This is a genomic window from Paenibacillus sp. MB22_1 (genome assembly GCF_047200555.1).
Classification (GTDB): Bacteria; Bacillota; Bacilli; order Paenibacillales; family Paenibacillaceae; genus Fontibacillus; species Fontibacillus phoenicis.
Map to the genome: position 1 here is coordinate 689877 of NZ_JBLADV010000001.1, position 56629 is coordinate 746505.

Here is a 56629-nt window from a genome sequence, read left to right on the forward strand (position 1 = left end):
AGGAATCCAAGGAATTCGGCCGAGTTCGCCGTATCGGTGCTCTCTTGAAAAAATTGATTGCGCAGGTCGATGGCCGCCGTATATTGAACGGGCTTAACCTTGCTCAGGCGTTCAATGCGCCGGGGATATACGGGTTCCTCCGTCAAATAAGGAATGTCCCTCGGCACCGGCATTCCCCAAGGCTCGCAGCCCGCCGGACCGATCACCGTGGCCGGTTGCCACTCGGGACCGGGCTGGTAATCCGGTTGGATCCAGTTGTCGTCCCACAGCCGGGCGTCGATTTTCTCGGCAAAAGCATGCTGACAGGACATTCGCGGGGAACGCCGGCCATGGCCTGAATGGACAGCGGTTAACCACGTATCGTCTGTTGCTGCTAGGATTTGCGGCCTAGAGGAGTTAGCGGCTGGAGTGGGTATGTCTGTTAATTGGGCTGGAGAGCTGTCACCAAGCTCCAACTGGGCCAGCAATCCGCCACGTCCCCGTAAATAATAGAAGTTGCTGATCCCAAAATGCATCACCATGATGGCGATGACGTTCGTTTGTCCCGGTCTCAGCAAATGGCCGATGTCGTATTCATCATAAGCCAGCCGAAACGGCCAGGAGCGCGGAGGGCCTTGCCCAATCCGCTGCCCGTTTACGTACAGTACGTATCTAGAGTCCGCCGTAAGTTTGATCGCGGCTCGCCCGCTATGGGCTGCAGTCCACGCAAATGTTTTGCGGAAACAACGCCACTCGTTGCGCGGGCTGGATTCACCGGAATGCCAGATCCATTTTCCTTGCCAGAGGGTCTCCATCGGTATGCTCGCTCCTTCTCACATGAATTGTAATCCCTTTCATTATAAAAGAGGCATCGAAGGAACAGAGGAGGGGGAAAATGTACAATGGAGGGGGAGAACGGACATTTCCAGGGCAATCATGACTTGTCTTCAGGGCGGAAACCCAGGTTGAGGGCAGGATGTTGACATGAGGAAGGCAAATACGATATAACTATTTACATATTGTACTTGCATAACGAATCATTCGATGATGGGACCAGTACGCCGTGATGTTTGTTCCCCAGAGAGTTGGCATCCTGCTGAAAGCCAACGTTCAATGCACGGACGGAAGATCCTCCCGGAGAAGCAAGGCTGAACTCTTCTAAATCGGATTTTCAGCACCGAGAAGGTTGGATGAAGCTAGAGGCTGAGTAGCGGAGCGTAGGAAGACCTACGTGAGCAACGGAAGACTCGGCTGAATTCAAGATTCGATGTTGAATTAGCTACTTGATCTGCTTCGTGATCAAAATCCGATGTAGTAAGCTTTGCCGGCTGTCGGCCGTTATACCGACCCCATATGAAGCGTATGGGATCAAGGTGTCATGCCTATTTGTGGTCTCGTCCTTACGGGCGGCTGCGAGCCAAGCGCATGAAACAAGGGTGGTAACGCGAGCTAATGCCTCGTCCCTTCTAGGGACGGGGCTTTGTTATTTTTCAGGCTGATTAAAGAAAGGAAGAGAAACATGAAGAAGGTTGACGTCAAAGAAAATGCGCGGGCGCGCGACCTGCGGATTCTGGACAAATGGAGCCGAGAAAATACGTTTAAAAAGAGTATCGAAAATCGGGCGGGCCGGCCGAACTACGTCTTTTTTGAAGGACCGCCTACGGCTAACGGATTGCCGCATATCGGGCACGTGCTGGGCCGCGTTATCAAGGACTTCATTGGCCGCTATCAAACGATGAAAGGCTATCGCGTAGTCCGCAAAGCGGGCTGGGATACGCACGGATTGCCGGTAGAGCTGGGCGTGGAGAAGGAGCTTGGCATCTCCGGCAAGCAGGAAATCGAGAAATACGGCATTGAGGAATTCGTGAAAAAATGTAAAGACAGCGTGTTTGGCTACGAAAAGCAATGGCGCGAATTTACCGAAGCGATTGCGTACTGGGTGGATCTCGACGATCCGTACATCACCCTGAATAACAGCTACATCGAAAGCGTGTGGAACATCCTGGCAACGATCCACGACAAAGGCTTGCTGTACCGCGGTCATCGCGTCAGCCCGTATTGCCCTTGCTGCCAAACATCGCTCAGCTCCCACGAAGTGGCGCAAGGATATGAGGACGTGAAGGATCTCAGCGCCACAGCGAAATTTAAGCTGAACGACACCGGCGAATATGTGCTGGCATGGACGACCACGCCTTGGACGCTGCCGTCCCACGTGGCATTGGCTGTGAATCCGGACATGGAATACGCTAGAGTGCAGCAGGAAGACGGCGTATATATCGTTGCGAAGAACCTCGTTGAAAAAGTCATGAAAGGCGATTACACGGTATTGTCGACGCATAAAGGTTCGGAATTCGTAGGCAAAACCTATACGCCGCCGTTCACCTATATCAAGGCGGAGAACATCAACGTGATCGTTGGCGCTTCGTTTGTTACCGATGCCAGCGGTACAGGGATCGTTCACATGGCACCGGCTCACGGGGAAGACGACTATCGTACTTGCCGCGAGAACGGCATCACCTTCGTCAGCGTCGTGAACGGCCAAGGTCGTTATACGGATGTGGTGACTGATTTTGCCGGCCGCTTCGTCAAGGACTGCGACCTCGACATCGTGAAGATGCTGTCCGAGCAAGGAACGCTGTACAGCAAAGAGAAATACGAGCACAGCTATCCGTTCTGCTGGCGTTGTAAATCGCCGCTGCTCTACTATGCGATGGAGAGCTGGTTTATCGAAACAACGGCAGTGAAGGATCAGCTGATCGCCAACAACAATTCTGTGGATTGGTATCCAGGGCATGTCCGTGAAGGCCGCTTCGGGAAGTTCCTCGAAGAGCTGGTCGACTGGAACATCAGCCGGAACCGCTATTGGGGTACTCCGCTGAACGTATGGGTTTGTCCGGATTGCGGCGGGCAGTTCGCACCGCACAGCATCGCCGAGCTGCGTGAGTATGCAGTAGGCCATGTCAGTGAGGATCTGGAGTTGCATAAGCCATATGTCGACGAAGTGAAGGTGCATTGCCCGCATTGCGAAGGCGGCGTGATGGAACGGACGAGCGAAGTCATCGACGTTTGGTTCGACAGCGGTTCGATGCCGTTTGCCCAGCATCATTATCCGTTTGAGAACCAAGAGACGTTCGCGGAGCAATTCCCGGCGGACATGATCTGCGAAGGGATCGACCAAACGCGCGGCTGGTTCTACAGCTTGCTGGCCGTGTCTACCTTGTTCACCGGCAAAGCGCCGTACAAAGCCGTCATCGCCACCGGCCACGTGCTGGACGAAAACGGGCAGAAGATGTCCAAATCCAAAGGCAATGTCATCGATCCTTGGGAAATCATCAACGAGTTTGGCACGGACGCATTCCGTTGGGCACTCTTGTCCGACAGTGCGCCTTGGAACAGCAAACGGTTCTCCAAAGGCATCGTAGCTGAAGCCAAATCCAAAGTCGTGGATACGCTGGTGAACACCCATGCGTTCCTGACGCTCTACGCCGGCATCGACGGCTACAAACCGGAGGAGCACGCTTACCGTCCTTCCGAGAATAAGCTGGACCGCTGGATTCTGTCCCGTCTGAACAGCTTGATTCAGGTGGTAGACAAAGGCCTGGCGGTTAACGACTTCGTGAACTCCTCGCAAGCGATCGAAGGGTTTATCGATGAGCTCAGTAACTGGTATATCCGCCGCTCCCGCGACCGGTTCTGGGGCAGCGGCCTGAACGAAGACAAATTGTCCGCTTACCAAACGCTGACTCACGTGTTGCTCACGATCTCCAAGGTGATCGCTCCGTTTGCTCCGTTGATCGCCGAGGATATTTTCACCAACCTGGGCGGCGGGGAAAGCGTCCACCTGGCCGATTATCCGCAAGCGGATGAATCGCTGATCGATCTGGCGCTGGAACAAGACATGGAGAGCGCACGGCAAATCGTTGAGCTGGCCCGCAACGTCCGCAACGAGAGCGGCATCAAAACGCGTCAGCCGTTGTCCAGCCTGATCGTCTCCATGGACCGGGAGTTTGCGGTGAGTGAATACGAAGACATCATCAAGGAAGAGATCAACGTCAAAGCGATCGAGATCGAAACGAGCGACAGCGGGTTCGTTGATTTCACGCTGAAGATGAACCTGAAGGTGGCCGGCAAGAAATACGGCAAAAACATCGGCTTCCTGCAAGGCTACCTGAAGAATCTCGCACCGGAGCAAACCCGCGCCATCGTGGAGCAAGGTCAATTTACCGTGACCTCGCCGGAAGGCGAAGAGCTGACGGTTACTGCGGACGAATTGCTCGTTGAGAAACAAGCAAAGCCGGGCTACGCTTCCGCTTCCGGTTACGGCATAACCGTTGCGCTTAACACGGACATCACGCCGGAGCTGGAACAAGAAGGCTGGGTGCGTGAAGTCGTCCGCGCGGTGCAGGATACCCGTAAGAAGCTCGATCTGCCGATCGAGAAACGGGTACACCTCACCTTGGATGTTGACGATGAATTAAAAGCGGCCATCACCGCGTTTGAACATGTGCTGCGTGAGAACGTCTTGATCACGGACGTCGCCTTCGGCAAGCCGCAAGGCCCGGCAGAAACGGTGGATCTCGGCAGTAAAACGATCGCCATTTCGATTGATGCTTAACCGTTAAGGGGAAATGGCAGATTCGCCTGAATGGAGCTTTTCCAGGAAGGTCATAATATTAGTAATTGAAGCAAACGAGCCTGCGGTCTCTCGGGATGGAGAACGGGCTCGTTTGTGTTTTGGGATACACTGGGGAGCAAAGGATGGGGTGTAAATGATTCGTCGAAAACCGAGGCCTGAACCTGCGGTACCTGCGGCGGCGGAACCTTTGCCAAAAACGCCGGAGGAGCAGATGAACGCCGTATACCGCCTGACCTTGAATTGGACCAGGCAGCTAGAGAAATCGCGGATCGCCGAATACACCGAACTGCTAAACCGCCCGTGGCGCTTGATCTGGTTGAACCTGTTGTCCGGAACAGCCCGGGGGGTGGGGATCGCAATCGGGTTTACCTTTTTTGCGGCAACGATCATCTACATCCTGCAGATCCTGGGGGCGCTGAATCTGCCGATCATCGGCGACTATATCGCGGACATCGTGCGGATCGTGCAAAGACAGCTGGAGCTTAATACGTATTAGGGCCGGTTCCGAGCGAATCTTCGCTATCCAAATGCTCCGTGGCACTCATATGTTTCCGGTAAACCCCATTGCGGTAAAAGCAGACGTTTTTGCCGTAAATATCGGTGGCAACAAAGGACTCGTAAGGCTCCACAAATCCGTCGAGCTCTTCGGATGCTTCGATTTCCATATCGTTATAATCATCGATTTCCCGGTCCTCGGCCATCGCCGGTGAATTCGAAGTACCGTAGCTCTCGACGATTTGCCAAGCATCCTCCCCGTCGAAGCCATTTTGGTCCTCGCGTTCATCCAGGCTCGTGCGGCCAAAAGGAGGGGACAAGAAGATTTCCTCAATCGGCCGTTTGGCTGACACGAACGATTGGGGGCTGTGATCCTTGCAGTAGGCCGTTTCCGGGATCGCACGGAGCCGTTCGTAGCTGATCGGCTTGCCGCACGTCGCGCAGTAGCCGTAGCTGCCGTCCTCGATCCGTTCGAGCGCATCCTCGACCCGGGCCAAATGCAGCTCATGATGCTCGGCGAGCGCGAGGTCTTTTCCCCGCTCGTAGACTTCCGAACCGAGGTCCCCGGGGTGATTATCGATCTGGCTCAGCTCATTGGTATTATCGCGCATCGATTCATTCATACCGTAATGGTCATTATCCGACAACTGTTCGGTTAAAGCGGACTTGGTTTCCTGCAGTTTTGCGGTAAGCTCCGCGAGTTGGGCTTTCGTCAAATGCGGCATGTGTTGCTCCTTCCTTCCTGCATCTAGAGCGGTGATTTGTAACGTCTCTCCTAGCGGTATTTTGTGCAGAACCATGACGAAATACCTAAGGAAAATCCTTTCGCGCATGGACGGGCCATTTCCGGCTGTGCTACAATATACAAGGCTTAGAAGAGGAATATCCTGCCGCTTGTTGCGAGCGGGAAATGAAAAACGAGGTGACGGACCGCGTGGTATACTTTTTGATTGCATTAATCGTTTTTCTGGTTGATCAAGGCACGAAATATTGGATTGCAACCGGACTGACGATCGGGGAACAGATCCCGGTGATCGGCAACTTTTTCCTGATTACCTCCCATCGGAACCGCGGCGCGGCGTTTGGCATTTTGCAGAATCAGCGCTGGTTTTTTATTGTGGTGACTACGGTTGTGGTGATTGGGATCGTCTGGTATTTGCTTAAAGTAAAAAATCAACCCAACAAAATGCTGCCGGTGGCGTTGTCTCTGGTGCTTGGCGGGGCAATCGGCAATTTCCTCGATCGTGCCGTCAGCGGGGAAGTCGTTGATTTTCTGATGTTTAATTTCGGTTCGTACACGTTCCCGATTTTTAACGTTGCGGATTCCTGCATTGTTGTTGGCGTGGCGCTGATCATTTTGGATTCGCTGCTGGAGCTTCGCCGGGAGAAGCAGACCGCAGCTCAACAGGAGCATGAGGAAAACGTATGAGTTTGGATCAAACACTAGAGGATTTTGAAGAGGAGAAGCTCGAGTGGGTGGCCGGACCGGCCGACGCGAAAGAGCGAATCGATAAATATGCAAAAACGCAGCTGGGTGAAGAGTTCTCTCGTAGCCAGATTCAGTTGTGGATTGAAGCGGGGAACTTGGTTGTAAACGGGGCCCCGGTGAAAGCAAATTACAAGCTGGCAGAAGGCGACCGCATCGTGCTGGTGATTCCGGAGGCAGAGCCAACGGAAATCGTGCCCGAAGACATTCCGCTCGAAATTTATTATGAAGACAGTGATGTCATCGTCGTCAACAAGCCGCGCGGCATGGTTGTGCACCCGGCACCGGGTCATACTTCCGGGACGCTGGTGAACGCCTTGATGTTCCACTGCAAGGACCTGTCGGGCATCAACGGCGAGCTTCGGCCTGGGATCGTGCATCGGATCGACAAGGACACGTCGGGCCTGATCATGGCGGCTAAGAACGATAAAGCGCACGCCTCGTTGGCGGCTCAGCTGAAGGCACATACGGTGACGCGGAAATATTATGCTCTGGTGCATGGCAACGTCAGCCATGACCAAGGCACGGTGGATGCGCCGATTGGCCGCGATCCCCATGACCGCAAAATGTATACAGTGATTGAACGGAACAGCAAGCATGCGGTAACGCATTTTCAAGTGGTTGAACGGTTTGGCGATTATACGCTGCTTGAGCTCAAGCTGGAAACCGGACGAACGCATCAAATCCGCGTGCATATGAAGTTTATCGGCCATCCGTTGGTGGGAGACCCGCTGTATGGACGCAGCAAAGGAATCAAAATGGACGGACAAGCGTTGCATGCCGCTGTGCTGGGGTTTGATCATCCGGAAGACGGACGGTATTTGGAGTTCAGCGCGCCGATCCCTGCGGATATGGAAAATGTGTTGCAATCATTAAGAAACCGTTAAGAAAATTGTTCAGAAATGGTTGTTCAACCTATAAAATGTTCACCTCCAGGAGACAGCTTGATCAAAAAGTACAAACGATCAGGTGATTAATCCATTCTCTAAATAGGCCGAATTCCTGCATATTTAAAGTGCGAGTTCGAACCATTTGAGGATGGATTTTTTCATGAATACGAAGGAGATGGACGTTTGAGATGAGTACGCTGAATGGACAGGAAACTTATATTCAACAGCAATTTGCAGAGCGCATTGGCGGGGCAAATTACGGCAAAGACACCGCTATTTATAAATTTGAGAAAATCAAACGTGCCAAAGCAGCTGCGAAGAAGGATTTTCCTGATATTGAGCTGATCGACATGGGCGTCGGCGAACCGGACGACATGGCCGATGCCGGCATCGTGGCCAAGCTGGCGGAGGAAGCAGCGAAACGCGAGAACCGCGGGTACGCTGACAACGGTATCGCCGAGTTCAAGGAAGCGGCGGCAAAGTATCTTCATGATGTTTTTGGCGTTGAAGGCATCGATCCGGTTACGGAAGTGGTGCACTCGATCGGCTCCAAGCCGGCGATCGCCATGCTGCCTTCTTGCTTCATCAATCCTGGTGATATCACGATTATGACCGTGCCGGGTTACCCGATTATCGGGACCCATACGAAGTATTTGGGCGGCGAGGTTTATACGGTGCCGTTGACGGAGGAAAATGACTTCCTGCCGGATTTGGACGCGATTCCGGAAGAGATCGCACGTAAGGCCAAGCTGATGTATTTGAATTACCCGAACAATCCGACGGGCGCGAGCGCGACAAAGGAGTTTTTTGCCAAAGTCGTGGACTGGGCGAAGAAATATCATGTCGTGATCGTACACGATGCACCGTATGCTGCTTTGACTTATGACGGCTTGAAGCCGCTGAGCTTCTTGTCCGTGCCAGGGGCGAAGGACGTAGGTGTCGAGCTGCACTCCTTATCCAAGTCGTACAACATGACGGGGTGGAGAATCGGGTTTGTTGCCGGCAACCCGCTGATCATTAAAGCGTTCAGCGACGTGAAGGACAACAACGATTCCGGCCAGTTTATCGCAATTCAGAAAGCGGCAGCTTACGGGCTGGCCCATCCGGAAATCACGGAGCGCATCGCTGAGAAATATTCGCGCCGCCACGAGCTGCTGGTGAACGCCCTTAACGACTTGGGCTTTAAGGCGAAGAAGCCGAAGGGATCGTTCTTTCTCTATGTGCAAGCGCCGAAGGGTGTGGAAGGCGGACCAACGTTTGAGACGGCCGAAGACTTCTCGCAGTTCTTGATCCGGGAGAAGCTGATTTCCACGGTGCCGTGGGACGATGCCGGCCATTACGTGCGGTTCTCCGTGACGTTTATCGCCGACGGTGAAGAAGAAGAACGCCGCGTCATTTCCGAAATCAAACGCCGCCTTGGCGATTTGAAGTTTATTTTTTAAGAGAAGAAATTAGACCATAACGCCTCTTGGGTTGATCCAAGGGGCGTTTTTTGATTTGTGTGGAGGATGTGTGATTTGAGGATTCCGCTGTTGCTGCTGGTGGCTGATACTAGTGTTGGTGTTTGTGTTGCTGATTCTGATGCTTTTGATGCTAGTGGTGGTGTGCCGGTGCTGTGCAGGTTCTGCTGGAGCTGGGGGCTACTGTTGATTATGCTGTTGCTGATGTTGTTGCTGATGTTGTTGCTGATGTTGTTGCTGCTGTGGTGCTGATGGGTTCTGCTGATGCTGATGTTGGTTTTGCTGTTGCAGCTACTGGTTACTGCTGCTGTTGCTGTTGCTGTTGTTGATGCCGATGCCGGTGCCGCTTTTGCTCTAACGCTTGCCAGAATGCTTATTTTGGCGAAAATCATAGATTTTTACGTTTAACGCTGGCCAGCTGTCTTATTTAGGCAAAACCTACCTCATTTGCACTGAAAAATCGCAAATAAGCTCCCCTGTAAGCGTTACGTTGCATGAGGCCCCATTTTTCTCCAAATAGCGTTTCTGATCAGCGTTACGTCAAGTCTCCTGTTCTGCGTTATGGCCTTGCTGTCCTACATCACCTGGAATCCCGGTTAAATATTCAGAATGTTAGGGAGATTATACAGAGATCAGGAACGGAGTGAGCGCTGATTAACCAGCTTTAGATCAAGGATAAGCCGGGAAAACTAAAGGTTGAATAAATATAACATTGAATGTATAATTATTAAAAACTGCATCACAGCAGGCTTCAACACGGGAGATGAATCAACCTTAGCATCGGGGGGTTACCAACTCGGCAGGGTGTCTTGACAGGCTAATTTCATTCTGTCATAATTCATGTAAACCATAAGCACCTTTAATTCAGTCCCGTGAGGCTGGCAAGGTAACGTGAATGGGGAAATGGGCGAACTGCGCTTATTTAAGTCGGTTCTCTATACCCAAATCCTACATGATAGTCATAGGTTAACTATGGCTGAAGACTCCTTGCCTGGATATCGGGCAAGGAGTTTTTTTATGCGCCTATCACGGACCGATGCAAGGTGACCCTATCCCTAAGGAGGTCGCAGCTGTGAGCAACGAAAGTCATATCATTATGGACGAAACCGCGATTCGGAGGGCACTGACAAGAATTGCACATGAAATATTGGAACGTAACAAAGGCATCGAGGGTTGTGTATTGGCCGGCATCAAAACAAGAGGGGTCTACCTCGCGAAACGGCTGGCTGAACGCTTGGAGAGCATCGAAGGAACCGCCATTCCATGGGGCGAGCTTGACGTAACGAACTATCGCGACGACAAAGTGGATGCTGCCCAAGGGGCTGCCAAGGCCACGTTCCCGGTATCGATTCAAGGCAAGAAAGTGATCCTGTTCGACGATGTCCTCTACACGGGACGGACGATTCGGGCTGCCATGGACGCGATCATGGATTGCGGCCGTCCGGAGTCGATCCAGTTGGCGGTGCTCGCCGACCGGGGACACCGGGAGTTGCCGATCCGGGCTGATTACGTTGGCAAGAACGTTCCAACCTCGCGATCGGAAGAAATCGAAGTGCTCTTGACCGAGCATGACGGCACCGATCTGGTTCGCATCCTGCATGCACGGGAGGGGAACTAAGATGGCGCTGACCGCAACCGCACTGAAAGAACGCAGCCTCCTCGGGCTGAAGGATTTAAGCACAGCGGAAATTTCCTCGATTCTCGACCGGGCCGCCTATTGGGATGCCAAGGAAGAGAAGATGATTCCGGTGCTGAAGGAGCACTTTGTTGCGAATATGTTTTTCGAAAACAGTACGCGCACCCGCTTCTCGTTTGAGATGGCAGAGAAACGGCTGGGTGCCCAGGTGCTGAACTTCGCGGCAGCCGCCTCCAGCGTAGAGAAAGGCGAGTCGATTTACGACACGGTTCGCACGTTGGAATCGATGGGGATTGACGCCGGGGTGATCCGGTTGAAGCCGATCGGTGTGCTGGAGGAGTTGGCGAAGCGGGTATCGGTACCGCTGGTGAATGCCGGAGACGGCAACAATGAGCATCCGACGCAAGCGCTGCTGGATCTATATACGATGAGGCAGCACTTCGGGGAACTCGGCGGGCTGAAGGTATCGATCATCGGGGATATCAAGCATAGCCGGGTTGCACGTTCGAATCTGTGGGCGCTGCAAAAATTCGGCGCCGAAGTGAAGCTGTGCGCGCCGGACAATATGCAAGCACCGGAGCTCAGCGCGTATGCGCCTTACGTTCCGATGGACGAAGCGCTTTGCGCCGATGTGGTGATGATGCTGCGAGTGCAGCTGGAACGCCATGTTGGCGGGCTGATTAAGTCGGCCGAAGAATATCGACTGCATTACGGCTTGACGGAGGAGCGGGCCGCGAGCCTTGCGCCGCACGCGCTGATCATGCACCCGGCACCAGTGAACCGGGGCGTTGAGATCGACGATGCGGTGGTGGAGCACCCGCAATCCCGCATCTTCAAGCAGATGCAAAACGGGGTTCCAATCCGCATGGCGGTTCTGGAACGCGCTTTGCTGTAGCAAATAGGTAGAGTGCCTGGAAGCTTAGGCGACGGGCGATGGACGTTATTTTTCGGATCGTACTTCAAAATCAGCGGGGGGAGAAAACAGAATGCGGCTTGTCGTAATGAATGCCAAGATCTTAAACGAACAAGGAGAACAAGAATTCGCTCAAATCGTCATCGAAAACGGAGTGATCTCGAACATCGAGAAAACCGGACCCATTGAGCAGCCGGTCGCCGAGGAAGGGACGCAGGTGATCGATGCAGGAGGCAGACTGGTCACTCCGGGATTTATCGATATGCACGTCCATTTGCGGGAACCGGGGTATGAACATAAAGAAACGATCGAAAGCGGTTCGCGTTCGGCAGCGAAAGGGGGATTCACCACCATCGCTTGCATGCCGAACACTCGGCCGGTGACCGACAATCCGGACACAGTCCGCTATGTGAAGCAGAAGGCTGAGGAAGCCGGGCTGGTGAACGTGCTGCCTTATGCGGCGATCACCAAAAGCGAGCTGGGCCGTGAGCTGACGGACTTTGCCGCTTTGAAAGAGGCCGGTGCTATCGGCTTCACCGATGACGGCGTGGGCGTGCAAAGCGCGCAAATGATGAAGGATGCGATGCGGCAGGCCGCTGCGCTTGGGATGCCGGTGATTGCCCACTGCGAAGACAATTCACTGGTGGAAGGTGCGCCGGTGGCTGAAGGGGAATTCGCCCGCAAGCACGGACTGAAAGGGATCCCGAACGAATCGGAGGCGATTCATGTCGGGCGGGATATTTTGCTGGCGGAAGCGACCGGGGTTCACTACCATGTGTGCCACGTCAGCACGGAGCAGTCGATTCGGCTGATTCGTCAGGCGAAGCAGCTTGGCATCAACGTCACCGCGGAGGTGTGTCCGCACCATCTGGTTTTGTCGGAGGAGGATATCCCCGGATTGGATGCCAACTGGAAAATGAACCCGCCGCTGCGTTCCCGCCGAGATGTGGAAGCCTGCATCGCCGCGCTGGAGGACGGCACGATCGACATCATCGTAACGGACCATGCTCCGCACAGCGAAGAGGAAAAAGCGAAAGGCATGCAGCTGGCACCGTTTGGCATCGTTGGTTTTGAGACGGCCTTCCCGCTGTTATATACGAAGTTTGTGGCAACTGGCCGCTGGAGTCTGGAGATGCTGGTGCAGCGGATGACTGCGGATCCGGCGCGGGTGTTTGGCCTGGAAGCCGGACGTTTGGTTCCAGGAGCTCCAGCGGATCTGACGATCGTTGATCTGGAGGCGGAACGGACGGTTGATCCTGAGGACTTCGCCTCAAAGGGACGCAACACCCCGTTTGCCGGTTGGAAGCTGAAGGGCTGGCCGGTCGCAACGATCGTCCGAGGAAGACTGGTATGGAACGATGAACGAGAACTGACCCGTTAACGGGCGGATAAGAAAATAGTAGTTAAGCTTATGGATAAAGGAGTGCTTCAGGATGCAGGCAAGACTATTGTTGGAGGACGGCACGTTGTTTACCGGAACCTCATTCGGAGCGGAAGGAGACAAAACCGGCGAGGTCGTTTTTAATACGGGAATTACGGGGTACCAAGAGGTGCTGTCGGATCCTTCCTATTGCGGACAAATCGTTACGATGACGTATCCGCTGATCGGGAACTACGGCATTTCGCGCGATGACTTTGAATCGATTACGCCGTCGATCCACGGCTTTGTCGTTCGCCGCTATGAACCGACCCCAAGCAACTGGCGGGCACAGTACAATTTGGGTGACCTGCTGAAGGAATACGGAATTCCCGGCATTGCCGACATCGATACGCGCATGCTGACGCGACTTATCCGCCATCAGGGGACGATGAGAGGGATTTTGACGACCTCAAATAAATCGGTGGAGGAATTAAAAGAAATGATGCTGGCGACCAGCATCGCCGAGCTGCGCAATCAAGTGGCGCAAACCTCGACGAAGCACGTGTACAGCAGTCCCGGCTCGAAGGAACGCATCGTGCTGGTCGACTTCGGCGCGAAAAGCGGCATTCTGCGCGAGCTGAACAAACGCGACTGCGACGTGGTGATCGTCCCGCATGATACGACCGCGGATGAAATCCGCCGCCTGCATCCAGACGGGATCCAGCTGTCGAACGGACCGGGGGACCCGAAAGACGTGCCGCATGCGGTGAAGATGATTTCCGAGCTGCTTGGCGAATACCCGATCTTCGGCATTTGCCTGGGTCACCAGCTGTTTGCCCTCGCCTGCGGCGCCGATACGGAAAAGCTGAAATTTGGCCATCGCGGCGGGAACCACCCGGTGAAAGAGCTGGCCACCGGCCGCTGCTACATCACGTCGCAAAACCATGGATACACCGTCAACGAAGCGTCCATCGCGGGGACGGAGCTGGAAGTGACGCATATCAACAACAATGACAAAACCATCGAAGGCTTGAAGCATAAGAAATACCCGGCCTTCTCTGTGCAATACCACCCAGAGGCGGCACCGGGACCGTACGATAACAGCTACCTGTTCGACCGATTCATCGAGATGATCCGCGAGCACAAGCGGCAAAATCCGCAAAAGCCTCGCCAAGCCGAACTGATGGCCGCTGCGAAAGGAGAACTGTAAATCAATGCCGATCAACAAAGACCTTAAGAAAATTCTCGTCATCGGTTCCGGACCGATCGTTATCGGTCAGGCGGCTGAGTTCGATTACGCCGGAACGCAAGCTTGCCAAGCGCTGAAGGAAGAGGGCGTCGAGGTGGTGCTGATCAACAGCAACCCGGCGACGATCATGACCGACACCAACATGGCCGACAAGGTTTATATTGAACCGATCACGCTGGAATTCGTCACCCAAATCATTCGCCAGGAGCGGCCGGACGGCTTGCTGCCCACGCTCGGCGGGCAAACCGGTCTGAACATGGCGGTGGAGCTGGCCCGCGCAGGCGTGCTGGAGCGCGAGAATGTGAAGCTCCTTGGCACACAGCTGACCTCGATTGAGAAAGCGGAAGACCGCGACCTGTTCCGCGAGCTGATGCGCGAGCTGGAGCAGCCGGTGCCGGAAAGCGCGATCATCACCTCGGTGGAAGAAGCGCTGGAATTCGCAAACGAAATTGGCTATCCGGTAATCGTTCGTCCGGCGTATACGCTGGGCGGTACCGGCGGCGGGATCTGCGCTACGGAAGAGGAGCTGCGCGAGACGGTAGCGTCGGGGATTCGTTACAGCCCGATCGGCCAATGCTTGATCGAGAAATCGATCGCCGGCATGAAGGAAATCGAATACGAAGTGATGCGCGATGCGAACGACAACTGTATCGTTGTCTGCAACATGGAGAACTTCGACCCGGTGGGCGTACATACCGGGGACAGTATCGTCGTTGCGCCAAGCCAAACGCTGTCTGACCGCGAGTATCAAATGCTCCGTTCGGCTTCGCTGAAGATTATCCGCGCGCTGAACATCGAAGGCGGCTGTAACGTGCAGTTCGCACTGGATCCGCAAAGCTTCCAATACTACGTTATCGAAGTAAATCCGCGGGTCAGCCGTTCGTCGGCGCTCGCGTCTAAAGCGACGGGTTATCCGATCGCGAAAATGGCAGCCAAAATCGCGCTGGGCTACACGCTGGACGAAATCATCAACCCGGTTACGGGGCAGACATACGCCTGCTTCGAGCCGACGCTGGACTACATCGTCAGCAAAATCCCGCGCTGGCCGTTTGATAAATTCGTTCACGCCAACCGCAAGCTGGGCACGCAGATGAAAGCGACCGGCGAAGTTATGGCGATTGGCCGGACCTTCGAAGAGTCGATTCATAAAGCGGTCCGTTCGCTTGAGATCGGCACGCATCGCCTCTATCTGAAAGGCGTGGAGAAGATCGACGATGAAACGCTGAGAAATCGCTTGATCAAAGCGGACGACGAGCGACTGTTCCTGATTGCCGAAGCGTTCCGCCGCGGCTACAAGCTGCAGCTCATTCATGATCTGACCGGAATCGACTGGTGGTTCCTTGATAAAATCGAGCGTTTGGTGGAATTCGAGAAACGGATTGCGGGAGAAGAGTTCTTTTCCTATGAAACGCTGTATGAAGCGAAGCGCTTAGGGTTTACTGACCGGGCGATTGCCGAACTGCGTGCCGCCGGACAGCCGACAGGCACGCACCTGACGGAGGCTGAAGTGAGGAGCTTCCGCAAGGAGCATGGACTGAAGCCGGTTTACAAAATGGTAGATACGTGCGCGGCTGAATTTGAAGCCTCTACGCCTTACTACTACTCGACCTATGAAACGGAGAACGAAGTCGTTCAAACGGACAAAGAGAAGATCGTGGTGCTTGGCTCCGGACCGATTCGTATCGGGCAAGGCATCGAGTTTGACTACTCGACGGTACACGCGGTTTGGGCGATTCAAAAAGCCGGCTACGAAGCGGTAATCATCAACAACAACCCGGAGACGGTATCCACGGACTTTAACACGTCGGATCGCCTCTACTTTGAACCGCTGTTCTTCGAGGATGTCATGAACGTCATCGAAGAGGAGAAGCCGGTGGGCGTTATCGTTCAGTTCGGCGGCCAAACGGCGATCAACTTGGCGGCGCCGCTGCAAGCGGCAGGCGTTCGCATCCTCGGAACCTCGCTGGAAAGCATCGACGAAGCGGAGGATCGCAAGAAGTTCGAAGCGCTCCTGTCGAAGCTGGGCATCGCTCAGCCGAAGGGCAGCACGGTAACCTCTGTAGAAGAAGCGGTTGGAACCGCTCAAGCGCTCGGTTATCCGGTACTGGTTAGACCTTCGTATGTACTGGGCGGCCGGGCGATGGAAATCGTCTACTCCGACCAGGAATTGCTGCGCTACATGGAAGAAGCGGTGAACATCAATCCGCAGCATCCGGTCCTGATCGACCGCTATATGCTAGGTAAAGAGGTAGAGGTCGACGCTATCAGCGATGGGGAGACGGTGCTGATCCCGGGGATCATGGAGCATATCGAACGTGCCGGGGTTCACTCCGGGGACTCGATTGCCGTGTATCCACCGCAGCATCTGTCGGCAGAGCTGAAGGAGAAGATCGTTGAGATCACGGTCAAAATCGCCCGCGAGCTGAAGACGGTGGGTCTGGTGAACATCCAGTTCGTGATCTACAACAACGAAGTGTTTGTCATCGAGGTGAACCCGCGCTCTTCGCGTACGGTACCGTTCCTGAGCAAAGTGACAAACATTCCAATGGCAAACGTGGCAACTCAATGTATTCTCGGTACGAAGCTAAGCGACTTGGGCTACTCCAATGGCCTGTGGCCGGAAAGCCATCAGGTTGCGGTGAAGGTGCCGGTATTCTCCTTCGCGAAGCTGCGCCGCGTTGAGCCGACGCTGGGGCCGGAAATGAAATCGACCGGCGAGGTCATGGGCCGCGATCCGCAATACGCCAAGGCGCTGTATAAAGGCTTGATCGGCGCGGGAATGAAGATTCCTTCGACCGGGGCGATTATCGCTACGGTAGCCGACAAGGATAAGCAAGAAGCGGTTGAGCTGTTGCGCGGCTTCTACCGCCTGGGGTACAAGATCATTGCTACCGACGGTACAGCTTCTGCGCTGATCGAGGCGGGGATTCATGTGACGACGGTTTACAAGCTGTCCGAAGGGGTGCCGAACATCCTCGATCTGATCCGGAACGGAGAAGCTCACTTCGTAATCAACACCTTGACGAAGGGCAAAGAGCCGGAGCGCGATGGCTTCCGGATTCGCCGGGAAGCGGTGGAGAACGGCGTTGTCTGCATGACCTCGCTGGATACGGTTCGGGCGCTGCTGGAGATGTTGGAGACGATCAACTTCTCTTCCCAAGCGATGCCCGCGCTTTAATCGCAGGCGCTAACGGACACCAGAGGCGTTATTGACCTGATTTTAGGCGTATGGTGATTTCTAACGGACCGAGGAGACCTTATTTCGCTTAAATCGCAGCTGAGTGGCTCCATGAGGGCTGAATAAAGTCCATGGAGTCCGTTACAGCGGGAAATAGCCGGGAAATGGATAAATAAGGTCTCTCAGGTCTGTTAGAGGACAAAGAAAAAGGCGGCTCGGAAGCAGGATGCTTCGGAGCCGCAAGCATGAATGGAGGAGAGCGGATTTGCGTTCGTTTGAAGAAGCGGCCGGGAAGCTGATCGTGGGCCTCGATGTCCCTGATGCGGAGCAGGCGCGGAAGCTGCTGAAGGAGCTGGAAGGCATCCCTTGCTTCATGAAGGTGGGGCTGCAGCTATTCTACGCGGCGGGTCCGGAGCTGATCCGGGAATTAAAGCAGCGGGGATACTCCGTTTTTCTCGATGTTAAAATGCATGATATTCCCAACACCGTAAGAGGTGGTGCCAACAGCGTCACCAAGCTCGGCGTAGATCTGTTTAACGTGCATGCTGCCGGAGGGCTCGATATGATGAAGGCGGCGAAAGAAGGAGCGTTGGCGGCGTTGGAAGCCGACCCGTCGCTGGCGATGCCGAAGATCATCGCGGTTACGCAGCTGACGAGCACCAGCAAGCAAGTGATGAATGAGCAGATCGGCATCCCGGGCGAAGTCGAAGCCTCTGTCGTGCATTACGCGGACCTGGCCCGTTCAGCCGGTTTGGACGGTGTGGTCGCCTCCCCGCTGGAGGTTACAGCAATTAAGGAGAAGTGCGGACAAGCCTTCCTGACGGTGACACCGGGGATTCGTCCGGCGAACAGCCCCAAAGGCGATCAAACGCGCACGTTAACCCCTGGCGAAGCGATGGCGCAAGGCACGGACTATATCGTCGTTGCCCGCCCGATCATCGCCGCCCCCAACCCGCGTGAAGCCGCGGAGACGATCATTAAGGAGATGATGTAGCATGACAAATACCCCATCCGTCGAAGCGCAAATTGCCAGCAGCCTGCTGGAGATCGGAGCCGTTGCGCTTCGTCCGCATCAGCCGTTTACTTGGACCTCCGGGATCAAATCGCCAATTTATTGCGACAACCGTCTCACGATGTCCTATCCTCATATCCGCGATCTGATCGCTGAATCGTTTGCCGCGCTGATCCGTAAAGACTATCCGGAGGCCGAGGTGATCGCTGGAACGGCTACGGCCGGCATTCCGCATGCCGCGTTTACGGCGCAGAAGCTGGGGCTGCCGATGGCCTATATTCGCGATAAGGCGAAAGGACATGGCAAGGAGAATCAAATCGAAGGCCTGATTAAGCCAGGGCAGAAGGTCGTCGTCATCGAGGATTTGATCTCTACCGGCGGCAGCTCGATCAAAGCGGCGCAGGCGGTGCGTGATGCGGGTGCAGAACCGTTGGCCGTGCTGGCGATCTTCAGCTATCAGCTCGACAAAGCGGTGCAGGCGTTTGCTGAAGCCGACATCCCGCTGCAAACCTTATCCAACTATACGGTATTGATGGATGTGGCCGTACAGCGCGGGGATATTCAGCCGGAAGACCTGGAGCTATTAAAGTCCTGGCGGCAAGACCCGGCTTCCTTCGGAAATGCATAGTGTATGTTAGCAACCTCCAGCAGAAGAGCCCTGCAAAACACCCTCATTTTGGGTTGAGGGCATAAGACGCTGGGGCTTCCGACTAAGATGTGGCATAAAACAAATAAATGCAGTCCGTTCTCCCTTAAGAGGCGGGCTGCATTTGTTCTTTCAGCTTTACCATTCGCTTCACGTTTACCACGAAAGCGGTAAGTACGGCTTGTATTCGCATGCGAAATAGACCACGGTATTTGACCTTGGTCATCCCATGAAATCTTTTCAGTTCGGCATTCTTATGTTCAATGATCGGTCGGCGGCGAATGCGTTCTTTAAACGTATCACTGTTCTCAAATTCGATTTGTTCCTTGAAGTGCTCTGCCACCATCCGAATGGAATAGGTCTTGCTTTTCGCTCCCGGTTTCAAGCAACCTTCTCTAAGCGGGCAAGTCTTGCACCTCTCCGTATCGAAGTAAAAGACAAGTGAACGGCTTTCGCCACTTTTCTTGCTTCCTTGTACAGCTTTACGAATACTGTGCTCACCTGCCGGGCAAATCACGAAATCCGCATCCTCCTGATCTTTCTTCAGTTCCGGTAGCCGCGGGAGTTTCTTTTCGAGCTTCGGATGCTTTTTGACTACGACACGGAATAGGCGTTTTGCCGCATAAGCAAGGTTTACCTGTGCTTCTTGGATCATCCGTTCGTCGGACAGATTGTAAGAACCTGCAAAAACAGCAAACGAAACAGGAGCTCTGGCTCGTTAGCCGGTCTCCCATAATATTCAGAGTAAGAAGAACGAACTAGTTCATGAATGAAAGAGAAGTCGATGACTTCATGAATTTTACGCAATTGATGGTCTTCGGGAATGAGTTTGTATAGTTCGGCATGGAAAGATGCCGTCATTTGTTTGGCAGACTGTAGCAATGGTCCCATCTCTCTCGGTTTCTTTTTATTATATAACAAATCCAGTACCTACGTGGCACGGGGTTTGTTTTTTTACAGATTTTAGGTTGACTTTTGCAGGGCTCTCCAGCAGGGGCTGTTTTTTTGTCTAAACAATAGCCCTTCACCAAAAGACCACCCAAGAGAAGCAGCATCGCTCTGTCTCAAAGGTGGTCATTTCTTTAACGTATGATTTACATATGATTGCTTGTTACTTAAACGAATATCCTGCGTATTTCTCCGCGTTTTTCAGACTCGTCCAGATGTCCGGCGATTCGCCGCCGATGTGCCAGTAAGCATAACCGGCCACTCCCAACCTCGCGCCTAACCTCAGCTTCTCCGAAAGGGAACGGGCATCCTCCAGCCAAATTTTGTGGATCGTGCCGTTCTTGCGATACTCCATGGTGTACTGGCCCAACGTGTCGTTCCATTTCGGCTTCAGGCCGTATTGGTTGATCCGGTTATTTTGATCCGCGAGGGTGATGTCCTCGGAAGACAACGTAGCTCCAGTGCTGCTTAGGCTCCAATCCCGCGTATACAGCGGCATCCCCATAATGAGTTGGTCGGAGGGGATTTGGGCGAGCAGCTTTTGAAGGTGGTTCTCCACCCAGCCAAGCGATGCGATGGAACCGGCGGCAGATCCGCCCCAGTGCTCGTCGTAGGCCATAATCACAAGGTAATCGGCGCTCTTCGCCAGTTCCGTGTAATTGTAAGCGTCCGACCAGTCGGTGTCGAGATCCGGCGGTAAATCTACGGACAAGACGGCAGAGACGGAATGAAGCTCCTGTGCCAGTTTGGCGATAAAGGCCGTATACAAGCTTCGATCGGAAGCTGCGACATTTTCGAAATCGACGTTGATGCCATGCAGCCCGTATTTTTGAACGTAGGACTTCAAGGTTTGGATCGCTTCGGAAGAAAGCAAGCTGGAAGCCAGAAGCTATGTGTCGTTTCCTGATCAAATCGGTTTCCGACCATGGCCCAAACCTGTTTGCCGTTATTTTTTGCCCAGGTTACGAGGGACGGGACGCTGGAGTCGGATAATTTGCCGGTACTTTCGAGAAAAAACCACCGAGGCACCAGCACATTCACGTTCGATTTCAGCACCGCTTTCTTGTAGGCCTCGGTCGATTGACCGAATTGCCAACCAAGCTTGATTGCCTCGTTCGCGTTAGCCGCGAGCGCATCGGTCCATCGGGTGTCCTGCAGCAGGCGATCCAGGATAACGGCGGTCTCCTGTCGGGTAATCGGCTGTGTTGGATGAAATAATCCGTCGCTGCCCTGCATCAAACCAAGCTCGGTAATCGAGCTGACCGAAGGCTTGGCCCAAGTCGCGATCATCGCTTCATCCTTGTAACCGGAGGACGAATTCCCGGCAGCGTTTTGTTTTAATGCGCGGACGATCCATGAAGCGGCTTCCTGCCGGGTTAACGGCTGGTTTGGCTTAAAGATCCCGTCTCCCAAGCCGTTGGTAAGCCCAAGCTCCGTGGCTGCTTGGATCGTGCCGTAGTACCAGGCGCTTCTTGGTACATCGCGATAGGCGGGAACAGCGGATTTGGCCGCTTCCACCTTAAAGATTCGCGTCAACGTGGTCATAAACTCGGCCCGGGTGATGGAGCGGGTTGGAGAAAATTCTGAACCTGAGGTTCCTTTCATCACATTGTTCGCGTTTATGCGGAGGATTGCGTCTTTCGCATAGCTGTTTGAAATATCGTTAAAGGGGAGATCGGCAGCGGCCGGCTCTTGCCGAAGAACGGCATTGGTGAATAAGAGCGTTACCGCGAGCAGGATGGGAAATTTTTTTTCATGAAGTAGTTCTCCTTGCCGAAATTAGTAGAAATCTCCTTAATTCTAACAGAATTGTAACCATTCATCAGTGCGAAAAATATGGTAAAAATTTAACGATTTCGTTAATGACCTTGTAACTTTTTGCCATCCTAATTCGTTTATAATGCAAGACGTGAATGTATTGCTAGACAAGGCCAACTAGACCAAGAAATCCAAGAAAAGGAAGTAAAGGAAGAAGAGGAGAAGCACAAATTAGGGAAATGGGAGACCGATACACAATGATGCGATGGCTTCGCAAAAAAGAAAAAGTCGAAGTTCAGCCCGGAGCTGATTCTCCGGTACCGGAAAGTGCGGAGGGGGAGACCGCCGCTGCCGTGGAGAAGACGGCCTTAGCAGAAGCAGATGCCGAGGTTATTGCAGCCCAAGATGTGCATGAGGAGGAGGCAGAGAGGGAGACCGGACCGATTCTGTCGGTCAAAGACGTTCACCGATCATTCCCGGTGGGCGGAGGAGAAATCCAGGTATTGAAGGGAATTGACATGGAAGTGCTTTCAGGCCAGCTGGTGATGCTCAAAGGCCGCTCCGGCTCGGGCAAAACGACGTTGCTCAACATGCTTGGCGGATTGGATCAGCCGACTTCCGGTGAAATCTGGTTCCGTGGCCAGCCGCTACATGAGCTGAACGACGATAAGCGTACATTGTTGCGCCGGAATCAGATCGGCTTTATTTTCCAAGCCTATGCTTTGCTTCCGCTGCTGTCTGCCTGGGAGAATGTCGAACTGTCGCTGCGTATGGCAGGAGTTCCGCCTCAGGAATGGACGCCGCGCGTTAAGCATTGCCTGGAGCTCGTCGGGCTCGGGAAACGGATGTTTCACCGCCCGTTCGAATTATCCGGGGGCGAACAGCAGCGGGTGGCCATCGCCAAAGCGATCGCCCATCGCCCAAAGCTGTTGTTGGCGGATGAACCAACGGCCAACCTCGATTCGCAAATGGGAGCACAAGTCATGGCAGTATTCAAGAACATCATACAGACCGAACGCGTGACGATCTGTATGACCACTCACGATCCTACAATCCTGGAGGTAGCGGACCATGTTTACGAAATGGTGGATGGCAGATTTATCGAATAAAAAAGGGGGGATGAGGCTGGTTCGAACGCTTGGGGTATTCGCCCTGTCCCTGACGTTAATTGCGTCCACAGGCTGCGCCTTGCTGCCGGACGAAGAGGCGGAGGAGGACCTGCCGGTGATCACGCCGCCGACAATCTCGAAGAAGCCGGAGTACGAGGTGCGCACGGAGACGATCGAGCTTAGCGTCAGCGCGGTCGGGAAGATCATGAGCCAGCGCGAGGAGCCGTTATTTTTCACAGAGGATAATCTTCACGTGAAGGAAGTGCTGGTAAAGGCGGGCGACAAAGTCAAGAAAGGCGATGCCCTCATTCAGCTGGATGTCGAAGATTTGCAGAAGGAATTGCGGAAGAAGAAGCTGGAGTTCCGCAAGCAGGAAATCTCCATGAAGGAGCTGCTGCGCACGAAGGACGAGAAGGACCCGATCGAATTTGAGGAGGCCGCCATCGTCTTTGAGGAACAGCGCCAAGAGCTGGAGGATTTGGAGAAAACGATCGCCGACGGCACACTCCGTGCGCCGTTCTCCGGATCGATCATTTCCGTCTCCGCCCAGAAAGGCGCCGCTATCAAAGCATATGATACGGTAGCCGTGCTGTCCGACACGTCCTCGTTGGTAGTGGCAGCTCAGTTTGCCAAGGAGGATTTAGCGAAGATTGCCGTTGGCATGAAAGCCAAGGTTGATATTAATGCGATGGGTGTGTTCGACGGTAAAGTGAAGGTGATGCCGGTGGATACCGGATCGTCCGACAACGATAACGGCGGCGGAAGCGGCACCCCTCCAGAGAGAGATACGATCGATAAGTACCTGATCGTGGAACTGGACAAATGGCCGGAGGGGCTTGAACGTGGACGGCCGCTTAGCGTGTCCATTGTAACGGAACGCAAGGAACACGCAGTGTTAATTCCGATTTCCGCCCTGCGGACGATCGGCTCGCGTACTTACGTCCAGGTTGTAGAGGAAGACGGTTCGAAACGTGAAGCCGATGTTGAGGTAGGTTTGCAAACCTCGACCGACGTGGAAATTGTTAAAGGACTCACGCCGGGGCAGAAAGTAGTGGGTCGTTAATGGGACTTCCTTTATTACGCTTGTTGTTCCGCAAAATGTGGAACACGAAATGGCTGACGTTAAGTACACTCTTGGGCCTCATCGTCGCTGTCTCGTTTACGGTCAGCATTCCGATGTATTCCGACGGTTCGCTGAAGCGGGTCGTTGCGACCACCCTGAAAGCGGAGAGCGAAGGGCTGCCCGCAGGTTCGTTGATCATGAGCTACCAGGCGCCGGGCGGTACCAAGACGGATTTGGGTGCACTATCCGCCGTCAATCAATACATTGTCGACGAGGTGCCGGAGCAAATCGGCTTCCCGTTTGACGCTTACGTGAACACCAGATCCATCCGCAGTACGGAGGTGTTTCCGGAGGATCCAACCAAGGTTGACGCGAGCCGTACGCGGACGATGTCCATCGTGTCCATGAGCGGTTTACAGGATCATGTGACAATATCCGGCGGCCGGTTGTTTTCGGATCAGGGGGATGGCGATACGCTTGAGGCTCTGATGCTGGAGGAAGCGATGTACCGTCAGGATCTGCACGTTGGCGATGTGATGGAGTATCCGGTGTACAGCGGCGTGGATGTGACGCTTAAGGTGAAGATTGTTGGCACCTTCCAGCCGGAGAATGAGAATGATCCGTATTGGTACCAAGGCTTTGAAGGGATGATGAACAGTTTCTACATCTCGGATCAAGCCTTTAATGAAGGACTGCTGAATCGATTGTCGATTCCGCTGCATAGCTCCAGCTGGTATTACGCTTTTGATCTTGGTGAGATCAAGACGAGTCAGCTGTCACCGCTGTCGGATACGCTGGAACGGCTGAACGTGGAGTTATACCAGAAGCTGAAAGATACGAAGGTGGATGTCTCCTTCGGCAGTCTGCTGAACGACTTCCGCAAGCAGAGCCTGCAAATGCAGACGCTGCTGTTTACCCTGGCGGCACCGATGATTGCCATGGTGTTCTATTTCATCGTGATGAACGCTCGTCAGGCGCTCGACAAGCAGCAAAGTGACATCGCTGTTCTGCGCAGCCGCGGTGCTTCTACGAAGCAGATTATTTTCATCTATTTATTTGAGAGCCTGATCCTTGGTGTGGTTGCACTGATTGCAGGCCCTTTGCTCGGCTGGTTTATGTCAAAGAGCATCGGCTCGGCGGACGGCTTCCTGACGTTCGTGAACCGCAAGTCCATTCCGGTAGGATTTAATGCCGACGCCTTGGTGTTGGGGGCGGTGGCGGTTGTGATCGCGATCTTGTCGACGCTGCTGCCGGCGATTTCCTTCGCCCGTTCCTCGATTGTCAAGGCGAAGCAGAAGCAAGCGCGCTCCGATCGGGCGCCCTTTTGGCAACGCTGGTTTATCGATATCGTCTTGATGGTGATTTCGGGTTATGGGTACTACCTGTTTAATGAGCGGCAGATGCTGACGTTCCAGACGGGGATGACGACGGATGAGCTGCAGGTTCAACCGTTCCTCTTCTTCGTACCGGCGCTGGCGATTTTCTCCATCGGACTGTTTTTCCTGCGGGTGTTCCCGTGGTTATTGAAGCTGATCGGCTGGATCGGCAAAAAGTGGTTGCCGGTTCCTTACTATTTAAGTTTGACGCAACTGTCCAGGTCGTCTTCTTCCTATTATCCGCTGATGATTCTGCTCGTTCTGACGCTGGGGCTTGGTGTATATAACGCTTCAGCTGCTCGGACGATCGATCTGAATTCGACGGAGCGGACGCTCTATAAATATGGAGCGGATGTGATTATGCGAACAGTATGGGAAGGCACGCCGGAAATCACCCGTCCTTCACAAGGAGGCTCCGGCCAAGGTCAAGGCGGCGGCTCGGGAGCTCCGGGCGGCGGCGGGAACCCGGGTGGAGTACCTGGCGGCGGTCCGGGCGGCGGCGGGCAAAATCCACCCCCGTCCAAACTGATCTATTCCGAGCCCCCGTTTGAGATCTTTCGGAGGCTGGATGGCGTCGAGCATGCGGCACGTGTGCTCCAAACGAAGGGGAACATCATCATCTCCGGCCGTTCGGCAGGCCAAGGGAATGTAATGGGGATCGACAATGTCGATTTCGCCAAAGTGGCCTGGTTCCGGAACGACCTGTTCCCCACGCATCCCTACAATTATTTGAACTTTCTCGGGATGAACGAAAGTGCAGCTTTAGTCCCGTCGAACTTGGCGGAGAAATACAAGCTGAAGCCGGGAGACGTGTTCACGGTCGCCTTGGGTGAGCAAGCGGTGGAATTTGCCGTATACGGGATTATCCCGTATTGGCCAAGTCAATATCCGGATCAAACGCCGTTTATCATTGCGAATTTGGACTATATCTACGATCAAGTTCCGCTTATTCCTTATGAAGTCTGGCTGAAGATGAAGCCGGGGGCCAAAGTCGCCCCGCTGATTCCGAAGCTGGCGGAGGAAGGAATTGAGCTTTATTCGGTTGATGATGTCCGCAGTGAATTGGCGGCCCAAAGCAAGCACCCAACCCGGGGAGGCGTATTTGGAATCTTAAGCCTCGGCTTCCTCGTCTCGGTTATCGTTTCGTTGATCGGATACGTGTTGTACTGGTTTTTCAACTTATCGGGCCGGGTCGTCCAGTTCGGGATCTTGCGGGCGATGGGCTTATCCCGCAAGCAGCTGACGTTTATGCTGCTGGCCGAACAGATCTTGACAGCAGGCTTATCCATCGTGCTCGGGATCGTGATCGGGAAGATTGCCGGCAAGCTATACTTGCCGTTCCTGCAAACTGCGGATAATGTCACAACGCAAGTTCCGCCGTTCCGAATCGTATTCGATAACCAAGACACGCTTCAGCTTTATGTCGTTGTGTTCGTGATGCTCCTGATGGGAGCCGGCCTGCTACTCTGGCAAATCCGGCGCCTGCGCGTGCATCAGGCGGTAAAAATGGGAGAGGAGCGCTAAGAGATGATTCATTGCGAAGGACTCGTCAAGATTTTCAAATCCGAAGATATCGAAGTTGTGGCGCTCCAAGGCTTAAACTTAACCGTTGAACAAGGCGAGATGATGGCGATCATCGGCAACAGCGGCAGCGGCAAATCAACGCTGCTGAATATTCTGGGCGGGCTGGATCGCCCGTCAGCTGGTCAGGTTACCGTTGGAGGCTGGGATCTGCTGAAGATCCGCGATGACCAACTGGTGGAATATAAACGCAACACCGTTGGCTTTGTTTGGCAGAACAACGCCCGCAACCTGCTGCCCTATTTAACCGCGCTGGAGAACGTGGAGATGCCGATGCTGCTCACCGGTAAGCTGGACCGGGCTTATGCAAAAGAGCTGCTGGAGCGGGTTGGCTTAAAGGACCGGATGCATAACAAGCTGCATCAACTCTCCGGCGGGGAGCAGCAGCGGGTTGCGATCGCAATCTCTTTGTCGAATCGACCGAAGCTCCTGCTGGCTGACGAACCAACGGGGTCGGTAGACACGGCCACCTCTGATCAGATCATGCAGATCTTTCGGCAAGTGAACCGGGAGCTCGGCATCACGGTCGTGATCGTCACGCACGATTTGAACCTGGCCGGGAAGGTGGACCGCGTGGTCGCCATCCGCGACGGCTTAACGAGCACCGAATTCCTGAAGCGTAATCCGAATCTGGATTTGGCGGCAGCAGAGCTAGGCGGGGGATTGCAGGAGGTTCACGAAGCCTTTGTTGTGGTTGACCGCGTCGGACGCTTACAGGTTCCGAAGGAATATCTGGAATCCGTCGGGATCAACGGACGGGCGAGCATGGAGTTTGACGGAGAGAAAATCATTATTACAGCACCTAAATCATTGGAGGGGGATCCATCATGAGGTTCAAGAAATTATTGTCCGTATCGCTGGCTGCCACGCTGGCGCTTGGCCTGTTGGCTGGCTGTAACGGCAGCAAAGCGGCAGACCCTGAGCAGGAGAAAGTGCTGCGCATCGGCGTGCTTTACGGGGGATATGACGATTCTTATTTCCGCCAGCAGTATACCGATGTGTATGAGTTCACGCACAATGTTCGCATCGAGGTTGTACCGGCCATCGACCAAAGTCAATACCGTTACCAGGACTACTCACAGCCATATGTTCAGCCGGACTACCTGGAAAGCATGAAGAAAATTATGACCGGCAGCAATCCGGTGGATGTCGTGGTAACCGATACTTCCGTATTGAATCAGCTGATCAAGGAAAATATGGTCAAACAACTTGATCCGATGATTCAGGAGGATAAGTTCGATACGTCAGACTTCGTACCGGCAGTCATTGACGGGATCAAGGATCTTGGAGAAGGCAGCCTGTACGCGTTAACTCCTTCGTTCTCCTCCTCCGCCTTGTTCTATAACAAGAAGCTCTTTACGGATGCTGGGGTAGAACCGCCTACCGATAATATGACCTGGGACGATATCTTCAATTTGGCTCGCCGTGTGGCGAAAGGGGAAGGGAAAGACCGGGTTTACGGTTTCGCGTTTAGCCGGTACCTCGGAAGCGATCCGTTCTGGGATATGCAGAGCAACTATGTCAACTCGCTGCAGCTCAAAACCTTTGATGATAAAGCGGAAACGATGACGGTCAATACCCCGCAATGGACGAAGGTATGGGAAACCATCAGCAAGCTGGCGAAGGATAAAATCATTCCGGACAGTAACAGCGGGATGATGGACGGCGAGTGGAACCCTGTAACCAGCGACCTGTTCCTCTCCGGTAAAGTAGCTATGGCGATCGGTGAGAACTACTATGTAAATGAAATTACGGACGCCAACAACAACGCTTCGAAAATTAAAAACTTTACCCCTGTAGATTGGGACGTCGTAACCGTTCCGGTCCATCCTGAAAAGCCGGGTGTCGGGGGAAGTATTTGGTTGAGCAATACGTTTGCGATCAACAGTGCCGCTCCAAATGCCGAAACCGCTTGGGACTTCATTAAATTCATTAACGGTGAGGATTGGGCAAAACTGAAATCCCGGAGCAACTCCTATGAAATGCTGGCCCGCAAATCGTACATCCAACCGAAAATGGGCTTGGACTACAATATTCAAGCGTTCTATTTGCTGAAGCCGACGCCGCCAACGGATCCGAAGCAAGATAAGCTGATGAGCGAAAAACCAGGGCTTTACAGCGTGACCGACAGCGGACGTAAGTTCTTCCAAGAGGTACTGGAGAACAAGAAAACGCCGGCGGAAGCGCTCAAGGAATGGGAAGAGAAGGGCAACAAGATGCTGCAGGAGATTAAAAACAATCCAAAAACCCAATTCCAGGAGGATGGTACGCCATTTGTTCCTGAGGAAGGGGCTGCAGCAGGAGGAGCCGTATATAAAGGATAAATCGCGGTTTGCATTGAGCACAAAACATTACCAAATATATAAGCCCGCCGGACGAAATCCGGCGGCTTTTTTTGTTAAGGTTGGGCATTCTATAGACATGAACAATTTGCTCTAATTTACGAAAGGATGGACGAAACAGTCATGCGTTGGGTATACTTCAATAAATTGTATCGAACGAAATTCCAAGCGGGATGTCTCGCCCGACGGTTGGAGCAAGACGGTTGGATTTACGGTTTTGATGATATGCGGCAAATCGAAATTTTCCGCTCGCGCAAAGGCAAATATGGCGTGCGATTTATTCCATAATCTTAGGCTTGACGTGCCCTGCGAGAATCGTGTATATTATTGATTGTCGCCAATTTATTGACGCGGGGTGGAGCAGCCCGGTAGCTCGTCGGGCTCATAACCCGAAGGCCGCAGGTTCAAATCCTGCCCCCGCAATCCCAAGTTCTCCCGGGCCCTTAGCTCAGTTGGTTAGAGCGGTCGGCTCATAACCGATTGGTCACAGGTTCGAGTCCTGTAGGGCCCATAAGTGCGAAACCCCTTGCTGCGCAAGGGGTTTTTGCTTTGTTTGGTATTGATAGAGTTGTCCGATAATTGATCTGTTGATTTGGGGGTTAGTCGGCCTCGATCATGTAATTTGAAAAGTGGTGGGAGCGAATACTTAGAGAAATGAATCTTGATGATTTTAAATTCCTGTATTCCATTTTTGACAATAATCAAAGTAATTTTTCGGTGATGGCTAAAGAAGCCTTGGATGCTCGTAGAATTGAGTTAGAAGGACGGTGAAACGAAATGTTAAAAAGCACTTGTGCTGCTCCATTTTCGTATCACATGTAATTGAGGTATATGATACGATATGTTAAGATAAAAATAGAAATAGGAGCCGGTGCCAGCCGACTCCCTGTACAACACTTGGGTGGGAAACCTCCAGAACAAGCTGAAAATAACCCGTTCCCTCGGCGCTAACCTGGGCGGGTTATTTTCGTTTATTCAGATAGGTGAGTAGTGCGAGAAGAAACATCCCGAGCATAATCACTTCTGATAACGAAAAATTCATTGGCATCACCTCTGATCCGGAGGCGATACTTCCCACCCAAGTTCAGTTGTACAAGCCATATTATACCATGAGTCTGCGAACCCCGCAGGCTCTTTTATTACGGCTTTAGCCAGTTGAGTACGCGAAGCGTGCGAAACAAAAAACCACCCGCTATGCGGGTGGAGGGAACGAAGGTTTGACCAACAAGACCATTCCCAAAAAATTGAGATGTTCAGGCTCAATTCAAGAAAGGAATGGTCTTAGATGGCAAACAAGAGCTATAGTTTAGCTCACACGAAGTGGATGTGCAAATACCATATCGTGTTCACCCCGAAGTATAGACGGAAAGAGATCTATAATCAAGTGAGGAAAGATTTGATCGAAATATAGCAAACCACCCGTCCAACGGGTGGTTATGATTCAATTAAAATCAAGGTTTCGAAGATTCCTATTGAGCGTTTTATAGTAGGCAATTTTTTTGCGAATAAACGAGACTTTTCCAAGGGTAATAAGATTCAAGCCTCTCCAAATCATGAGGTGAAAAAAAGCTTGCCCAAGCTCTTTGCCGTCATGGACAATCTTTGGTCGCTGAATGATAGAACTTCCTCCTCCTGTGCGCGAACATTATTATTTATTATAGTAGAAAATACGAGTGATCTTTATCGAAAGTTCCAGTTTCTGGGCAGAAGAAAGGAGCCGTTGCCACGGCCCCCTCAGATCATTTGACTTGCTTCTGGATCATCAATCGATGGTACTCATTCAGCAATTTGTCTAGTTGCTGACTGACCATGATCATTTCTCGATCGGCAAGACGTTTACTTCGGGCGAGATGGTTTAATTCCATCCGGAGCTCTTCAATTTTCAGGATGAGTTCCATGGCGAACAACTCCTAGGTCCAGGTATCAATGCCATCCGTCCGCTTTCGACTGGTGAGCGGCTAAACATCTTCCGTAAACTGTCACATTTCTGCACCAAATTCAAGCGGTAATTATATTTTCGATGTCCGTTTTTGTAAATCCTCCCTAAATTCTGAAATAAATTGCAAAAATCTGTCGATTCAGTGAATTTTATTAAAATTTTAAGTTTTGGTGGAGAATCAAAAAGGACCGCGCATGGCGGCCCTTCTAGGTTTCATCGCAAAGGAGATTATTTGCTGTCCGGTGTCGGAGCAGGGTGAGCGACTAAGTACTCCACCGCATTATAGGTCAAGAGCGCCGCTTCCGCACGGGTAATCAAATCTCCCGGATGGAATTGATTACTCTCATCCAGGTTGGCGATCCCAAGCACGAGTGCACGTTGCACCGTACCTTGATAAGAAACGTTGAGCTGGTCATCGTCAGCAAATTCGATCGGTTTGATATTGATCTTCGGTAAATCACCATGCTTCTCCATTGCCAAAATCAGCTGATGGGTAAACTCTTCGCGCGTCATGGGCTTGTCCGGATTCACGTTGGCGTCAAGATCAAACCCGTTCTGTTGAGCAATCGAGAACGCTGGGGCATACCAGGCCTCTTTCTTGACATTCACAAAATTGTCGCTGGCGCTCTCAGGAGCTTCCAACTTCAACCCCAGCAGGTTGACAATCAGCTGAACGCCTTGGCTTGTGGTCAGCTGGTCATCCGGCAAAAAGCTGTCGGCGCTGACGCCGCGAACGATGCCTTTGGCTTGCAAAACAGAAATGCTGTCTTTGGCGACAGACTGGCTTACATCTTTAAAGGACCCCGCGGCTGCAAAGCTTTCTCCAGCTAAGGACAAGCTCAAAATGGCTGCGGCGGACAACATAGCTACGTTACGTTTAAACATGGTGATCACCTCGTCTAGTTATTTTTGATAATTCCTAGACGAAGAGAGTTGGAAAAGGTTGCAGATTTAATTAAAAAGATTTTCCAAATGGAATAATTCGCGTCACGTGTTGGATTTCGTCGAGCTTCACCCAGACGGCCCCTTCTGTTGTGCGCAGATGTACTTTGTCGGGCGCTGAACCCCACTTCGGCAGTCCGGTCATCATTTGTCCGTCATGCAGTTGGATGACTACCTGATGGCCCAGCGTAACCGCCATCTTCAATTCGTGCATGAATGCTACCCTCACCTTTCCGCAAATTCGAGCCAATCTCCTGTAATTCTAACCTTAACTTACCATATTTCCTAACTGATTAATTTATCGGATAAAGGTGACTTGAATTTTGGGTTGATATTGAGTGGAATTCTGTATATAATCATTAATACGGAATTTTTGAACAAGCCGGGGTGGCGGAATTGGCAGACGCACAGGACTTAAAATCCTGCGGTAGGTGACTACCGTACCGGTTCGAGCCCGGTCCTCGGCATGGATGAAGATAGAGCGTATTCGTGAATCGAATGCGCTCTATTTTTTTATAGGACAAATGGATTATTTTGATGAAAAACGTTACGAAAATTCTACTAAATGTCGATATAAAACAGGAGAAGACTGGAAAAAGGTTCCGGTAAATTAGCAATGAGAACAAAGGAGAGGAATCAATGATTGCTAACAGGAAGATGACGTATTGGATGCTCGTCTTGACGCTCCTCCTTTCGGTGCTTGCTCCAACGGGCGCATTTGCAGCAACCGGGGACATCAAGGAGATTAATATTGATGGAGCAGGTACGACCGTTGAACTCGGCGTTGGTAAAACCAAGCAGCTTAAAGTAACTGCTGGCTTGGAAGGAGGCGGCACCAAGGATGTGACCTCTACCGTAACTTGGACGTCCGGAGATGATACCGTAGCCAAGGTTAGTGCCGGCGGTTTAGTCACTGCGCTGAAGAGCGGTACTGCGATCATCACGGCGGAATATAAAAACCCAACTACCGAAGTCGGGTCGGTTTCGTCCATTACGATTAAAGTTACAGACACCTACACCGCATTAACATTGGACTACAAATTAGACGGAAAATATAGTCTGGACACTCCTGAATCCGATCTGACTGTTACCGCCAAGGCGAAGGTGGACAACGAGTCCATTGAACCTAAGGATGTCACGGAAGAGGCGGATTGGACTTCCTCCAATGCGAGTGTACTGACCATTGAGAAGGGGGAAATTACGTTAACCGGTACAGGGGAAGCGACGATTACGGCTAAATATGCCGGCCTGACGGCTTCTTTCAAAGCGAAGGTGACGTCGCCGTACTCCGGCTTGAAATTATACAAGACGGTTGGAACGACCGACACGGAGATTAAGGAAAAAGAAGACCTTGAGCTGATCATGGCCGATAAGGAAGTGGAGCTTAAGGTTAAAACGGTGCTGAAGAGCAACCCGGATACGACAAACGACGTTACGGAAAAAGCGACCTGGAGTTCTTCGGATACCAGTGTAGCTACGGTAGAAGACGGAACGGTTAAGATCGTATCGACGGGGAAAGCGACGATTACGGCAACCTATTACGGCGAGCAAGCCAAAGTCGACATTTATGTACGAGCTCCGTATGAAGCGATCCTGCTGACGCCGTCCGGCGATCAGACGATGTTTATCGGGGAAACGCTGGCGGTGGAGGCCGGGGTGAGAGTGAAAGCAAACGAAACCCAAGACGTCAGCGATGACGCCGAATGGACTTCTTCCAATAAATTAGTTGCTACTGTAAGTGACACCGGTGTTGTTACGGCCAAAGCGGCGGGATCAACTACGATTAAAGCCAGCTATCAAGGCGTGAGCAAGAGCTTCAAAGTCACGGTACTTCCTACGGTGACCGAGCTCAAAGTCGAGAAAGAGCAACTGGATGTCTATGTTGGAGGATCGGCGAGCTTGCCGAAGGTGACCGGTGCGAAGCTGGACGGAGAATCCATCGATCTCAGCGATGCCATCACTTGGACTTCGAGCCAAGAGGATATCGCTGTAGTAGAGGATGGAAAGATCGTAACGAAGGATCTGGATGACTCGGTAGTTTCTGCTGAAGTTACGTTGACCGGGAAACTCACGGAAGCCGGAACAGGACTGACTCCGAACGCGGACTTCCCAATTCGCGGAACCGAAGTGAAGGTTAAAGTTAATGTAAAGGAAAAGGTTCTGACTCTGCTTGCCACGCAAACTTCAATGGACCTCGTCATCGGCGAGGAAAATGCGCTGCCGGAAATCACGGTGGTCTATGAGAACGGCGTGGAGCAAACGAACCCGGCCGGCGTGGAATGGACCGTTACCGGCTCCAATGCAGTGCTGAAGTCGACAGCGGACGGGAAGAAGCTGAAAGGTCTCAGCAAAGGCTCGGCCACGCTGAAAGGAACTTTCGAGAACAAGACCATCAATGTATCGGTCTCCATTGAACCGAAAATCACCAAGATTGTTGTAGAGCCGCAAACGATCGATCTTAACATCAAGAAATCGAAATCGATCAAGGTGACGGGGTATTATGCAGACGGCAAGAAAGTCACCCTGTCCTCCAAAATGGGCTGGGTCTCCTCCGATGTGAACGTCGCTACGGTGTCGTCCTCTTCGGTGAAGGCTGTCGCTGAGGGGACCGCGACGTTAACCGGTTCTTACCAAGGCAATGTCGTTACTGTAAAAGTGAACGTGGTTCCGAAGCTGGTGAAGCTGGAGGTTAGCGAGAAGAAGCTGCAGCTGGCTCCTGGTGCGGCCAAAACCCTCGTTCTTACGGCAACCTACGATAACGGCAAAGTCGCCACGGTAACGGGCAGCGCGAAATGGACCACCTCCAAGGCGAACGTTGCTAAAGTGTCGGCTGGTCAGATTCAGGCGATCGCCAAGGGCTCCGCTTCCATCAAAGCCGAGTATGGCGGCAAGAAGGTATCTATCAGCGTTTCGGTGAAATAAGATAGAACATGATTGACTAGAGTCTGCCTTTGAGAAGGCAGGCTCCTTTTTTATAGGTAAGCTAATTTTTATTTGCACAATTTACTTAATTTTGATTGATTTTAGGCTGGATCATCCTCTATAATTAGAACAAATGTTCTGGGAAGGATTAACATCAATGATTAGGCAGAAGACATGTTGGGCAGTTGTTGGCGTATTTTTGGTGTGGTTAAGCATACTTCTTACAGGCTGCAGCCCGGCGAACTGGGAAGAAGTCGCGGGACGGCTGGCGGAGAACACCTCCGTTGCTTCCGAAGTGGAAGGAGACGGTCAGCTTCGCGTGATTTTTCTGGATGTGGGACAAGGGGCCTCACAGCTGCTGATCAGCCCTTCCGGGCATACGATGCTGATTGATGCCGGTAACAATGACCGGGAGCAGGCAATGCTGGACTACCTTCGGTCTTATGGAGTGGACCGCTTGGATGTTGTGATTGGGACGCATCCGGATGCGGATCACATCGGCGGGCTGGACCGGGTGATCGATCGTTTGGACATCGGCGAAATCTATATGCCGAGGATCCAGTCCAATACGAAGACGTACGAGTCCTTGCTGAACTCCATTCGTGGCAAAGGGTTGAAGGTGAAGACCGCCAAAGCGGGGCTGGAGCTATCCTGGGATGAGCAGGTGAAGGTGAGTATGATCGCCCCGGTGACCGTAACCGACGACAATAACAACATGAGCGCCGTTGTGAAGGTGACGTATGGCCGCACTTCTTTTCTGTTAACCGGGGATGCCGAATCGGAAAGCGAGCGGGCAATGCTAGAATCCGGAGTGAATTTGCGCGCCGACGTTCTGCTGGTAGGGCACCATGGCTCGAAATCTTCAACAACGGCCAAGTTTTTGAACGCAGTGAAGCCAAAATACGCGGTGATCCAGGTTGGAGAAAATTCTTACGGACATCCTACAAAGACGATCCTGGATCGGCTGTCCAAGCGGCAGGTAGAGGTCTATCGCAACGATCTTCAAGGTACGGTGGAATTCGCCAGCGACGGCGAGGGCTACCGAATCACGACGGAAAGGTAGGATGGAGATGAGCCACATCGTGGAAGGCTTTGAGGGCGATTTATGCATCTTGGAATCGGACGGGAAGCTCCGTCATGTCCCGCGTTCCCAGGTGGATCCCAAGGTCAAACCGGGAGATGTCGTGGAATGGAACGGCACGAAATGGGTTCCCAACCTGCGGGAAACGGAAGAGAGAAGCCGTCATATCCGCGCTTTAATGGATGAAGTGTGGGAAGACGAGGAGTAGGGTTGGTTACGTTCATGAAGGAGGAATGTTGGAGATGTTGATTCGACCGCAGACAGGGGAATACGCACCGCATTTTGAACCTTACATTCAGATGGCGCCTGAGGGGGAGTTGGCTCAGTTTCTGGAGGAGCAGCCGAAGCGGCTCCGAGAGAAGTGGGCAGGTATTCGTGAAGAGCAAGCAAACTACCGGTATGCCGAAGGAAAATGGAGCGTTAAGGAAGTCATCGGCCATCTCGCGGATACGGAACGGGTAATGCAATACCGTATGCTGCGGATCGCACGCGGCGATACGACGCCGCTTCCAGGCTTCGACGAGGAATTGTTCGCCCGTCATGCCGGGTTTGACCGTCAGTCGATTGAGGAGATCGTAAAGGGCTTCGAGATCGTAAGGGAATCCACGTTGGCGCTGGTTCGTCAGCTGGATGACGAAGCATGGGCCCGCATGGGGAACGTAGCCGATTATCCGGCCACTGCCCGTGCCATCGCCTATAACATCGCCGGGCATGCGGAGCACCATATGCGGATTTTAAACGATCGGTATGTTCATGCTTAATTTAGAAGGAAGCGATAGGTAAAAAGGACGGAAGCCACCATCGTGATCGATGAGCGCTTCCGTCCTTTTTTGCATGAAATTATTCGTGGGACATGATCATTTCGAGCTCCCCGCTTAAGCGGTAAGGGCCAAAGCCCGCTGGCAAGATGAAGTGCTCGCCTTTGACCAGATCGTAGCTTTGTCCGCCTGCCGTCAGCTTCCCGCTGCCGGAAAGCACGCTGAAGATCGTATATTTCTCGTTTGCCGCAACCTCGGTTTCTTCGCCGGAGACGTTCCATTTTTCCACGGTAAAGAAGGAATTGGAGACGAAGGAAGTGACCGTCAGGCCGCCGCGTACCGTGGTTTCATAAGAAATGGGTTCATACGCTTGCGGAACGGTAGTCACGTCGATCGCTTTCTCCAGATGGAGCTCACGGGTGTTACCGTCTTTGTCGCGGCGATCATAGTCGTATACCCGGTAGGTGGTATCCGAGCTCTGTTGCGTTTCGAGCACGACGATCCCTTTACCCAGCGCGTGCAGCGTTCCGCTTGGAACATAGAAGAAGTCACCCGGTTTAACCGGCACTTTCGTCAGGAAGCGATCCCACTCGCCGTTTTCGATCATCGAGACGAGCTCTTCTTTTGTTTTGGCTTCATGTCCGTAAATGATTACAGCACCGGGTTCGGCATCTACGATGTACCAGCATTCGGTTTTGCCCAGCTCCCCGTTCTCGTGTTTGCCGGCGTACTCGTCATCTGGATGCACCTGTACCGACAGGTCGTCGGAGGCGTCGAGAATTTTCGTCAGCAGCGGGAACACCTTGGACGAGGAACGGAACAGCTCCGGATGGGAGGTCCACAATTCCCCCAGCTTCATGCCTTGGTACGGTCCGTTCTTCACTACGCTCTGTCCGTTCGGGTGAGCGGATACGGCCCAGCATTCGCCGGTATGGTCATTCGGGATGTCATAGCCAAACAAATCTCTTAGCTTGGTGCCGCCCCAAATGCGTTCTTGGAAAATCGGCTGCAAAAAAATCGGTTCATTCATCGTTATCGGACTCCTTTTGTCTCTATAGATCAGTATGGAATATGGATTAAGGCAGCGGCGCCGATCAAGCCGGCGTCCTGATGAAGCGCGGCGGGAACGATAGGGGTTTGCCGTCCCGAAGGGTTCAGCGCATACTTGGACACGTAGTCGCGCACCGCGTTAAACAACGGATCGCCAACCTGGGAGACGCCGCCGCCGATGACCAGCTTCTCCGGATCAAACGTATTAATTAAGGTGACACAGCCAACGCCGATATTTTCGAAGACTTTGGCTACAAGCTCCTGAATCACAGGTTGCCCAGCCGCCGCCAAATCAAAAGCTTCTTTAGAAGAAACCTCACGGCCAAGCAGCTCAGAGGCTTGTCTTGCGACCGCGGTGCCGGAGGCGACAAATTCCCAGCAGCCCTTCTGCCCGCACACGCAGGTACCAACGGATGGATCCACGACGATATGGCCGACATCGCCGGCATTCCCGCTTGCTCCAGTGATGAGCTTGCCGTGGGAGTAGATCCCGGCGCCGATGCCCGTGCTGATCGTGATGAATACGAAGTGCTCGGCATCCTTGGCAGCGCCAAGCCATTTTTCCGCAAGGGCCGCAGCGGTAGCGTCGTTCTCCAGCCGAATCGGCAGACTGAAGTAGCGCTTCAGTGAGTCGACGATCGGGAAGTTCCACCAGCCCCGCAAATTCGGCGGTTCGGCGATTTTCCCTTCCTTCGTGTTTAATGGGCCGGGAGCTCCAACGCCGATGCCTAAAAGCTCGGACTCTGCGATGCCTTGGGCGGTGAGGATATCTTGGATTGCAGCGGCCATCCGGTCGACCATCACCTCTGGCCCCACCGTCTGATCGGTTGGCAGCGATACCTTCGTCCGCACTTCACCGTCCGTGCCAATCAACCCGATGGCCGTCTTCGTGCCCCCGATGTCGATACCAATTGCATAACTCAACGTTCATTCCTCCTGTGGAACTGAAGATTCACAACTTGACAAACTTGACAAAATAAATATTTGTAAAGTACCATGTAGGTTAAGTGTAGCACGATTCGAAAGGAATGAAAAGAATGGGCCGTAAAAAGAAAGTCTCGATGCAGGATATCGCTGACCGTCTGCAAATTTCTAAAAATGCGGTGTCATTGGCGCTAATGAACAAAAAGGGCGTCAGCGAGGAGATGCGCCGCCGCGTGCAGGAAACCGCGCGTGAGCTGGGGTACGGACCTTACGCGCACCAAGAGAGCGGACAAGCGAATATTTTGGTGCTCGTTCCTGAACGGATCATGAGCTATCAGGATAATGATCATTTTCAGTTTTTTCACGATATGATTTGGGGATTGGAACGAAGCGCGCGCAAAAAAGGACTCAACGCTGTCATCACCCCGCTTGATCGGGAGATGGAAGCCGCGCGTTTGCTGCCGGGACCGTTCACCGATATTCCGTACCGGGGAGTGATTCTGTTTGGGATTGTGGACCGGGCGTATGCGAAGCGCATTTGGGAGCTGGACACGCCGCTGGTGCTGATGGATTCCTACTACCACGATCTGCCTTGTCCGGCCGTCACCTCGGACAATCAGGAGGGGGCCTATACAGCGGTCTCACACTTAATTGAAGCCGGCCACCGGGACATCGGGTTTATCGGGCCGACGAACCTGTCGACCAGTCATGAGGAGCGCTGGTTTGGGTTTGAGAAAGCGATGAAGGAGCAGGGGTTGATCATTCGGGAGGCGGCCTGCTTGACGACGTCCAAGGGCTATGATTACACCGCGGCAGAAATCGCGAATTTTCTGGATGGGTTAGGGGAGTGGCCGACGGCGTTTTTTTGCGGGAATGATCGTATTGCTTATTTGCTGGCCGGTCTCTTGAAGACGCGAAACAAGCGATTGCCGGAGGATGTCTCCATCGCCGGATTTGACGATTTGCCCTATGTCAACAGCGAGGGTTTAAATGTGACGACGATGCGGGTGGAGAAGGAGCGCATGTGTGATGCCGCAATTAGCTTGCTCCTGTCAGACCTTGGGCGTTCCCGCGAGAAGATTCACTGGCAAATCCCGCCCACGTTGGTTGTCCGGGAGTCTGTTGCTCGGAGAGGATAGGGGCCTAGGCTAGATGAAAAAAAGGGTGCCCACAGAGCCGGTTCACCGGTCCAGTGGACACCCTTTCGCGTTCGTGCAGGCGTTACGCCAACACGCTGACTTATTTGTTCAGTGCTGCTTCGTAACGTTTCTCAACTGCAGGCCAGTTGATGACGTTAAAGAAAGCGGCGATGTAGTCAGGACGTTTGTTTTGATATTTCAGGTAGTAAGCATGCTCCCATACGTCCAGGCCAAGGATTGGCGTTTTGCCTTCCATCAGCGGGGAGTCTTGGTTCGGCAAGCTGTAAACGGACAATTTGCCGTTAGCATCTACAGCCAGGAACGCCCAACCGCTGCCGAAGCGAGTGGTAGCTGCTTTCGTGAATTCTTCTTTGAATTTGTCAAAGCCGCCCAGCTCGTTGTTGATCGCTTCAGCCAGCTTGCCGGAAGGTTGGCCGCCGCCGTTCGGGCCGATCGTTTCCCAGAACAGGGAGTGGTTCGCATGGCCGCCGCCGTTGTTGCGAACAGCAGTGCGGATGCTTTCAGGAACGCTGTCCAGATCGCTGATCAATTCTTCAACGGATTTGGATTGCAATTCTGGAGCGGATTCCAGAGCTGCGTTCAGGTTCGTTACATACGTATTATGGTGACGATCATGGTGAATCATCATCGTTGTTTCATCGATATGAGGTTCAAGCGCGTTGTTCGGGTAAGGCAATGCAGGTAATTGATGTGCCATTTCTAAATCCATCCTTTCTTCTCCAATATGTAGTAGTAATTCCGACAAAACTAATTATAAATCCGCACTCCGACTTAGTCAACATAGATGTATATTAAGTATGTTAAATCGTTCGCAGCCATTGACAAATCAGTTCGTGAATTTCATAATGAGGGTTCAAGCATCATTAGCCTACAAGTTTGGGGTGAAAAGACGTCATGGGGTTGGGCATCGTTATCGTTGAGGTGTGCGACAGCAACCTGATGAGCGCGCTTGAGCTGGAGAAGCTGGAAGAAGAATACCCCGAAATTGCCGTGATGCGGCAGGACTGTCTTAGTTTATGCGGGTTATGTAAGCTTAGACCGTATGCACTGGTGAACGGCAAACGCGTCTCCGCCAAGACGACGGAGGAGTGTATCCAGCTCGTGAAGCAAGCCATTGAGGACGAGTTAGCCGTCTATGATATATAACCAAAAAAAGCAGCCATGAGGCTGCTTTTTTCTATAGGCGGATCTCCTCAGCGTTCGCGCTGGCGGATCACATACACACATTTTCTCCCTTGTTGGGCCAAGCATTCCGTGCGTTCGACATCGGCATCCAGCAGCGATTCAAACAATTTCAGCTCGCAGTCGCAGGCATGATTGTAGCGGTTCGCGATTTGCGAGATCGGGCAGTTATGCTCCATCAGGACATACTCGCCGTGATCGGTTTCTTGAAGCTCGGTCATATATCCATTGTCGTTTTGAATCTCCGAGAGCGTGCGTACTTTTTCAGTCAGCGATTTCCCTTGCATCTTGGACATATATTTACGGCTCAGCTTCTCCTTACGGCGATCGAACAGGCGGTCTACCATGTCTTCGCCGCTCTCCTCGGCCAGTTCGTCCAGCAGATCCAGCGTAAGCGAATGATATCTCTTGGGAAAAAGCCCCTCAGCCAGCTCGGTTAACCCATATACAGCAGTGGGCCGTCCTGCCGTCTGCCGAATCATTTTCGATTCGATCAGCCCGTCGCGTTCCATCGTGCCGAGATGGCGGCGCACCGCCATTTCCGTGATCTGCAGTTCTGTCGTAAGCTCTTTGGCACTCAGAGGTCCGGCGGTTTTCATTAAATGAAGAATCCGCTCGCGGGTGGAAAGGTCTTTTTTGGCATTCATGCGTGACACTCCCTCTCGGGTGATAAGTTCCGGCGGTCTTAGCTTTGCGGGACGACGAGAGCGGCTTCCCGGCACGCCTCCGAACAGAAGCCGTGATGTTCTTCGGCGGCGATCAGGATGCGTCCCTTGATCCCCAGCTCTTTGCAGTATTGCAGATGCTCGGCAGTGAAGGCGGCAGGATCCTCGATCCGGACAAATTTATAAAATAATAATACGCGATAAGCGTGTTGTTCCATTATTTGAATCACCTATCTATTCTATGATGAATTCTACTGCATTGTAGTCCAAGGCTCTCGACTTAGTCAATATATAAGTATAGTAAGTATATTAATGCGGGTCTAGCGGATATTCTTTCCTTGCGAAGCCGTGGAAGCATGAAATTGGAAATAAGGGTTGCCGGGACCTCCGGTTCCCAGTACAATGATCTGGTTCAGGTGAATGCAGGTGAGAGGGGAACTTTTGATGAAAAAATGGCTTTTGCCAGTCCTGCTTGCTGCCTTGTTTGTGGTGCTGGGCGGGCTGCTACATACGGAGGGATTGCGTTCGATTGACCGCAGTATCGGGGACTTTTTCTATGGGCTGCGCAATGACAGCATCACTCCGGCGGTCAAAGCGATCTCCGAGTTGGGAACAACCACCGGTTTTGTTGTGGTGCTGGGGATTGCCCTCATTTGGACATTGCTGGTTCTGCGGAACGGACGTTATGCCCTTTGGCTGACGATCAGCCTGGCAGGCGGGTGGCTGCTTAACAAAGTGTTGAAAGCTCTATACACTCGTGAACGTCCTGACATGTGGGACAGCCTCGTTGTACCGGACGGGTACAGCTTTCCCAGCGGAAATGCGATGATCTCCGCCGCTTTCTTCGGGGTGATCGCGTTGCTGCTGCTTCGTTCCGGTAGGGTGGGGAATCGCATTTGGGCGGTGGTGGTGCTGCTGATCATTTTGCTGATTGGGGTCAGCCGCTTGTACTTGGGCGTGCATTATGCCAGTGACATTGTTGGCGGCTTTCTCGCGGGTGCGGTGATCGCCGAGCTGTGTGCTTGGGGCGCCGTGGGCCGAAACAGAATATAATGAATAAAGAAGAAAGCCCGCCGGATGGCGGGCTTTCTTCTTTATATGTGCGGCGCTTACGCCGTGTGTTTAACGTTCAGCGGTTGCTTAGGCGTCGGGGCTTGCGTTCCGGCATCGCCTTTTTTGTGGAACAACTTGCGGAGGTAAGGCATCACGTAGTAGTCGAGGCCGATTTTACCAGCGTTAGCTGCAGCGACGAGAATCAGTACTTCAAGGATCAACATTTGCGCGTTGGTGCTTACCGTACCCGAGAAGAGGAACGCGGCGTTCATCACGAAGCCCATCAGTGCAGCGAAGGTGGTGAAGGTACCGAGGATCAGCCCCAGGCCAACCAGGAATTCGCCGTAAGGCACCAGGAAGTTAAAGAGTCCGACATTCGGCAAGGCAAAGTGTTCCAGGAAGGCTGCCCACCAGCCTTGTACGGCCGGATGGTCGCCAGTGCTGTTCGCGATCGCTCCGGTCAGGAAGCCTGCGGCATCGAAGCCGCCGGTGATTTTATGATAGCCGGCTTCGATCCATTGGTAGCCCAGGTAGACGCGGATAACGGTCAGGAGCCACATCGCCACTTTGTTTGTTCTCAGGAAATTGTTAAACATAAGAACCACTCCTTTTATTTATCGTTGTTTTTTTGTTTTTCGGATGATCATCTTTGATGTCTTTATTATATGTGATTTATTTCACTATATATGTGATTTAAATCACAAATATCAAAAATTGAGAAAATAAATTTTAATATAAAACAGCAAGGCGGGCTGAAGCCCCGTCTTGCTGCATGTTTGGTGGATTTCACTTATTTGGCTTGATCCTTGCTCTGATTCTTTTCTTCCGCCTCACCCGTAAAGGTTTCCGTCCATTCCTCCATCATCTCGCCAACCAAATCTTCGAGCTTCTCGGTGGCCGAGGTAGGGTGTTTCGGAACGGGAATCGGATCCACGCCGGAGCCTTCCCCAGAAGGCAGGGTATTCTGCTCCTTATCCATCTGTGTTGCTCCTTTCCAATGAAGTCTAGTGGTCAACCTTAATATGATGATCCGGCGTAACTTTATGCGTCAGCAGTTCGGATACGGTAACGAAGCGATAACCCCGGCTTTGCAGTTCCGGCAAAATGACCTTTAACGCTTCGATCGTCTGCGTGCTGTTATACACGTAATCATGCATCAGGATAATATCACCGTTGCGGGCGTTGTCCAGCACCTTGCGCACGATTCTGCGTACGCCGGGTGACGTCCAGTCCTTCGTATCCTGATGCCAGGACCAGAGGATCATCTGCAGGTTGTTATGTTTGGTTAGCTCGACAATGGCATCATTATAATATCCGCCCGGGGGGCGGAAGAGGACCGGTTTACGTCCGGTGGTCTCGAATACGGCTTCCTGGGTCATGGCCATTTCTTCCTTCAAGGCCGGTAGCGCCAGCCGATGAAAGGAAGGATGGTGATAGGAATGGTTGCCGATTTCATGGCCCGCGGCTTGTTCCATTTTGACGATTTCGGGGAATCGATTCACCCGGTCGCCCACAACAAAGAAGGTCGCCTTCGCATGATACTTCTCCAGAAGCTCGAGAATTTTCGGAGTTTGCTGCTCATCCGGTCCGTCATCAAAGGTTAAGGCGATGTATTTTTCTTGCGTCGGCACTTCCCACACAATGTCCCCGCGTTCCTCATAATAGCTTCTTTGCTTGCCATGAACCGGGGAGGATGCCTCTGTTGCAGGGGCGAGCAGCGCAGCGGCAAGGGCGATGGTGAGCGCTGCTCCCAGTTTGATTTTGACCATCGGTTCTACGTGCCTCCATCAACTATACTTGAGCGCTTGTCCGTCCGGGGAAACTCGCAGCTTCCTGTCGGCGCTGTCCGTTTAGTTTGGCTGGTTGGCGGTGCTTTTATCCATGGAAGGGTGAACCTTGAGCTTGTGCAAATCCTCCAGGCACCGTTTGCGTTCCTCTTCGGGAGTTTCCAGCTCGTTTCGAACGCACGGCATAGCTCATGTTGCTTTTGCTCTTACGGCCGATCCTCGAAAACAGGATGCCGTAGTATATTAAGGTAAGTACCGTTTATGCGGTATGGTTAGGGGTGGACATCGTGCTGATTTCTTTGGCGGGAGTCATCCTGTCCCAGAGAAATTGTCGCTATCTTCGATCCTGTGGATTGGCGTGATTGTCCTCGGTGTTGTCGGATTGAATATGAGTGGTAAGGGAGGCTAAGGGAATGGTTGATCGCAATGAGCAGCAGGCAGGGGAAGGACGGCGGGACGAGGAGCTTTGGCTTTCGTTTCAGGGTTATTACCGACACGCATGTTCGAGCAGATGAGCAGCATACGCATAACGTCAACTTGGAGCGGGCGCTGCAAGATATCGCGGCAAATGGCACGGGAAGCGTTGGCATCATGCATGCGGGAGACGTGACGGATCACGGATTTCCGGAGGAATATGAAGCGTGGAACCAAATTTGGAATCGGTTTGGCGGAGCATTGCCTCCGCTGTATGTGACGATGGGCAATCATGATGTCGCATTGGAGAACTGGGAGGCACGTTTGGGACAATTTTTGCGCGGTACCGGGGCGGAGGGCATTTATCATGATCATTGGATTGATGGGTATCATTTTATTTTTCTTGGAACGGAAGAAGGGCTGGAGTTGTTTAGCTCGTTGTCGGAGAAGCAGCTGGCTTGGCTCGATGACAAGTTAGGGGAAAACGCTGCGGCAGACCGCCCGGTTTTCGTCTTCCTGCATCAGCCGCTGCTTAACACGGTCGCCGGCTCCTACGAAGCGCAGCGCTGGTACGGCGTTGTGCAGGATGCGGATCTCCGTGCCGTGCTGGCCCGTCACCCGCAGGCGATTCTCTTTACGGGGCATACCCATTGGGAGTTGGATGCCCCTCACACTTCATATGGTGTGGAGGGCGAGGGCCCGGTGATGTTCAATGCCGCTTCGGTCGCCTACCTGTGGACCGACGAAGACGAACACAAGGACGGCAGCCAAGGCTTCTACGTCGAAGTTTATCGCGACCATGTCCTCGTACGCGGTCGGGACTTTACCCGCGGCGAATGGGTGGAGTCCGCACAGTTTCGGGTGGAGTATCCGCGGGGGGAGCAGGTGATTGGAAATCGGGTGGACGTATGGTGAACAGTAACATACTTTAACGAGAACGCGCACCTTTAGGGGCGGGTGTTTTTTGTGCGATGCTATGGCGCGACGGAACAAAGGCAAGAAGCAAGAGGCCGTTTGCTGCTTGCGGATATTTGATAGCTGGTAGATGCTAGCTGTTTGATGTTGGCTGGTAGATGGTAGAAGGTAGCGTGTTTGCGGTTTGCTGATAGCTGCTAGCTGGCATCTCGGCTGCGCTAACGGACACCAGAGCCGTTATTTGGGTTCGGACGCAAGCCTACCCGTTTTAACGGACCTCAGAGACCTTATTCGGGTCTGTTGCGTTGAATCGATGAGTATTTTTGCCCAATAAGGTCACTTGAGTCCGTTAGCTCGGGAAATCTCCGGGAAATGAACAAATAAGGTCGGTACGGTCCGTTAGAGGTGGGGAGGTTGGACAATAGAGTTAGCAATCTGAACGAGTTCAGAAATACTGTACAAAGGAACAAAGTTACCATCTTCCACCTTGTTCGATCCTAAGGCATAGGTTAATCCTTGCTTTCTCCAATAGAGCCCGCTTAAGCTTGGTGTGCTTTGGATCCAGGTTTGTGTGCCATCACTTAATTTTGGCCCCTTTTTACCATCCGGTTTGGACTTTACCTGCGAATTTGAAACAGCCAGTATCAGTTGCTCTCCTCGCTCTTCATTAGCAAAGGTCAATTGGATCAAGTCAAAGTTAGCTGGGACGATATCGGCAGACTGATGGGTAATCGGAAAAGGAACTTTTGGAATAGAAACCTCAAATGGCACTTCATTCAAGGTATCTTCAAAAGATTTGCAACACTCTGAGCCTGGGTCCCATACGGCTACACCATCTCTTATGGATAAGCCTGGCGAAGTCCCGGGAGTTTGCTCGACATCCTCAGCAATGGGTGAGATATCATTGTTCTTTGCCCCAGTTCCGCAACCGCCAGCTAGCATCAGAAGAACAACGATCAAACAAACGTACATGATTTTTTTCAAAAGGATCACCCCTTTGGCTATTCCCTATTATACAGTAAATACCAGTTATATACTATATTATCTTCGAATCGGAGGCCATCTTAATCTGACAAAAGAGAAAATAAAAAATCCCTTAAAGCTTATGCTTTAAGGGATTTTCTCTATGATCTGCAGTGGGCTCGAACCACTGACCCCCACCCTGTCAAGATGGTGCTCTCCCAGCTGAGCTAGCAGATCAAACTTATAGTGAAGACAAAAATTATCTTATCAGGCGGTGGGGTTCTTGTCAACACTTTCCTAGAGTATAAGGTGTCTGTCCTCTGTCAACAATGGTGGAGGAATGCGTGTCCGAGTGGTAAGGCGCATGACGTCACGACGCTGCATTTCATTCAAGACGCGCATACAGTCAGCACTGCATACATCCATGACACGCATATATCAGACAGACAGGCACCACGTAACGAAAGGAAGAAGTGAACATGCGTTGGAACCACCATCACCGCCATATTGGCCTTAACCATCATAACAACAGCAATGATCAAATCTCGTCGCCGAAGAGCGAGACGAAACGGCCGCGGTCCCTTTGGGTTGCCGTCGCGGGGGCCGTCTTGCTGCTGGCCCTGACCAGCGCCTGCCGCATGGCGCCAAACGCGGAGACCTTAAGCCGGCAGACCGGCGCATTCCCTTGGCCGTTTGGGCCATCCGTGTCGGACGGCGTGTATTCGCCTACGATTGTAGAGGATGTGTATTCCACGGAATAAATGCTTTATTCTTCCTCGTCCCATTTGCGGGAGTAGCCTTTCTTCGTCGTGTAAAACATGGAGGCAATCAGCAAAACCGCGATGACGACCGCAGCGGCGATTGTTATGCCCATGACCATACCCCTAAGCCAACTCCTTTCCATCGATGTCCATGAGACAACTATACATAAAAATGATTTTTTTGTATAATGATGCAGTTTAAATGATCCAACAGACAAGCAATGGTGGGAGGGGAACGAAGTGTCGGCTGCAACGATCATACATGTCGATCATGAGGAGCAATTACAGAAATGCCTGGACATCCGCAAAGAGGTGTTCGTCGAGGAACAGAAGGTCCCCGTTGAATTGGAAATTGACGAGTACGACCAGATTGGCCCGGATGTACATCATGTGCTGATCGAATTGGAAGGGGACTATGTTGCGACAGGCAGATTGATTTACTATAAAGACAATGCCGCCAAAATGCAGCGGATCGCCGTACGTGAGCCGTACCGCTCGAAAGGCGTAGGCAAAATCCTGCTGCTCGCCTTAGAGGAGCTGGCACGGGAGCTCGGTCTCACGAAGTCGGTGCTGGATGCTCAATGCCATGCCGAAGGGTTCTATGCTAAACTCGGCTATGAGACAATCTCGACTGAACCGTTTGATGACGCCGGTATTCCGCACGTCCGGATGGTCAAGTCGTTAAAATCGTAAAGGTCATAGGTTTGGAGGTTTTGGGGCAAGCTAGATCTAATCTTAATGAAGAGGAGATGAGCTAGCCGATGGCCCTGAATACCAGAGAAACGTTTATTGCCGTGCGGAAGAACGGTGACGGGAATTTGGTCGCGTTCAAGACGTCCAGCGGCCGCGTGCTGGATTACCAGCAAGCCCTGCAGGAAGTGAAGGCAGGTGCGATCGCCGGCGTCAATGTGTTTAAGGGACGGGACGGAGAGATGTATATCCGCGGCGATGCTGATGGAGATCCGTCCAACAACTTGGATAACTTGCCTAGCTTCGAATAACGTTGATCCATATCCTATATTTAGAAAAAGAACCCTGCAGGTAAGCATACCCGCAGGGTTGTTTTGTTACAGCGTATAGACTTCGTGCTGACGCAGAAAGTCCATGTTCCCCGTAGCGCCTCGGAAGGACTCCATATCATCGCTATAATGCATCAGCAGGATTTGGCTTTGGATCTCGGTTGGCAGGGACAATAACTCCTGCAGCGTCGTATGAACTTCACCTTTCCCGGTAAGTTGGACCTCGTGAAAAATTCGGCGGCACCCCCGCTCACGAACAAGCCTCATTAAGAGCTCCGGCTCGAACGTCATATCCGCACTGTAAAAAATCTCCTCATTGATATAAAGCGAATAGCTGGGTTTACCCGGGATATGCGGCGTTCGGATGAGCTCCACTTTTAACTCAGGGGCAAGCTGTGCAGGCTCGCTTTCCTTTAATAGACGCACGTCAAACACGTCGTTTAGCGAGTGGATTACACCGTCTTGGCTTAACCCGCCTTTCAGCGTATTTTCCCATAGCGGCTCCACCAAATTTTCACCAATATACAGGATCGGTTTCCGTCCAGAACCAAATTTCCGGCGAAAAGCCAGCTCTTCCAAGCCTCCAACATGATCGCCATGGATATGGGTAATCAGCACGGCATCGATCTCCTCCACCGACTTGCCGATCGTGTGCAGCGCCAGGGGGGCGGTGATTCCGCAATCGATGAGCAGGGTGAAGTCACCGGCATAGAGGAGCGCGTTGTTATTAAAATATTTTTTGGCAAACGCTCCGCCCGTCCCCAGCATTTGTAGTCGTAAAGCCATCAGGCATTCCCCCTTAGGTCAAGTATGGATCACCTCTTTAACTGTACACAATTTCCAGCCGAAACAAAAGGTTAGGCTCGCTCTATAAAAAAATGCCGTCATTTCCCATCAACACCGCAACTTGACCGGAACCAGCGAGTATAACTATACATCAACAGGAATCAAATGGAGGGTCAACATTCATGAAATGGAGAAGAGTTGCATTACTGGTGGTGGCATTCTCTCTTATGGGAGGTTCCCTGCTCTTTGCCGACGCCGCGAGCACCAAGGTGAAGCTGATGCTGAACGGCCGCGAGCTGGAAGACGGCGGATATATTATAGACGGCAAAACCTATGTACCCGTACGCAATCTCGAAGGTTTAGTTGAATTTAATGACAGCACCAAAACGGTGAATTATTATAAACCCAATGTCCATATGTTTCTATTCGCGGATGACAATGTGTTTGGCGATGTGAAGAAGACGGGGAAGCTGAAGTTTAACGTTTTCTCTCAAATTGATAATTTACGCACGAACATCTCGGCAGTGCGGGTGTCCATCACGGCCCCGGACGGGACGTCCAAGGAGATCCAGACGGATGAAATCAAAGAGCAGCGCGATAACTTCTGGTTCCGGACCAAGGACTACACGTATGATTTCAAGACATCGGGCCGCTACATCGTAGGGTTCTACATGAAACCGTCTAACGGATCAGATTTCGTGCTCGTTGCGGAGAAAAGCATTAACGTTCTGAAATAACCGCACAACCGAGCACAACACGGGCATCCGCTCACGAAAATTGACCTGTCCCCACCAAAAGTGTTACGATACGGGAGGAACGAAGCGGGAGACCCTTCTTCAGTCCATTAAAACATACTTAAAGTGAGGTAATTTCATGAGCGACCACAATCACGAACACGGCGAAGCATGCGGCTGCGGCCACGATCATGACCATGATCATGATCATGAGCATGAAGAGTTTGTGTTGACGCTGACCGACGAAGAAGGGAACGACGTAGAGATGGTTCTTGTCGAGACGTTCGACGTTGGCGAGAAAGTGTACGCATTGCTGCTCGAGCGCAACAATCCGGAAGCGGACGGCATCATTCTCCGCATGGAAGAAGAGAACGAAGAAATGGTGCTTTACAATATCGAAGACGAACAGGAATGGAAACAGGTAGAAGAAGCTTACAACGAGCTTGTCGCCCAAATGGATGAAGCCTAATTTGCGGCGGATCACCTGGTATAGAAGCTAAGAGCTCCCCGGAAGCGGGGGGCTTTTTGTATAGTTCTAGGTTGATGAGTTTTTACGACACCTTTGAAGCAAAAAACTACCCACTTATGCGGGAGAGAGATCTGGGGATTGTGAAAAACAAGATCATTGAGATGTTCGGGCTGCGTTCAAAACCCGAAGTATAGACGAAAAGAGATCATGATCAAGTGAAGGGAGACGATCGAAATTTTGAAGGGGTTATGAAAATCAAAGGAGTGGAGATTATATAGAGTCACTTGATGCAAGGGTAGAGTTTAGATGCAGTTTGGTAACAGAAGGTTTTACCCCAAGAGCACATACCACTTTGATCAAAAAGAACAAAAAATTAAAATAATTATTCCAATATTTCCAAATTTAAGATATAGTAAAATTACCATATATTAGGTCATCTCATTATATATGGATATAAATTAGGGAGGTATTATTATGAGGAAAAGTAGGCACGTTATTATCCCGCTTGTATTTGTTCTTTTTTCGTTTCTTCATTTTCCGGCGTTCATGCCGAATCAACAGAAGAGAAGAAACACATTACTACTGAAGCATTTGTTATTGATACCTACTCAGAGGATCCAAATGAATTTCATATTTATGAAAAGACTGGATATAAGAGGGTCGAATCCATAACAGAAATAACGAATTCAGTAAATTTTATTAGTACAAAAATTTCAGCGGTTGAAGATTATTATGATGTAAATGATAACTACCAATATAGTTTAATATTAAAACAAGAATTTTCTAATGACTATCGGACAGGGCTTGCAGAACAGAAGACAGGAGAACTGAGATTTAACAAAAATGAATTGACAACTATTTCAGTAAATCGAACTAGGGATAAATCACAGAACGGCCCCATTGAAATTAACTCAACTGAAGCTCTAGCAATAGAAAAGAATATTGAAGAAAAAAGTAAATTGTTAGTAGATGTGAAATATGAGCAAGTTCAGGGTTTTACAAGGCAACAATTTTTAGATTTGAAAATGAAAATTGATAAGTTAAAAAATGAAATGAAGATTCAAGCATTAGACAGAGCAGGCGCATATGACAATTACTACAACTACGAGTACACTAATGGTAATTTTGTAGCACAAGCTTTGTCTGCACAAAGTCAAAAGTACATTAAATATGTAGGTACGACTATAGGAGATAGCAAAAACGCCTCTGCTTTCAATACTTTTCGATCATACATTGATGATTACGAAACAAATGTAGTTGATTATATGGAATCAAATACTTTTTATGAGGTATTAGGCTGGGCCTTGGCATTATCCTCTTTCGTGTTGCTAGTAGTTGGTTGGGGAACAGGTCCGGCAGGGTGGATTACAATCGTCCTCAATTATGGTGGAGCATTATCTCTATTTGCAGGGTTAACTTCAACAGCATATGGTACTTATTCGAGATTACAGTATAGCAAAAATGCAGCAACCAGTTTAGAAAATGCTCGCAATCAAATGTACTATAACAATTGGGGAAATATCAGTATGTCAGTTGTTAATGGAGTTTAATTTTATGCAGCGACTTCTATTTTGCTTATTGGCATTTCCGATTTTACTTGCAGGTTGTTCAATTACCATCACACTAGAAACAGCTAATGATATAGCCCTCAATGAATTTCAAGAGAAATATACTGTTTTAGAAACAGAATATTTTGTAGAAACAAATGAAGTTTATACTGTTACTGAGGAAGGTAAACATATACGATGCTACAAAGTAATCTTTTTTGATCAAGCATCTGTGCCGATAGCTACTTTTTTAATATCAAAAAAGGACGGTAAAATAGTTAAACAATATAGTAGATAGTAAAAAATAATTTATTGAGAATGAGCGCTTTGTATGCTCTCTTAGGCCAGCCAGGAATCTGAAGTGCTCCCTGTCAAGTAGACAGACTAAAAAACAAAATCATCAGTATTCAATATCCCCTCGGTTATCAAGACTGAGGGGATTATTTTCTTAGTTAAGCTGCTCGTCGATATTCGTTAGGGGATAAGCCGTATAGTCGTTCGGTGCATCGAAAATTATTGTAATAATGGATATAAGTTCTTACACTACGAAGGAGACTGTTATACGTATCGTACTTTTCCAGATAAAAGCTTTCTGCTTTAAAAGTACCCCAGAATCGTTCAATGGGTTGGTTGTCCAAACATCGACTTACACGGGACATACTTGTTGTAAACTTGTATCTCTTTTGAAGTTGTTTGTATTCCAGCGAAGTATATTGAAAGCCGCGATCACTGTGCAAGAGCGGCATAGCATTCGGGTTTCTTTTAAAAGCTTTCTTTACCGTATTCATAACAAGCTTATTGTTATTGGAATGGCTGAGCACCCATGAAACAACAGAGTTGTCATATCCGTCAACAATGGCACTCAAATAGGCCTTGCGGCCATTTCCGTACATTGGGTAAGGATGGGGATAGTCCCCATCCTACTCGATTTGAATTAAAAAATCGGATCCGCTTCAACAATCACCTTAACCTTGTCGATATACCGATCCTCCGGCCCTTTTACCGGCAAGCCGACCTCGACATGATCGAGGATGTAGTCGATGTTGTCCTGGGAAATGACCTCACCCGGAAGCAAAATCGGAATCCCCGGCGGGTACACATAAATAAATTCGGCAATGATCCGGCCAGCCGATTCCTTAAACGGAATGACCTCGGTATCCGCATAGAACGCATCCCGCGGGATCAACGACAAATGCGGGATTTCCGGGACCTTGACGATCAGCTCATTTGCGTTATTTTCCTTATAATAGGTTTTAGACAGCTCCCGCAGCGCGGTCAGCAAAATATCGGCCGTCTCCTGTGTATCCCCTGGGGTAATCAGGCACAGGATGTTGTACATGTCGCTAAGCTCCACTTCGATGTTGTAGTGCTTGCGCAGCCAGTTTTCCGTCTCATAGCCGGTAATCCCCAAGTGGCGAACGTGGATCGTCAGTTTGGTCGGATCATGATCATAAGTTGCTTCTCCGCCTAAAATCTCCCGCCCGAAGCAGTACAAGCCTTCGATTTGGTTAATTTCCGACCGGACATATTCGGCCAGCTCCATCGCCCGTTCAGCCATTTCCCGTCCGTGCAGCGCCAAATTGCGTCGCGCTGTATCCAGGGAAGCCAACAGCAGATAGGAAGTGGACGTCGTTGTCAACATACTGATGATCGTTTGCACGCGCTGCGGATTCACGTACCCGTTCTTCGTGTTCAGGTTCAGAATCGAGCTTTGCGTCATCGAGCCGCCCAGCTTGTGTACGCTGGTCGCTGCCATATCGGCGCCCGCTTGCATTGCGGACATCGGCAGCTTCTCATGGAAATGAATATGCACCCCATGCGCTTCATCCACCAGCACCGGTACATGGAAGCTATGGGCTAAATCGACGATTTCCTTCAGGTTGGCGCAAACGCCAAAATACGTCGGGTTGATTACCACCACCGCCTTGGCGTCGGGATGACGCTGCAGCGCGCGGCGGACCGAGGACGTTGTGATCCCGTGGTCGATGCCCAAATTCGGGTCTTGCGCCGGCGAGACAAACACCGGCTTCGCTCCGGCGAAGATAATGGCCGACATCACGGATTTATGGATATTTCTCGGGACGATAATTTTATCTCCCGGAGAGCAAACAGATAGAATCATGGTCATGATGGCTCCGCTGGTCCCTTGTACCGAGAAGAAGGTGTAGTCCGCGCCAAAGGCGTCGGCGGCCAGCTTCTGCGCCTCTTGAATGACGCCTGTTGGCTGGTGCAAGTCATCTAGCGGGGCGATGTTGATCAAGTCGATAGACAAGGCGTTATCGCCGATGAATTCTCGGAATTCTTTATCGGTGCCGAGCCCTTTCTTGTGCCCAGGAATGTGAAACTGAACGGGATTGCCGGCCGCATGCTTTTTGAGAGCAGTGAAGAGCGGCGTGCTTTGATGATCCATACGGGCCATCCCTGCCTTTCATCTACATAATTTTCAAACAAGCTTGAGTATAGCAAAATGCGTCTGGAATGCAAGCAAAACCCGCTGGTTTTTACGCAAAATTGACGGAACATGGGTTAATTTGCCGACAAAAAAGGACAAAATGTAAGAGAACCGGTGATCGGAAACCAGGAGAGGGGGCTTTTTCGTGGAACTGACAAGCGGCATCGCAAGGAAAAAACTGCTGAATCCCACGTTCGCCAGCCTGTGGCTTATCATGTTTTTGGTGGAGTTCGTCAAGGGGGCGCTCATCGTATCCATCCTGCCGGTCTATATGGGGGATGTGCTGAAGCTAAGCGCGTTTGCGATCGGGTTGTCTTTTTCGATGCAGTATATCGGGGATAATCTGTTTCGCAGCCCGGCAGGCTGGCTGATCGAACGGATCGGCTTTCGCCGGACGATGAGCTTGGGTTTGTTCATCACCCTAGGCGCTGTAGCGATGATCGCGTTCCTTCCCTCCATGGGGTTTCTCGTGCTTGGCTGCGCGCTCCTCGGCATCGGGACTGCGCCGCTCTGGCCCTGCGTCTTGATGGGCATCACTGCGGTCACGGAGGAGAATAACAACTTCGCGACGGCGATGGGCGTCATCCAAATTTCCAGCCTTGGTGGAACCGGGTTGGGGCCTGTTCTGATCAACTTTTTCTTAAATGATTCGTATCAGCCGATCTTTTGGTTCCTGCTCGGATGCCTGGCGCTGGTCTTGCTGGTGTCGTTGATGTTGCCGGGAAAATCGGGCGGCTCCACCGCCGCGGGCACGGCCAAAGCTGCCGTCCCCGGCCATTCCCCCTCCGCCAAGATCGGAGGGATGTGGCGTCAACTGCGTGCTTCGATTCACCATATCCGCACGCATTTACACGTCAGTCCGCTGTTATACCCGGCGCTGTTCCTGCAATCATTCGCCGTCGGTCTGCTGACGCCGGTCATCACGCTGTACGTCCGGACGGAGCTGGGCTTGTCGCCGGAGACGTTCAGCGCCATGCTGGTCATCGGCGGCGGGATTACCGTCCTGGGGTTGATCCCCGTGGGCAAGCTGGTCGACAAGATGGGGACGCGTTGGTTTCTGCATATCGGCTTCGCCCTGGCGGCGCTCTCGATCGGCCTGTTTGCGATGACGCGGGAGGTCGCCCTGGTCTGGTCGTTCGTGATCCTAATTGGATGCAGCTATGCGTTAATCCTCCCGACATGGAATACGATGATCGCGCAAATGATCCCAAGCGGGGAAAAAGGGACGATCTGGGGCCTGTTTCTGACGATCCAGGGCTCCGGCATGGTTGTCGGGCCGATCATCTCCGGTAAAATGTGGGACCTGCTTGGCCCGGCCGCACCGTTCCTAGCCAGCGCGGTCACGATGGCGCTGCTCTTCTTCCTGCACCTCGGCCTCGTCCGCACGCAAAAAGCCTCCCCCAACCCATAAGGTCAGGGAGGCTTGAAGTGCAAGCCAGAAGGCAGGCCATCCATGTGTGTAACGGACCGTAGTGACCTTATTGGCCGATTTCCCGGTCATTTCCCGCTGTAACGGACACCAGAGGCCTTATCCAGGGACATGGGCAGCCGGATTGCTGCTTATTCCTTGAATAAGGCCTCCTCAGTCCGTTAGCCAACGGGAAGTCGCTTAGGACAGTCATTAGCGTCTCTGGTGTCCGTTAGGTTACTTCTGCTCCAAGCTCAAAACGCGCCTTTATACAAAGGCAACAGCGTTTGGAACGTCTCTTCAACCGTGCGGATCAGCTTGGTTCCGTCGGATACGATCGGGTCGTTCCGCTCCAGCCGCAATCCGCACAGGGCTTCGGACTTCTTGATCGTCTTCAGCTTCTCGGCCCAGGCCTTCAGCTGCTTGGTATCCGCTTCCCGGTGCGGTGTGCCGTCCGGGCTCATATGATCCAGGGACCAGTAGAACCCGTCCGGGATCGTCTTCTTAATTTGCGCCGCATGCTTGTCCAAATAATTGGCAAACACGGCCTTATTGGGACTCTCATAAATGACGGCGAAAAT

General features: G+C 51.9%; 56 protein-coding genes, 4 tRNA genes and 4 pseudogenes (2 of these 64 only partly in view). 41 read left to right on the plus strand and 23 right to left on the minus strand.

Going from position 1 to position 56629, the window contains the following annotated elements; all coding sequences use genetic code 11:
• Nucleotides 1-794: the start of a family 78 glycoside hydrolase catalytic domain gene (locus ACL02P_RS03035; RefSeq protein ID WP_412836809.1), read on the minus strand. Its footprint begins 2317 nt before the window's first position; only the first 794 of its 3111 coding nucleotides appear in the window; the start codon lies at nt 792-794; its stop codon lies off the left edge, out of view.
• Nucleotides 795-1498: 704 nt separating this feature from the next.
• Between ACL02P_RS03035 and ileS the strand changes: the two genes are divergently transcribed.
• Together ileS and ACL02P_RS03045 are read left to right on the plus strand one after the other, a co-directional pair.
• A complete protein-coding gene (gene ileS / locus ACL02P_RS03040; protein ID WP_412836810.1) occupies nt 1499-4594 on the plus strand; it encodes an isoleucine--tRNA ligase in 3096 nt (1031 codons plus the stop codon).
• Nucleotides 4595-4748: 154 nt separating this feature from the next.
• Nucleotides 4749-5111: a DUF5665 domain-containing protein gene (locus ACL02P_RS03045; RefSeq protein WP_009225621.1), complete on the plus strand. Its 363-nt coding sequence runs from the start codon at nt 4749-4751 to the stop codon at nt 5109-5111.
• Here ACL02P_RS03045 and ACL02P_RS03050 read toward each other — a convergent pair.
• Entirely contained in the window at nt 5098-5835 is a 738-nt protein-coding gene (locus ACL02P_RS03050; RefSeq protein ID WP_009225622.1) for a TraR/DksA C4-type zinc finger protein, read from the minus strand. The two genes, ACL02P_RS03045 and ACL02P_RS03050, sit on opposite strands and share 14 nt — an antisense overlap.
• Nucleotides 5836-6044: 209 nt before the next feature.
• Between ACL02P_RS03050 and lspA the strand changes: the two genes are divergently transcribed.
• The 12 genes from lspA (at nt 6045) to pyrE (ending at nt 18922) form a co-directional block, all read left to right on the plus strand.
• Nucleotides 6045-6539, plus strand: coding sequence for a signal peptidase II (gene lspA, locus ACL02P_RS03055; RefSeq protein ID WP_036645669.1), 495 nt, complete (start codon nt 6045-6047; stop codon nt 6537-6539).
• Nucleotides 6536-7483, plus strand: a complete 948-nt coding sequence (locus ACL02P_RS03060) for an RluA family pseudouridine synthase (RefSeq protein WP_323076966.1) — start codon at nt 6536-6538, stop codon at nt 7481-7483. The genes lspA and ACL02P_RS03060 overlap by 4 nt, the downstream gene beginning before the upstream one ends.
• 191 nt (nt 7484-7674) lie before the next feature.
• Entirely contained in the window at nt 7675-8928 is a 1254-nt protein-coding gene (locus ACL02P_RS03065; protein WP_009225625.1) for an LL-diaminopimelate aminotransferase, read from the plus strand.
• Between the two features lie 75 nt (nt 8929-9003).
• Nucleotides 9004-9198, plus strand: a complete 195-nt coding sequence (locus ACL02P_RS03070; protein WP_412836811.1) for a hypothetical protein — start codon at nt 9004-9006, stop codon at nt 9196-9198.
• A 12-nt stretch (nt 9199-9210) separates the two neighbouring features.
• Nucleotides 9211-9354, plus strand: a complete 144-nt coding sequence (locus tag ACL02P_RS03075; protein WP_009225627.1) for a hypothetical protein — start codon at nt 9211-9213, stop codon at nt 9352-9354.
• Nucleotides 9355-10018: 664 nt separating this feature from the next.
• A complete protein-coding gene (gene pyrR / locus ACL02P_RS03080) occupies nt 10019-10564 on the plus strand; it encodes a bifunctional pyr operon transcriptional regulator/uracil phosphoribosyltransferase PyrR (RefSeq protein WP_009225628.1) in 546 nt (181 codons plus the stop codon).
• 1 nt (nt 10565) lies between these two features.
• Complete coding sequence (locus tag ACL02P_RS03085) at nt 10566-11477, plus strand: aspartate carbamoyltransferase catalytic subunit (RefSeq protein ID WP_036645636.1); 912 nt, start codon at nt 10566-10568, stop codon at nt 11475-11477.
• Nucleotides 11478-11568: 91 nt separating this feature from the next.
• Nucleotides 11569-12876, plus strand: a complete 1308-nt coding sequence (locus ACL02P_RS03090) for a dihydroorotase (RefSeq protein WP_260070727.1) — start codon at nt 11569-11571, stop codon at nt 12874-12876.
• A 52-nt stretch (nt 12877-12928) separates the two neighbouring features.
• Nucleotides 12929-14065: a glutamine-hydrolyzing carbamoyl-phosphate synthase small subunit gene (gene carA / locus ACL02P_RS03095; RefSeq protein WP_009225631.1), complete on the plus strand. Its 1137-nt coding sequence runs from the start codon at nt 12929-12931 to the stop codon at nt 14063-14065.
• A 4-nt stretch (nt 14066-14069) separates the two neighbouring features.
• A complete protein-coding gene (gene carB / locus ACL02P_RS03100) occupies nt 14070-17282 on the plus strand; it encodes a carbamoyl-phosphate synthase large subunit (protein ID WP_009225632.1) in 3213 nt (1070 codons plus the stop codon).
• Between the two features lie 226 nt (nt 17283-17508).
• Nucleotides 17509-18276: an orotidine-5'-phosphate decarboxylase gene (pyrF, locus tag ACL02P_RS03105; RefSeq protein WP_050769776.1), complete on the plus strand. Its 768-nt coding sequence runs from the start codon at nt 17509-17511 to the stop codon at nt 18274-18276.
• A gap of 1 nt (nt 18277) precedes the next feature.
• Nucleotides 18278-18922, plus strand: a complete 645-nt coding sequence (pyrE, locus tag ACL02P_RS03110) for an orotate phosphoribosyltransferase (protein WP_412836812.1) — start codon at nt 18278-18280, stop codon at nt 18920-18922.
• A 124-nt stretch (nt 18923-19046) separates the two neighbouring features.
• On the opposite strand, the pseudogene ACL02P_RS03115 reads toward pyrE, so the two are convergent.
• The 4 genes and pseudogenes from ACL02P_RS03115 to ACL02P_RS03130 form a co-directional block, all read right to left on the minus strand.
• Nucleotides 19047-19747, minus strand: a pseudogene (locus tag ACL02P_RS03115) (transposase).
• Nucleotides 19748-20051: 304 nt separating this feature from the next.
• Nucleotides 20052-20735, minus strand: a complete 684-nt coding sequence (locus tag ACL02P_RS03120) for a glycosyl hydrolase family 18 protein (RefSeq protein WP_412836813.1) — start codon at nt 20733-20735, stop codon at nt 20052-20054.
• Entirely contained in the window at nt 20732-21493 is a 762-nt protein-coding gene (locus ACL02P_RS03125; protein ID WP_412836814.1) for an S-layer homology domain-containing protein, read from the minus strand. Before ACL02P_RS03125 ends, ACL02P_RS03120 begins: the two co-directional genes overlap by 4 nt.
• Nucleotides 21494-21628 (minus strand): annotated as a pseudogene (locus ACL02P_RS03130) (hypothetical protein); the annotation flags it as partial.
• A 275-nt stretch (nt 21629-21903) separates the two neighbouring features.
• Here ACL02P_RS03130 and ACL02P_RS03135 point away from each other — a divergent pair.
• The 9 genes and pseudogenes from ACL02P_RS03135 to ACL02P_RS03175 form a co-directional block, all read left to right on the plus strand.
• Complete coding sequence (locus tag ACL02P_RS03135; RefSeq protein ID WP_412836815.1) at nt 21904-22755, plus strand: ABC transporter ATP-binding protein; 852 nt, start codon at nt 21904-21906, stop codon at nt 22753-22755.
• Nucleotides 22718-23818 (plus strand): efflux RND transporter periplasmic adaptor subunit, encoded by a 1101-nt coding sequence (locus tag ACL02P_RS03140; protein WP_339299475.1) that lies wholly within the window; start codon nt 22718-22720, stop codon nt 23816-23818. The genes ACL02P_RS03135 and ACL02P_RS03140 overlap by 38 nt, the downstream gene beginning before the upstream one ends.
• Entirely contained in the window at nt 23818-26718 is a 2901-nt protein-coding gene (locus tag ACL02P_RS03145) for an ABC transporter permease (protein WP_009225640.1), read from the plus strand. Before ACL02P_RS03140 ends, ACL02P_RS03145 begins: the two co-directional genes overlap by 1 nt.
• A gap of 3 nt (nt 26719-26721) precedes the next feature.
• Entirely contained in the window at nt 26722-27606 is an 885-nt protein-coding gene (locus tag ACL02P_RS03150) for an ABC transporter ATP-binding protein (protein ID WP_260070732.1), read from the plus strand.
• Nucleotides 27603-29099, plus strand: coding sequence for an ABC transporter substrate-binding protein (locus tag ACL02P_RS03155; RefSeq protein ID WP_009225642.1), 1497 nt, complete (start codon nt 27603-27605; stop codon nt 29097-29099). The genes ACL02P_RS03150 and ACL02P_RS03155 overlap by 4 nt, the downstream gene beginning before the upstream one ends.
• A 141-nt stretch (nt 29100-29240) precedes the next feature.
• Nucleotides 29241-29405 carry a hypothetical protein gene (locus ACL02P_RS03160; RefSeq protein ID WP_009225643.1) on the plus strand — a complete coding sequence of 55 codons (165 nt, stop codon included), beginning with the start codon at nt 29241-29243 and terminating at the stop codon, nt 29403-29405.
• Nucleotides 29406-29466: 61 nt separating this feature from the next.
• A tRNA-Met gene (locus tag ACL02P_RS03165) sits at nt 29467-29540 on the plus strand.
• 14 nt (nt 29541-29554) lie between these two features.
• A tRNA-Ile gene (locus ACL02P_RS03170) sits at nt 29555-29628 on the plus strand.
• A gap of 774 nt (nt 29629-30402) precedes the next feature.
• Nucleotides 30403-30525, plus strand: a pseudogene (locus ACL02P_RS03175) (transposase); the annotation flags it as partial.
• Nucleotides 30526-30856: 331 nt separating this feature from the next.
• Here the strand turns inward: ACL02P_RS03175 and ACL02P_RS03180 are convergent.
• The 3 genes from ACL02P_RS03180 to ACL02P_RS03190 all read right to left on the minus strand — a co-directional run bounded on the left by ACL02P_RS03180 (nt 30857) and on the right by ACL02P_RS03190 (nt 32212).
• The gene (locus ACL02P_RS03180) at nt 30857-31015 is read right to left on the minus strand and encodes an aspartyl-phosphate phosphatase Spo0E family protein (protein WP_323076946.1); all 159 of its coding nucleotides are present in this window, start codon (nt 31013-31015) and stop codon (nt 30857-30859) included.
• A gap of 269 nt (nt 31016-31284) precedes the next feature.
• Nucleotides 31285-31941 (minus strand): S-layer homology domain-containing protein, encoded by a 657-nt coding sequence (locus ACL02P_RS03185; protein ID WP_412836816.1) that lies wholly within the window; start codon nt 31939-31941, stop codon nt 31285-31287.
• A 70-nt stretch (nt 31942-32011) separates the two neighbouring features.
• Nucleotides 32012-32212: a hypothetical protein gene (locus tag ACL02P_RS03190; RefSeq protein ID WP_036645641.1), complete on the minus strand. Its 201-nt coding sequence runs from the start codon at nt 32210-32212 to the stop codon at nt 32012-32014.
• A 167-nt stretch (nt 32213-32379) separates the two neighbouring features.
• Between ACL02P_RS03190 and ACL02P_RS03195 the strand changes: the two genes are divergently transcribed.
• From ACL02P_RS03195 to ACL02P_RS03215, 5 genes are all read left to right on the plus strand, one after another.
• A tRNA-Leu gene (locus tag ACL02P_RS03195) sits at nt 32380-32465 on the plus strand.
• A gap of 172 nt (nt 32466-32637) precedes the next feature.
• Nucleotides 32638-34920 (plus strand): Ig-like domain-containing protein, encoded by a 2283-nt coding sequence (locus tag ACL02P_RS03200; protein ID WP_412836817.1) that lies wholly within the window; start codon nt 32638-32640, stop codon nt 34918-34920.
• Nucleotides 34921-35077: 157 nt separating this feature from the next.
• The gene (locus tag ACL02P_RS03205; RefSeq protein ID WP_412836818.1) at nt 35078-35983 is read left to right on the plus strand and encodes a ComEC/Rec2 family competence protein; all 906 of its coding nucleotides are present in this window, start codon (nt 35078-35080) and stop codon (nt 35981-35983) included.
• A 7-nt stretch (nt 35984-35990) separates the two neighbouring features.
• Nucleotides 35991-36209, plus strand: coding sequence for a DUF3006 domain-containing protein (locus ACL02P_RS03210; protein WP_260071952.1), 219 nt, complete (start codon nt 35991-35993; stop codon nt 36207-36209).
• Between the two features lie 34 nt (nt 36210-36243).
• Nucleotides 36244-36762: a DinB family protein gene (locus ACL02P_RS03215; protein WP_260071951.1), complete on the plus strand. Its 519-nt coding sequence runs from the start codon at nt 36244-36246 to the stop codon at nt 36760-36762.
• 79 nt (nt 36763-36841) lie between these two features.
• Here the strand turns inward: ACL02P_RS03215 and manA are convergent, their stop codons facing one another.
• Nucleotides 36842-37789: a mannose-6-phosphate isomerase, class I gene (gene manA, locus ACL02P_RS03220; RefSeq protein ID WP_323076935.1), complete on the minus strand. Its 948-nt coding sequence runs from the start codon at nt 37787-37789 to the stop codon at nt 36842-36844.
• Between the two features lie 29 nt (nt 37790-37818).
• The gene (locus tag ACL02P_RS03225) at nt 37819-38733 is read right to left on the minus strand and encodes an ROK family protein (RefSeq protein WP_009225659.1); all 915 of its coding nucleotides are present in this window, start codon (nt 38731-38733) and stop codon (nt 37819-37821) included.
• Nucleotides 38734-38846: 113 nt separating this feature from the next.
• On the opposite strand from ACL02P_RS03225, the gene ACL02P_RS03230 reads away from it, so the two are divergent.
• Nucleotides 38847-39872, plus strand: coding sequence for a LacI family DNA-binding transcriptional regulator (locus ACL02P_RS03230; RefSeq protein ID WP_036645650.1), 1026 nt, complete (start codon nt 38847-38849; stop codon nt 39870-39872).
• Between the two features lie 100 nt (nt 39873-39972).
• Here the strand turns inward: ACL02P_RS03230 and ACL02P_RS03235 are convergent, their stop codons facing one another.
• The gene (locus ACL02P_RS03235; protein ID WP_036645681.1) at nt 39973-40590 is read right to left on the minus strand and encodes a superoxide dismutase; all 618 of its coding nucleotides are present in this window, start codon (nt 40588-40590) and stop codon (nt 39973-39975) included.
• A gap of 197 nt (nt 40591-40787) precedes the next feature.
• Between ACL02P_RS03235 and ACL02P_RS03240 the strand changes: the two genes are divergently transcribed.
• On the plus strand, nt 40788-41039 hold the full coding sequence (locus ACL02P_RS03240; RefSeq protein ID WP_009225662.1) for a DUF1450 domain-containing protein: 252 nt from the start codon (nt 40788-40790) through the stop codon (nt 41037-41039).
• A 47-nt stretch (nt 41040-41086) separates the two neighbouring features.
• On the opposite strand, the gene ACL02P_RS03245 is transcribed toward ACL02P_RS03240, so the two are convergent.
• Complete coding sequence (locus ACL02P_RS03245; protein WP_412836819.1) at nt 41087-41722, minus strand: helix-turn-helix transcriptional regulator; 636 nt, start codon at nt 41720-41722, stop codon at nt 41087-41089.
• Nucleotides 41723-41802: 80 nt separating this feature from the next.
• A pseudogene (locus tag ACL02P_RS03250) lies at nt 41803-41958 on the minus strand (hypothetical protein); the annotation flags it as partial.
• 226 nt (nt 41959-42184) lie between these two features.
• Between ACL02P_RS03250 and ACL02P_RS03255 the strand changes: the two are divergent.
• The gene (locus tag ACL02P_RS03255) at nt 42185-42793 is read left to right on the plus strand and encodes a phosphatase PAP2 family protein (RefSeq protein WP_323076931.1); all 609 of its coding nucleotides are present in this window, start codon (nt 42185-42187) and stop codon (nt 42791-42793) included.
• Between the two features lie 56 nt (nt 42794-42849).
• On the opposite strand, the gene ACL02P_RS03260 is transcribed toward ACL02P_RS03255, so the two are convergent.
• The 3 genes from ACL02P_RS03260 to ACL02P_RS03270 form a co-directional block, all read right to left on the minus strand.
• Nucleotides 42850-43389, minus strand: a complete 540-nt coding sequence (locus ACL02P_RS03260) for a DoxX family protein (RefSeq protein WP_009227132.1) — start codon at nt 43387-43389, stop codon at nt 42850-42852.
• Between the two features lie 194 nt (nt 43390-43583).
• Nucleotides 43584-43772, minus strand: a complete 189-nt coding sequence (locus ACL02P_RS03265; protein ID WP_323076930.1) for a hypothetical protein — start codon at nt 43770-43772, stop codon at nt 43584-43586.
• A gap of 25 nt (nt 43773-43797) precedes the next feature.
• Complete coding sequence (locus ACL02P_RS03270) at nt 43798-44562, minus strand: polysaccharide deacetylase family protein (protein WP_323076929.1); 765 nt, start codon at nt 44560-44562, stop codon at nt 43798-43800.
• Nucleotides 44563-44867: 305 nt separating this feature from the next.
• On the opposite strand from ACL02P_RS03270, the gene ACL02P_RS03275 reads away from it, so the two are divergent.
• Both ACL02P_RS03275 and ACL02P_RS03280 read left to right on the plus strand, forming a co-directional pair.
• The gene (locus tag ACL02P_RS03275; RefSeq protein WP_412837312.1) at nt 44868-44942 is read left to right on the plus strand and encodes a hypothetical protein; all 75 of its coding nucleotides are present in this window, start codon (nt 44868-44870) and stop codon (nt 44940-44942) included.
• Between the two features lie 64 nt (nt 44943-45006).
• Nucleotides 45007-45909: a metallophosphoesterase family protein gene (locus ACL02P_RS03280; RefSeq protein ID WP_412837313.1), complete on the plus strand. Its 903-nt coding sequence runs from the start codon at nt 45007-45009 to the stop codon at nt 45907-45909.
• Nucleotides 45910-46308: 399 nt separating this feature from the next.
• Here the strand turns inward: ACL02P_RS03280 and ACL02P_RS03285 are convergent, their stop codons facing one another.
• A complete protein-coding gene (locus ACL02P_RS03285) occupies nt 46309-46893 on the minus strand; it encodes a hypothetical protein (RefSeq protein WP_009227128.1) in 585 nt (194 codons plus the stop codon).
• A gap of 143 nt (nt 46894-47036) precedes the next feature.
• Nucleotides 47037-47109: transfer RNA gene (locus ACL02P_RS03290), tRNA-Val, on the minus strand.
• A 242-nt stretch (nt 47110-47351) separates the two neighbouring features.
• On the opposite strand from ACL02P_RS03290, the gene ACL02P_RS03295 reads away from it, so the two are divergent.
• The 3 genes from ACL02P_RS03295 to ACL02P_RS03305 all read left to right on the plus strand — a co-directional run bounded on the left by ACL02P_RS03295 (nt 47352) and on the right by ACL02P_RS03305 (nt 48634).
• Nucleotides 47352-47633, plus strand: a complete 282-nt coding sequence (locus ACL02P_RS03295) for a hypothetical protein (RefSeq protein ID WP_260071946.1) — start codon at nt 47352-47354, stop codon at nt 47631-47633.
• Nucleotides 47634-47873: 240 nt separating this feature from the next.
• Nucleotides 47874-48326: a GNAT family N-acetyltransferase gene (locus tag ACL02P_RS03300; RefSeq protein ID WP_009227125.1), complete on the plus strand. Its 453-nt coding sequence runs from the start codon at nt 47874-47876 to the stop codon at nt 48324-48326.
• A 68-nt stretch (nt 48327-48394) separates the two neighbouring features.
• The gene (locus ACL02P_RS03305; protein WP_323076926.1) at nt 48395-48634 is read left to right on the plus strand and encodes a DUF3892 domain-containing protein; all 240 of its coding nucleotides are present in this window, start codon (nt 48395-48397) and stop codon (nt 48632-48634) included.
• A 66-nt stretch (nt 48635-48700) separates the two neighbouring features.
• Here the strand turns inward: ACL02P_RS03305 and ACL02P_RS03310 are convergent, their stop codons facing one another.
• On the minus strand, nt 48701-49438 hold the full coding sequence (locus ACL02P_RS03310) for an MBL fold metallo-hydrolase (RefSeq protein WP_412836820.1): 738 nt from the start codon (nt 49436-49438) through the stop codon (nt 48701-48703).
• A 182-nt stretch (nt 49439-49620) separates the two neighbouring features.
• Between ACL02P_RS03310 and ACL02P_RS03315 the strand changes: the two genes are divergently transcribed.
• The 4 genes from ACL02P_RS03315 (at nt 49621) to ACL02P_RS03330 (ending at nt 52486) form a co-directional block, all read left to right on the plus strand.
• Nucleotides 49621-50175 (plus strand): copper amine oxidase, encoded by a 555-nt coding sequence (locus ACL02P_RS03315; RefSeq protein WP_009227122.1) that lies wholly within the window; start codon nt 49621-49623, stop codon nt 50173-50175.
• A gap of 136 nt (nt 50176-50311) precedes the next feature.
• Nucleotides 50312-50641, plus strand: coding sequence for a DUF1292 domain-containing protein (locus tag ACL02P_RS03320; protein ID WP_412836821.1), 330 nt, complete (start codon nt 50312-50314; stop codon nt 50639-50641).
• Between the two features lie 848 nt (nt 50642-51489).
• Nucleotides 51490-52191 carry a hypothetical protein gene (locus tag ACL02P_RS03325; RefSeq protein WP_412836822.1) on the plus strand — a complete coding sequence of 234 codons (702 nt, stop codon included), beginning with the start codon at nt 51490-51492 and terminating at the stop codon, nt 52189-52191.
• Nucleotides 52192-52195: 4 nt separating this feature from the next.
• Nucleotides 52196-52486 (plus strand): hypothetical protein, encoded by a 291-nt coding sequence (locus tag ACL02P_RS03330; RefSeq protein ID WP_412836823.1) that lies wholly within the window; start codon nt 52196-52198, stop codon nt 52484-52486.
• A gap of 154 nt (nt 52487-52640) precedes the next feature.
• Here the strand turns inward: ACL02P_RS03330 and ACL02P_RS03335 are convergent, their stop codons facing one another.
• Together ACL02P_RS03335 and ACL02P_RS03340 are read right to left on the minus strand one after the other, a co-directional pair.
• Complete coding sequence (locus tag ACL02P_RS03335; protein ID WP_127576356.1) at nt 52641-53081, minus strand: DDE-type integrase/transposase/recombinase; 441 nt, start codon at nt 53079-53081, stop codon at nt 52641-52643.
• 41 nt (nt 53082-53122) lie between these two features.
• Nucleotides 53123-54598: an aminotransferase class I/II-fold pyridoxal phosphate-dependent enzyme gene (locus ACL02P_RS03340; RefSeq protein WP_323076921.1), complete on the minus strand. Its 1476-nt coding sequence runs from the start codon at nt 54596-54598 to the stop codon at nt 53123-53125.
• 187 nt (nt 54599-54785) lie between these two features.
• Between ACL02P_RS03340 and ACL02P_RS03345 the strand changes: the two genes are divergently transcribed.
• The gene (locus tag ACL02P_RS03345) at nt 54786-56051 is read left to right on the plus strand and encodes an MFS transporter (protein WP_009225193.1); all 1266 of its coding nucleotides are present in this window, start codon (nt 54786-54788) and stop codon (nt 56049-56051) included.
• A 251-nt stretch (nt 56052-56302) separates the two neighbouring features.
• Here ACL02P_RS03345 and ACL02P_RS03350 read toward each other — a convergent pair whose 3' ends face one another.
• Nucleotides 56303-56629 carry the 3' portion of a YktB family protein gene (locus ACL02P_RS03350; RefSeq protein ID WP_260071629.1) on the minus strand. The gene runs 297 nt beyond the window's last position, so only the last 327 of its 624 coding nucleotides appear in the window; its start codon lies off the right edge, out of view — the gene reads right to left on this strand; the stop codon is at nt 56303-56305.

What these genes read in the sequence shown, in the direction of transcription:
- ACL02P_RS03060 (WP_323076966.1), top strand. Translation starts at nt 6,536, where the DNA reads ATGAGTTTGGATCAAACACTAGAGGATTTTGAAGAGGAGAAGCTCGAG.
- ACL02P_RS03075 (WP_009225627.1), top strand. Translation starts at nt 9,211, where the DNA reads ATGCTGATGTTGGTTTTGCTGTTGCAGCTACTGGTTACTGCTGCTGTT.
- ACL02P_RS03145 (WP_009225640.1), top strand. Translation starts at nt 23,818, where the DNA reads ATGGGACTTCCTTTATTACGCTTGTTGTTCCGCAAAATGTGGAACACG.
- carA (WP_009225631.1), top strand. Translation starts at nt 12,929, where the DNA reads ATGCAGGCAAGACTATTGTTGGAGGACGGCACGTTGTTTACCGGAACC.
- ACL02P_RS03270 (WP_323076929.1), bottom strand. Translation starts at nt 44,562, where the DNA reads ATGGTCAAAATCAAACTGGGAGCAGCGCTCACCATCGCCCTTGCCGCT.
- pyrF (WP_050769776.1), top strand. Translation starts at nt 17,509, where the DNA reads ATGCTTCGGAGCCGCAAGCATGAATGGAGGAGAGCGGATTTGCGTTCG.
- ACL02P_RS03160 (WP_009225643.1), top strand. Translation starts at nt 29,241, where the DNA reads ATGCGTTGGGTATACTTCAATAAATTGTATCGAACGAAATTCCAAGCG.
- ACL02P_RS03340 (WP_323076921.1), bottom strand. Translation starts at nt 54,598, where the DNA reads ATGGATCATCAAAGCACGCCGCTCTTCACTGCTCTCAAAAAGCATGCG.
- ACL02P_RS03045 (WP_009225621.1), top strand. Translation starts at nt 4,749, where the DNA reads ATGATTCGTCGAAAACCGAGGCCTGAACCTGCGGTACCTGCGGCGGCG.
- ACL02P_RS03125 (WP_412836814.1), bottom strand. Translation starts at nt 21,493, where the DNA reads ATGAAAGGAACCTCAGGTTCAGAATTTTCTCCAACCCGCTCCATCACC.
- ACL02P_RS03200 (WP_412836817.1), top strand. Translation starts at nt 32,638, where the DNA reads ATGATTGCTAACAGGAAGATGACGTATTGGATGCTCGTCTTGACGCTC.
- ACL02P_RS03320 (WP_412836821.1), top strand. Translation starts at nt 50,312, where the DNA reads ATGAGCGACCACAATCACGAACACGGCGAAGCATGCGGCTGCGGCCAC.
- ACL02P_RS03265 (WP_323076930.1), bottom strand. Translation starts at nt 43,772, where the DNA reads ATGGATAAGGAGCAGAATACCCTGCCTTCTGGGGAAGGCTCCGGCGTG.
- ACL02P_RS03155 (WP_009225642.1), top strand. Translation starts at nt 27,603, where the DNA reads ATGAGGTTCAAGAAATTATTGTCCGTATCGCTGGCTGCCACGCTGGCG.
- ACL02P_RS03240 (WP_009225662.1), top strand. Translation starts at nt 40,788, where the DNA reads ATGGGGTTGGGCATCGTTATCGTTGAGGTGTGCGACAGCAACCTGATG.
- ACL02P_RS03280 (WP_412837313.1), top strand. Translation starts at nt 45,007, where the DNA reads ATGAGCAGCAGGCAGGGGAAGGACGGCGGGACGAGGAGCTTTGGCTTT.
- ACL02P_RS03190 (WP_036645641.1), bottom strand. Translation starts at nt 32,212, where the DNA reads ATGCACGAATTGAAGATGGCGGTTACGCTGGGCCATCAGGTAGTCATC.
- carB (WP_009225632.1), top strand. Translation starts at nt 14,070, where the DNA reads ATGCCGATCAACAAAGACCTTAAGAAAATTCTCGTCATCGGTTCCGGA.
- ACL02P_RS03305 (WP_323076926.1), top strand. Translation starts at nt 48,395, where the DNA reads ATGGCCCTGAATACCAGAGAAACGTTTATTGCCGTGCGGAAGAACGGT.
- ACL02P_RS03210 (WP_260071952.1), top strand. Translation starts at nt 35,991, where the DNA reads ATGAGCCACATCGTGGAAGGCTTTGAGGGCGATTTATGCATCTTGGAA.
- ACL02P_RS03315 (WP_009227122.1), top strand. Translation starts at nt 49,621, where the DNA reads ATGAAATGGAGAAGAGTTGCATTACTGGTGGTGGCATTCTCTCTTATG.
- ACL02P_RS03230 (WP_036645650.1), top strand. Translation starts at nt 38,847, where the DNA reads ATGGGCCGTAAAAAGAAAGTCTCGATGCAGGATATCGCTGACCGTCTG.
- manA (WP_323076935.1), bottom strand. Translation starts at nt 37,789, where the DNA reads ATGAATGAACCGATTTTTTTGCAGCCGATTTTCCAAGAACGCATTTGG.
- ACL02P_RS03135 (WP_412836815.1), top strand. Translation starts at nt 21,904, where the DNA reads ATGATGCGATGGCTTCGCAAAAAAGAAAAAGTCGAAGTTCAGCCCGGA.
- ACL02P_RS03245 (WP_412836819.1), bottom strand. Translation starts at nt 41,722, where the DNA reads ATGAATGCCAAAAAAGACCTTTCCACCCGCGAGCGGATTCTTCATTTA.
- ACL02P_RS03295 (WP_260071946.1), top strand. Translation starts at nt 47,352, where the DNA reads ATGCGTTGGAACCACCATCACCGCCATATTGGCCTTAACCATCATAAC.
- ileS (WP_412836810.1), top strand. Translation starts at nt 1,499, where the DNA reads ATGAAGAAGGTTGACGTCAAAGAAAATGCGCGGGCGCGCGACCTGCGG.
- ACL02P_RS03050 (WP_009225622.1), bottom strand. Translation starts at nt 5,835, where the DNA reads ATGCCGCATTTGACGAAAGCCCAACTCGCGGAGCTTACCGCAAAACTG.
- ACL02P_RS03335 (WP_127576356.1), bottom strand. Translation starts at nt 53,081, where the DNA reads ATGTACGGAAATGGCCGCAAGGCCTATTTGAGTGCCATTGTTGACGGA.
- ACL02P_RS03235 (WP_036645681.1), bottom strand. Translation starts at nt 40,590, where the DNA reads ATGGCACATCAATTACCTGCATTGCCTTACCCGAACAACGCGCTTGAA.
- ACL02P_RS03090 (WP_260070727.1), top strand. Translation starts at nt 11,569, where the DNA reads ATGCGGCTTGTCGTAATGAATGCCAAGATCTTAAACGAACAAGGAGAA.
- ACL02P_RS03180 (WP_323076946.1), bottom strand. Translation starts at nt 31,015, where the DNA reads ATGGAACTCATCCTGAAAATTGAAGAGCTCCGGATGGAATTAAACCAT.
- ACL02P_RS03150 (WP_260070732.1), top strand. Translation starts at nt 26,722, where the DNA reads ATGATTCATTGCGAAGGACTCGTCAAGATTTTCAAATCCGAAGATATC.
- ACL02P_RS03215 (WP_260071951.1), top strand. Translation starts at nt 36,244, where the DNA reads ATGTTGATTCGACCGCAGACAGGGGAATACGCACCGCATTTTGAACCT.
- pyrE (WP_412836812.1), top strand. Translation starts at nt 18,278, where the DNA reads ATGACAAATACCCCATCCGTCGAAGCGCAAATTGCCAGCAGCCTGCTG.
- ACL02P_RS03260 (WP_009227132.1), bottom strand. Translation starts at nt 43,389, where the DNA reads ATGTTTAACAATTTCCTGAGAACAAACAAAGTGGCGATGTGGCTCCTG.
- ACL02P_RS03255 (WP_323076931.1), top strand. Translation starts at nt 42,185, where the DNA reads ATGAAAAAATGGCTTTTGCCAGTCCTGCTTGCTGCCTTGTTTGTGGTG.
- ACL02P_RS03085 (WP_036645636.1), top strand. Translation starts at nt 10,566, where the DNA reads ATGGCGCTGACCGCAACCGCACTGAAAGAACGCAGCCTCCTCGGGCTG.
- ACL02P_RS03140 (WP_339299475.1), top strand. Translation starts at nt 22,718, where the DNA reads ATGTTTACGAAATGGTGGATGGCAGATTTATCGAATAAAAAAGGGGGG.
- ACL02P_RS03330 (WP_412836823.1), top strand. Translation starts at nt 52,196, where the DNA reads ATGCAGCGACTTCTATTTTGCTTATTGGCATTTCCGATTTTACTTGCA.
- ACL02P_RS03065 (WP_009225625.1), top strand. Translation starts at nt 7,675, where the DNA reads ATGAGTACGCTGAATGGACAGGAAACTTATATTCAACAGCAATTTGCA.
- ACL02P_RS03205 (WP_412836818.1), top strand. Translation starts at nt 35,078, where the DNA reads ATGATTAGGCAGAAGACATGTTGGGCAGTTGTTGGCGTATTTTTGGTG.
- ACL02P_RS03185 (WP_412836816.1), bottom strand. Translation starts at nt 31,941, where the DNA reads ATGTTTAAACGTAACGTAGCTATGTTGTCCGCCGCAGCCATTTTGAGC.
- ACL02P_RS03310 (WP_412836820.1), bottom strand. Translation starts at nt 49,438, where the DNA reads ATGGCTTTACGACTACAAATGCTGGGGACGGGCGGAGCGTTTGCCAAA.